The sequence below is a fragment of the Pseudomonas sp. SDO5215_S409 genome (genome assembly GCF_054071325.1).
Genome location: NZ_JBSVWN010000001.1, coordinates 57672 through 115342, shown reverse-complemented (window position 1 = coordinate 115342; position 57671 = coordinate 57672). Strand labels below are relative to the sequence as shown.

Annotated in this window: 34 protein-coding genes (2 of these 34 cut by a window edge); 13 read left to right on the top strand and 21 right to left on the bottom strand. The window is 63.8% G+C overall.

The window, feature by feature from the left end; translation table 11 throughout:
- Both ACW9H9_RS00255 and ACW9H9_RS00250 read right to left on the bottom strand, forming a co-directional pair.
- On the bottom strand, window positions 1-669 hold the 5' portion of the coding sequence (locus ACW9H9_RS00255; protein WP_457341044.1) for an MFS transporter. The gene continues 513 nt to the left of window position 1, outside the view; the window shows 669 of its 1182 coding nt (coding positions 1-669); it begins with the start codon at window positions 667-669; the stop codon falls past the left edge of the window.
- A 66-nt stretch (window positions 670-735) separates the two neighbouring features.
- The gene (locus tag ACW9H9_RS00250; RefSeq protein WP_457341045.1) at window positions 736-1647 is read right to left on the bottom strand and encodes a LysR family transcriptional regulator; all 912 of its coding nucleotides are present in this window, start codon (window positions 1645-1647) and stop codon (window positions 736-738) included.
- Window positions 1648-1782: 135 nt separating this feature from the next.
- Here ACW9H9_RS00250 and ACW9H9_RS00245 point away from each other — a divergent pair, with 135 nt between their 5' ends.
- Together ACW9H9_RS00245 and ACW9H9_RS00240 are read left to right on the top strand one after the other, a co-directional pair.
- The gene (locus tag ACW9H9_RS00245; RefSeq protein ID WP_457341046.1) at window positions 1783-3090 is read left to right on the top strand and encodes an MFS transporter; all 1308 of its coding nucleotides are present in this window, start codon (window positions 1783-1785) and stop codon (window positions 3088-3090) included.
- A gap of 33 nt (window positions 3091-3123) precedes the next feature.
- Window positions 3124-3873, top strand: coding sequence for a creatininase family protein (locus tag ACW9H9_RS00240; protein ID WP_457341047.1), 750 nt, complete (start codon window positions 3124-3126; stop codon window positions 3871-3873).
- 7 nt (window positions 3874-3880) lie between these two features.
- Here the strand turns inward: ACW9H9_RS00240 and ACW9H9_RS00235 are convergent, their stop codons facing one another.
- The 9 genes from ACW9H9_RS00235 to ACW9H9_RS00195 all read right to left on the bottom strand — a co-directional run bounded on the left by ACW9H9_RS00235 (window position 3881) and on the right by ACW9H9_RS00195 (window position 14346).
- Entirely contained in the window at window positions 3881-4861 is a 981-nt protein-coding gene (locus ACW9H9_RS00235) for a nucleoside hydrolase (RefSeq protein WP_457341048.1), read from the bottom strand.
- The gene (locus ACW9H9_RS00230) at window positions 4858-5880 is read right to left on the bottom strand and encodes a LacI family DNA-binding transcriptional regulator (RefSeq protein WP_457341049.1); all 1023 of its coding nucleotides are present in this window, start codon (window positions 5878-5880) and stop codon (window positions 4858-4860) included. The genes ACW9H9_RS00235 and ACW9H9_RS00230 overlap by 4 nt, the downstream gene beginning before the upstream one ends.
- Before the next feature lie 140 nt (window positions 5881-6020).
- Window positions 6021-7352, bottom strand: a complete 1332-nt coding sequence (locus tag ACW9H9_RS00225; protein WP_457341050.1) for an OprD family outer membrane porin — start codon at window positions 7350-7352, stop codon at window positions 6021-6023.
- 115 nt (window positions 7353-7467) lie between these two features.
- Entirely contained in the window at window positions 7468-8856 is a 1389-nt protein-coding gene (locus ACW9H9_RS00220; protein ID WP_457341051.1) for an MFS transporter, read from the bottom strand.
- Between the two features lie 311 nt (window positions 8857-9167).
- Complete coding sequence (locus ACW9H9_RS00215; protein WP_457341052.1) at window positions 9168-10538, bottom strand: MATE family efflux transporter; 1371 nt, start codon at window positions 10536-10538, stop codon at window positions 9168-9170.
- Between the two features lie 106 nt (window positions 10539-10644).
- Window positions 10645-11520, bottom strand: a complete 876-nt coding sequence (locus ACW9H9_RS00210) for a LysR substrate-binding domain-containing protein (protein ID WP_457341053.1) — start codon at window positions 11518-11520, stop codon at window positions 10645-10647.
- Window positions 11521-11535: 15 nt separating this feature from the next.
- Entirely contained in the window at window positions 11536-12045 is a 510-nt protein-coding gene (locus ACW9H9_RS00205) for a lipocalin-like domain-containing protein (protein ID WP_457341054.1), read from the bottom strand.
- A gap of 109 nt (window positions 12046-12154) precedes the next feature.
- Entirely contained in the window at window positions 12155-13720 is a 1566-nt protein-coding gene (locus tag ACW9H9_RS00200) for an aldehyde dehydrogenase (NADP(+)) (RefSeq protein ID WP_457341055.1), read from the bottom strand.
- Entirely contained in the window at window positions 13720-14346 is a 627-nt protein-coding gene (locus tag ACW9H9_RS00195; RefSeq protein WP_457341056.1) for an isochorismatase family cysteine hydrolase, read from the bottom strand. Before ACW9H9_RS00195 ends, ACW9H9_RS00200 begins: the two co-directional genes overlap by 1 nt.
- 88 nt (window positions 14347-14434) lie before the next feature.
- Here ACW9H9_RS00195 and ACW9H9_RS00190 point away from each other — a divergent pair, with 88 nt between their 5' ends.
- From ACW9H9_RS00190 to ACW9H9_RS00165, 6 genes are all read left to right on the top strand, one after another.
- Window positions 14435-14932 carry a winged helix-turn-helix transcriptional regulator gene (locus tag ACW9H9_RS00190; protein ID WP_457341057.1) on the top strand — a complete coding sequence of 166 codons (498 nt, stop codon included), beginning with the start codon at window positions 14435-14437 and terminating at the stop codon, window positions 14930-14932.
- Window positions 14933-15032: 100 nt separating this feature from the next.
- Complete coding sequence (locus tag ACW9H9_RS00185) at window positions 15033-15632, top strand: DsbA family protein (protein WP_457341058.1); 600 nt, start codon at window positions 15033-15035, stop codon at window positions 15630-15632.
- A gap of 1 nt (window position 15633) precedes the next feature.
- Window positions 15634-16338 (top strand): SDR family NAD(P)-dependent oxidoreductase, encoded by a 705-nt coding sequence (locus ACW9H9_RS00180; RefSeq protein WP_457341059.1) that lies wholly within the window; start codon window positions 15634-15636, stop codon window positions 16336-16338.
- Window positions 16339-16395: 57 nt separating this feature from the next.
- Window positions 16396-16959 (top strand): TetR/AcrR family transcriptional regulator, encoded by a 564-nt coding sequence (locus ACW9H9_RS00175; protein ID WP_457341060.1) that lies wholly within the window; start codon window positions 16396-16398, stop codon window positions 16957-16959.
- A gap of 744 nt (window positions 16960-17703) precedes the next feature.
- On the top strand, window positions 17704-35958 hold the full coding sequence (locus ACW9H9_RS00170; RefSeq protein ID WP_457341061.1) for an amino acid adenylation domain-containing protein: 18255 nt from the start codon (window positions 17704-17706) through the stop codon (window positions 35956-35958).
- Complete coding sequence (locus tag ACW9H9_RS00165) at window positions 35951-36187, top strand: MbtH family protein (RefSeq protein WP_457341062.1); 237 nt, start codon at window positions 35951-35953, stop codon at window positions 36185-36187. The genes ACW9H9_RS00170 and ACW9H9_RS00165 overlap by 8 nt, the downstream gene beginning before the upstream one ends.
- A 118-nt stretch (window positions 36188-36305) precedes the next feature.
- Here the strand turns inward: ACW9H9_RS00165 and ACW9H9_RS00160 are convergent, their stop codons facing one another.
- The 5 genes from ACW9H9_RS00160 to ACW9H9_RS00140 form a co-directional block, all read right to left on the bottom strand.
- Complete coding sequence (locus ACW9H9_RS00160; RefSeq protein WP_457341063.1) at window positions 36306-36908, bottom strand: cysteine hydrolase; 603 nt, start codon at window positions 36906-36908, stop codon at window positions 36306-36308.
- A gap of 51 nt (window positions 36909-36959) precedes the next feature.
- Complete coding sequence (locus ACW9H9_RS00155; protein WP_457341064.1) at window positions 36960-37244, bottom strand: DUF1330 domain-containing protein; 285 nt, start codon at window positions 37242-37244, stop codon at window positions 36960-36962.
- A gap of 30 nt (window positions 37245-37274) precedes the next feature.
- Window positions 37275-38267 carry an aldo/keto reductase gene (locus tag ACW9H9_RS00150; protein ID WP_457341065.1) on the bottom strand — a complete coding sequence of 331 codons (993 nt, stop codon included), beginning with the start codon at window positions 38265-38267 and terminating at the stop codon, window positions 37275-37277.
- A gap of 26 nt (window positions 38268-38293) precedes the next feature.
- A complete protein-coding gene (locus ACW9H9_RS00145) occupies window positions 38294-39178 on the bottom strand; it encodes a fumarylacetoacetate hydrolase family protein (RefSeq protein ID WP_457341066.1) in 885 nt (294 codons plus the stop codon).
- A 126-nt stretch (window positions 39179-39304) separates the two neighbouring features.
- The gene (locus ACW9H9_RS00140; protein ID WP_457341067.1) at window positions 39305-40195 is read right to left on the bottom strand and encodes a LysR family transcriptional regulator; all 891 of its coding nucleotides are present in this window, start codon (window positions 40193-40195) and stop codon (window positions 39305-39307) included.
- A gap of 108 nt (window positions 40196-40303) precedes the next feature.
- Here ACW9H9_RS00140 and ACW9H9_RS00135 point away from each other — a divergent pair, with 108 nt between their 5' ends.
- Window positions 40304-40696, top strand: coding sequence for a tautomerase family protein (locus tag ACW9H9_RS00135; RefSeq protein WP_457341068.1), 393 nt, complete (start codon window positions 40304-40306; stop codon window positions 40694-40696).
- Window positions 40697-40749: 53 nt separating this feature from the next.
- On the opposite strand, the gene ACW9H9_RS00130 is transcribed toward ACW9H9_RS00135, so the two are convergent.
- The gene (locus tag ACW9H9_RS00130; protein ID WP_457341069.1) at window positions 40750-41157 is read right to left on the bottom strand and encodes a winged helix-turn-helix transcriptional regulator; all 408 of its coding nucleotides are present in this window, start codon (window positions 41155-41157) and stop codon (window positions 40750-40752) included.
- Window positions 41158-41306: 149 nt separating this feature from the next.
- Between ACW9H9_RS00130 and ACW9H9_RS00125 the strand changes: the two genes are divergently transcribed.
- The 3 genes from ACW9H9_RS00125 (at window position 41307) to ACW9H9_RS00115 (ending at window position 43481) form a co-directional block, all read left to right on the top strand.
- Window positions 41307-41867, top strand: a complete 561-nt coding sequence (locus ACW9H9_RS00125) for an ester cyclase (protein ID WP_457341070.1) — start codon at window positions 41307-41309, stop codon at window positions 41865-41867.
- Between the two features lie 20 nt (window positions 41868-41887).
- Window positions 41888-42358, top strand: coding sequence for a YybH family protein (locus ACW9H9_RS00120; protein WP_457341071.1), 471 nt, complete (start codon window positions 41888-41890; stop codon window positions 42356-42358).
- 253 nt (window positions 42359-42611) lie between these two features.
- Window positions 42612-43481: an isocitrate lyase/PEP mutase family protein gene (locus tag ACW9H9_RS00115; RefSeq protein ID WP_457341072.1), complete on the top strand. Its 870-nt coding sequence runs from the start codon at window positions 42612-42614 to the stop codon at window positions 43479-43481.
- A gap of 17 nt (window positions 43482-43498) precedes the next feature.
- Here ACW9H9_RS00115 and ACW9H9_RS00110 read toward each other — a convergent pair whose 3' ends face one another.
- A complete protein-coding gene (locus tag ACW9H9_RS00110; protein ID WP_457341073.1) occupies window positions 43499-45160 on the bottom strand; it encodes an ABC transporter ATP-binding protein/permease in 1662 nt (553 codons plus the stop codon).
- A 199-nt stretch (window positions 45161-45359) separates the two neighbouring features.
- Here ACW9H9_RS00110 and fhuF point away from each other — a divergent pair, with 199 nt between their 5' ends.
- A complete protein-coding gene (gene fhuF, locus ACW9H9_RS00105) occupies window positions 45360-46043 on the top strand; it encodes a siderophore-iron reductase FhuF (RefSeq protein WP_457341074.1) in 684 nt (227 codons plus the stop codon).
- A gap of 21 nt (window positions 46044-46064) precedes the next feature.
- Here fhuF and ACW9H9_RS00100 read toward each other — a convergent pair whose 3' ends face one another.
- The 3 genes in view from ACW9H9_RS00100 to ACW9H9_RS00090 are tightly spaced (each overlapping or abutting the next) and all read right to left on the bottom strand, a layout consistent with a single transcriptional unit that may run on beyond the window.
- Window positions 46065-47675, bottom strand: coding sequence for a cyclic peptide export ABC transporter (locus tag ACW9H9_RS00100; RefSeq protein ID WP_457341075.1), 1611 nt, complete (start codon window positions 47673-47675; stop codon window positions 46065-46067).
- Window positions 47676-51425 carry a non-ribosomal peptide synthetase gene (locus tag ACW9H9_RS00095; protein WP_457341076.1) on the bottom strand — a complete coding sequence of 1250 codons (3750 nt, stop codon included), beginning with the start codon at window positions 51423-51425 and terminating at the stop codon, window positions 47676-47678.
- Window positions 51422-57671 carry the 3' portion of an amino acid adenylation domain-containing protein gene (locus ACW9H9_RS00090; RefSeq protein ID WP_457341077.1) on the bottom strand. Its footprint extends 3839 nt past the window's final position, so the window shows 6250 of its 10089 coding nt (coding positions 3840-10089); the start codon falls outside the window, past its right edge — the gene reads right to left on this strand; the stop codon is at window positions 51422-51424. Before ACW9H9_RS00090 ends, ACW9H9_RS00095 begins: the two co-directional genes overlap by 4 nt.

The window sequence follows — 57671 nt, the reverse complement described above, 5'->3', positions numbered from 1 at the left end:
CAGGCTCGGCAACAGGGCCAGCAGCACCTTTGGCTGAACCAGCGGTGCAAAGCGCGCCGCATAACTGAGCGTCACCGGCACCGAGCCTGCCTGCCGCGTGGGTGCGCGAAACGCCAGGGCGGTCACCGCCAGCAGCGAGATCACCGCCACCAGCCAGAACGTGGAACGCCAGCCAATCGCATGGCCGATGGCCGCGCCAATCGGCACCCCCAATACCGCAGACGCCGTGAGGCCCAGGGCCACCGCCGACAGGGCCGCGCCCTTGCGATCCACCGGGGCCAGCGAGGCTGCCAGCGCATAGGCCGTGGAGGAATACAACGCAGCGGCGATGGCCGTGGCGATGCGCGCCCCGATGAGCATTTCGTAGGTGGGCGCCACGGCGCACAGGATATTGCCCAGGGCGAACAACGCCAGGCTCGCCAGGCACACACGCCGTGGGTTGAGCGTGGTGGTCAAGGGCACGATGAGCGGGGCAGCCAGCGCGTAGGTGAGGGCGTAGGCGGTGACGGTCAGGCCCGCCGCTTCCACGCTGACCGCCAGGTCCTGAGCCAACACCGACAAGATGCCCGACACCACGAACACATCCGTGCCTATGGCAAACGTGCCCAGTGCCAGCAGCCAGATGCGCGGGTCCAGAGGGGATGACAGCGGGTGGGGTCGCGCGCTCATGGGGGTAGGGTGCTCCTGAATTCAAACGGGCTTTATAGCGCACGCGCCGCGTGGCCATGATGAAATCTAACCTGCGAACATGGGCAGGCGCGCGAGCATCCAGTCCAGCAGCGCTTGGGCCGGTGCTGCCAGCGGGCGAGCGGACTTGACCAGCAGCTTGGCCTCTACCGCGCGCAGTATCGGGTGATCCACCGACACCGAGGCCAGCTCGCCATTGTCGATCTCCCGATACGCCGCAAACTCCCCGGCCAGGGACGCGAACTCCCCGCTCGCCACCAGGCGCTTGAGCGCCGCCAGCGAGTTGCTGACCAGGGCCGGGCGCACCTGGATTTTCTCGGCGTTCTCCAGCAGCGCGATCGCATGGCCGATGCCAAACGTGGGCGGCGTCAATACCAATTGGCAGCCCAGAATGTCCGCGACACTGGCCGGGCCGCCACGCTGCGCGAGTGGGTGGTCGGGCCGCACCAACAGCATCACGGGTTGGGAGGAGGTGGCCCGAAAATCAATGTGCGGGTGCGCCGGTGGGTTGTACGCAAGGCCGATGTGCGCACGGTTTTCGGCGACTTCGCGCAGTACATCGTCCACCGGCAGCGTGTCCAGGGTGATGTCGAGCCTGGGGTATTGCTTGCAGAACGGGGCCAGCACGTTGTCGACCAATGCATCCACATACCCTTCGCTGATCACCACCCGCACATGGCCTTGTTGCAAGCCCTTGATCGCTTGCAACTGGTCTTCGAGTTTCTCCTGGTGGGACCGGTAGCCGCGCCAGAACTCCAGCAAGTGCGCCGCCGCTTCGGTGGGCTGTACCCCTCGGGCCTGGCGCTCGAACAGCGTCGCGCCCAGTTCTTCTTCGAGCAGTTTGATCTGGCGGGTGATCACCGACGGCGAGGTATTGATGCTGTCTGCCGCGCCCCGAATCGAACCGTGCACCAGCACCTCATGGAAATAGCGCAGCCGTTGTTGATTGATTTCGCGCATGCCGGATTTTCCTGTGTTCTGAGTGTTGCTTAAAAAGCAACGATACCTGAACTTAGTTGCTCTTGCTGCCCCTAAACCCGCAGCGCACCATGGCATGGCAAACCCGCAGACCAACAACAAAAACTGGAGACGCGTATGCCCACCCCTCTGGCGTCAGCGGGCAGCGATGCCCTTGCTGCCCTCTACCGCAAGCTCAACGTGCGGCTGTTACCGCTGTTGTTCATCGGCTACGTCTTCGCGTACCTGGACCGCATCAACGTGGGCTTTGCCAAGCTGCAGATGCAAAGCGACCTGGGCCTGTCCGATGCGGCCTACGGCGCGGGCGCCGGAATTTTCTTCATTGGCTACGTGCTGTTTGAACTGCCCAGCACCTTGATGCTGCCGCGTTTTGGCGCGCGCAAAACCTTCAGCCGCATCCTGGTGCTGTGGGGCATCACGTCGGCCTGCATGATGTTTGTGCGGGATGTGCCGACGTTTTATGCCATGCGTTTTCTGCTGGGCATTTTCGAGGCCGGGTTTGCCCCAGGCTTGATTTATTACCTGTCGCGCTGGTACGGCCCCAACCGCATGGCACGGGCGATTGCCATCGTGTTTATCGCCGGGCCCATGGGTGGGATCCTCGGCGGCCCGCTGTCTGCCTGGCTGATGACCACCTTTGCCGGGGTGGGCGGCCTGGCGGGCTGGCAATGGATGTTTTTGGTCGAGGGGCTGCCCTGTGTGCTGGTGGGCGTGCTGATGTACCGCGTGCTGTCGGACACCCCGGGCGACGCGCCCTGGCTGAGCGCCGCCGAAAAACAGTGCCTGGAGGCAGAGCTGGGCAGCGCCAGTGCACACCGCCATTCGTTCCGGGCCGTGTTGCGCGACCCCAAGGTCTACGTGCTGGCGTGTGCCTACTTTTGCATCATCTTTTCGATCTACGCCATGAGCTTCTGGTTGCCGGCGATCATCACGTCACTGGGCCTTGAAGACCCCCGCCAAGTGGGCTGGTACGCCGCCGTTCCCTATGTCGGGGCAGCGCTGGGCATGTACTGGATCGGGCGACGTTCCGACCGAGTAGGCGAGCGGCGCTACCACTGCGCGATTCCCGCAGCGGTGGGCGCCGCGCTGCTGATTGCGTACCCACTCGCCAGTGCCAGCCTGGTGGTGTCACTGGTGTTGCTGACGCTGTCGATCAGCATGATGTTCATGGCGTACACGGTGCTGTGGGCCATGCCGTCCGAACACATCAAGGGCGATGCGGCCGCCGGTGGTATCGCGCTCATCAACAGCATCGGGCTCTGCGGCGGTTTTTGGGGGCCGGCCATGATCGGCTGGGCCAAAACCGCCACCGGCAGCCTGGGTATCGGCGTGGTCATCGTCGGCTGCGTGTTCCTGTGTGCAGCGTTCGTGATCCTGTCGACCCAACCCCAACCCCGTCACCACTCGGCCGCCGAACCGGCGTGAGTTGATCAACCTGAAACCCAAGAGGACACGCCCATGCTTTTACACCTGTCGACCTGGACCGAGATCGGCCAGTATCTGGAACGCAGCCGCACCCTCGTGGTGCCCATTGGCTCAAACGAACAACACGGCCCCACCGGCCTGTTGGGCACCGACTGGATGTGCCCGCAAATAATCGCCGAGCACGCCCAGCAGCAGGCCGACATCCTGGTCACGCCCACGTTCAACATCGGCATGGCCCAACACCATATCGGTTTTCCCGGGACGATCTCGCTGCGCCCCTCGACCTTTATCGCCGCGATTGGCGACTGGGTGCATTCACTGGCGGCCCACGGCTTTGAAAAAATCCTGTTTCTCAACGGCCATGGCGGCAACGTCGCCTCGATTGAAGCGGCGTTTTCCGAGCTGTACGCCCAGGCCAGCTTCGCCCGGCGCCCGGCCGGTTTTGCGCTCAAACTGTGTAACTGGTGGGACCTTGACGGCGTCACTGAGTTGGCCACGGAACAGTTCCCCACGGGGCATGGCATCCACGCCACGCCCTCAGAGATCGCCGTGACCCAATGGGCCTACCCGGACGCGATCAAAACCTGCGACTACTCGCCGCAAGTCGCCCCGTGGGGGCCGATCCGCGAAGCGCTCGACTTCCGCGCCCGCCATGCCGACGGGCGCATGGGGTCTGACCCGGCGCAGGCATCGCCCGCCAAAGGTCATGACCTGGTGAGGCGGGCGGCGCAGAGTCTGGTGCTGGAGGTGCAAGCGTTCAGCAATGAGCCGATGCCCGGTTGAGGACGCTTCAAGCCTGCGCCAGGTGGGTTTCGATAATGTGCAGCAAACGGCGGTTATCCACGCTTTGCAGCACATTGACCCACCCGCTGGTGGGCGGCGCGATGGCCACGTCCAGCCGCAGCGGGTGTTTGTAGCGCCAGCTTTTGCCCCGCGTGCGACCGGCGTGCAACTCCACGTCGGTGTAGTAACCGCTGGCAGTCGCCACCCCCGGGTCCAGCAGCCAGGCGATCACCAGTGCGTCGTGTATCCAGCAGCCGGGCAGGTTGCGGGTGAGCATCGAATAGTCGATCCACGGCCGGAACGTCTCACAGACAAATTGAGCCAGGGGCGTGTCGTATGCCTGGAGGCGGTCCAGGTCGGCGTGGGTCATCAGGGTTTGGGTGGTGACGTCCAGGGGCACCAGGGTGATGTTCGCGCCGCAGTTCAACACGCGGTGCGCGGCTTCCGGGTCGAAGCCGAAGTTGGTGTCTTTAATGAAGTCGTCCAGGGCGAACACGCCGCCCATGATCACGATCTGTTGCACCGCTACGGCCATTGACGGGTAGCGCTCAAGCGCCAGCGCCACGTTGGTCAGCGGGCCGATGGCGACCAGGGTGATTTCGCCGGGGTGGGCGCAGATCAGTTGGCCGATGGCGTCCGCTGCGTGCTGGGGCGGCGCCTCGAAGTGTCGGGGGGCGGGCACGTCTTGCCACAGGTGGGCGAGCTGGCGTTTGTGCACGCTGTAGTCTAGCGCCTCGCGCCAGGGTGCGCCGGGCTCTTGCAAGGCTTGGGTGCTGCCCTGCACCACGGGCAACGCGCGGCCGACGCGGGTCAGCAGGTCTTTGGCGACGTTGTAACCCACGCTGCTGGGGGTGTTGCCGGCCACGGTGGTGACCAGTTCAAGGGACAGGCCGGGAGCGGCCAGTGCCAACGCCAATGCCAGGCCATCGTCGACATTGGCGCCTGCGATCCCGTTGCCAGGGTCGCAATCAATAATTAACCGTTTCATTTCACCTTCTTAGCGTTGCATCCGCAGGACTCACCGATCACCAGATGGTGAGAAAACTCTTGAAGCTTCACCTCGCCGTCCCAGGCCAGCAGCATGGCGAGGGCGGCCTTGGCCATCTCCCGCACGGGCTGGCGCACTGTGGTCAGCGACGGGGTGCAAAACGCCGAGGCTTCGGTGCCGTTGAAGCACACCAGGGCGACGTTTGCGGGCACTTTAATGCCGCGTTCGGTCAGGGCGCGCAGGCAGCCGATGGCTTGCGCTTCGTTGGAGCAGAACAGGGCGCGGGGCGGCGGGCCTTCGCTGAGCAGGCGTTGGGTGGCGTCGTAACCGCCCTGGCGGGTGTAGTCGGCGGGGAAGACCCGGTCGGTGCGCGCGGCGATGTCGGCGTCGGCCAGCGCGTCGCGCCATCCGTTCAGGCGGTCCTGGGCGTTGAGCATTTGTTCCGGGCCGCACAGGATGCCGACGTCGCGATAACCATGGCTGAGCAGGTGCGCGGTGACTTGCCGGGCGGCGGCGCGCTCGTCGACCCGCAGCATGTTCACGCGCAACAGTGGGTCTACGCGGTCGAGCATGACAAACGGCGTGCCGCTGGCCTGGATCAGGTCGATGTGCGGGTGGCGGTCCACGCTGGTGTAGAACAGGCCGTCCACCCGCTGGCTGAGCAGGCTGTTGATCAGGTCCAGCTCGCGCTTGCGGCAATCACCGGAGTCGCCCAGCAGGATGACCAGGCCATTGTCCAGCGCCTCTTGTTGCAGGGCGTGGGCAAAGGAGGCGATGAAGGTGTTGGAGATGTTTGGCACGATCAGCCCGTAGGTACGGGTCTTGCCCGAGGCCAGGGCCTGGGCCACGCCGTTGGGGCGGTAGCCGGTGGTTTTGATGGCGTCCAGTACGCGCTGGCGGGTGGCTTTGGCGACGGGCCGGGGGCCGTTGTTGATGACGTAGCTGACCACTGCGACCGAGGTGCCTGCTTCGCGGGCGACATCATCGCGGGTGGCGCGAGTTGAGCGTTGTGGGGCCAAGGGTAAATTCCGTTTTGGGGGCGAGAGGGCAATGAGTCTACTCGCGTAGACTCATGTACAAAAAAAGCAGGCGGGCGGCATTATTCCTTCGGTTTTATTGCAGTTTGATGACTGGCTCACGAGGTGCCGGTGCCTTGTGCTCAGAAGATGGCGTAGGTGTAGCTGAAGATCAAGCGCGCCTGGTCCACTGCCGTCACGTTGGGAATGGCGCTGCGAAAGCTGCCTTCGCGCAAGGACGCGCCAAACCCTTTGAGCAGGCCGCTCTGCACCACGTAGTCGATACGCGCATCACGTTCCCACTCCGAGTAACGCTGGCCGCCGCTGGAGCGGATGTTGTCACCGTGCAGGTACAGCACCGACGTCGTCAGGCCGGGTACGCCCAGGGCCGCGAAGTCATAGCTGTATTGCGCGAAGTTGGTGTTTTCACCGGCCCGGATAAAGGAGTTGTCCATCACGTCGGTGATCAGGTACACGCTGGCGCCGCCGTTGCCTTCGCTATTGCCCGCGCCGCCCAGCACGTTGCCCTGGTTGAGGTACACCACGCCGCCCGAGTCGGACACCTGCTGGCGGCCCAACATAAAGGCGTTGCCGCCCAGGTAATAGGTGAACGCGGCGCTCCAGGTGGTGTTGTCGACTTTGCCGGGGTGGCTGGCATAGCCGCCGTTGTTGTTGAAGACGTAACCAGGCTCGCCGTTTTTGCCTTGGGCGGTGCTGTTGAAATAACGCAGGTCGGTTTTAAAGCGCGAGGTGTCGGTGAGCGGGGTGGTGTTCAACAGGCCGAGGAAGTTCTGGTTGTAATAGTCGCTCAGGTTGGCGTGGTAGAACTGCAGGTTGGTGTTGCTGCCCAGCTTCCAGTCGGCACCGGCGTAGGTGAATTTGTTGCTCGCCTCGGTGCCGCCCGCCACGGCCAGCCCGGTGGCGTTGGACGAAGCTCGGCCGGTGGAGCGGCTCAGTTGGCCTGCGTTGATCGTCAGGTTGTCGATGTCTTTGGACGTCACCGTCACCCCGTCAAAGGTTTGCGGCAGCAACCGACCGTCGTTGGCCACCAGGATCGGCAAGTTGGGCATCAGCCCGCCGCCTGCGTGAAACTCGGTCTTGGCGATCCGCACCTTGGCGTTGCCCGCCAGGCGGCTCCAGCTGTCGACCGGGCTGCCGTCGGAGTCCACCGGCGCGAATGAGTTGGACGTGGTGGACGTGGGGTGGCGGGTGCCGCCGGACAGGTTGAAGGCCTGCATGCCTTGCAGGTCCAGGCCAAACCCTACGGGGCCTTGGGTAAAGCCCGACAGGTAGTCGAGCTTGAAACCTTGCGTCACCTCGTTCTGGTCGACGCCCGGCGCATTCGGGTTGTCGCTGCGCAGGTAATACGTGCGCGAGCTGATGGCCGCGCTGCTGTCATCGATAAAACCGGCGGCCAGCACCTGCTGGGCCAAGAGGCCGGTGGTGACGGCCAGTGCAAGGGTGGACTTGTTCATTACATCGCTCCTGTCATGTGTGCCGTTTTACGGGCATGGCTTCGCCGGCGGGGATGGGCCGCCGTACGGGTGTGCGCCTTTCTATGAGGCGTTAACGGGGTTGATCAGAGGGGTGCTACAGAGCATCTTCCAGGGCGTTCAAGTCGCGCCCGCGGGTTTCCGGTGCCACGAAGGTGGTGAGCAAGCCGATGCCTGCCATCGCGACAAAGTACGTCGCGATCGGCCACCAGTGCCCGGTCCACGACAACAGCGCCGCCGCAATCAGCGGTGCGGTGCCGCCGGACAGGATCGAGCCCAGTTCCTTGGCCAGCGCCAGTTTGGAGTAGCGGTTTTTCACGCCGAACATTTCCACGCTCCAGGCCGCTTGCACGCCAAAGATCCCCAGCGAAGCCAGGCCCATGCCCACCACCATGGTGGCGGTGACGATGAGGGGGTCGCGGGAGTCCAGCAGCATGAACGCCGGGAAGGCGTAGAGCATCAGCAGCAGACAGAACGTGCGATAGGTCACGCGGCGGCCAAAACGGTCGGACAGCCAGCCGGCCAGCGGGATGATCAAGAAGCCCAGGACCGAAGCGATCAACACCGCCTGGGTGGCCACGGTTTTGTTGACGCTGAGTACTTTCACCACGTAACCGACGATAAACCCCTGGGCGAGGTAGGACGGGCCGTTTTCACCGATGCGCAAACCGACCATGGTGAAAAACGCGCGGCTGCCTTTCCAGAAGCTTTCGGGCGGCTGGGGCAGGGCGGCACGGCTGTTGTCGCGTTGGGCCTGCAATTGCGCCTTTCTAAGTTCGAATACCGGGGTTTCCTGCAGGTTGCGGCGTAGCCACACCGCCAACAAGGCGATCAGCGAACTGCACAAGAACGGCACCCGCCAGCCCCAGTCCTGCAAGGACTGTTGATCCATTTGCACAACGGCCAGCCACACCAGCGAAGCCAGCAAGGTGCCGCTGTTGGAGCCCAGCGCGATCACTGACGACACCAGCCCTCGGCGTTTGGCGGGGGCGAACTCGCCGAGCATCACCGTGCCCGCGGCCAGCTCGGCGCCTGCGCCAAAGCCTTGGCTAAAACGCAGCACCACCAGGCACACCGGTGCCCAGATGCCGATCGAGGCGTAGCTGGGGATCAGGCCGATCAGGGTGGTCGAGGCGCCCATCAGCAGCACGGTGCACCGCATCACCACCTTGCGGCCCTTGCGATCACCCAGCCAGCCAAAGAACAACGCACCGATGGGCCGTGCCACAAACCCGACCGACCAGGTGGCGAAGGTCGAAAGCAGCGCCATGGCAGGCGACACGTTGGGGAAAAACACATCGCCAAAGATCAGCCCGGCCGCCAGGCCATACAGGGCGAAGTCGGCATATTCCATGGCGGTGCCCAGCCAGCAGGCGAGGGTGGCACGGTACAACTCCCGGCGTCCGTTGGGGGTCATCAAGCTTTCATCCGCGGCGCCACGGGCCGCTAAAGCGGCGTGGGCTGCGACGTGTTCAACAGTGGGCATCAACTAACTCCTGATCTGGGATGGCCTGCGCTGCGAAGTGACGGGCTTTACTGTAGCGCCGATACCCGCTCGATCCCTTGTTCTACAGCTATCTACGCGCGTAGATTCCAATCCTTGAAAAACGGCCCGAGGGTGAACTCAAAGGCCGATGCTGACATCGAGGGTGCGGTCTTCGGGGTGCACCTGACACTTTTGCGTCAAACAGACAACGGGCTAAGCCCGCGTCTGGCAGGAGTTTAGGCAGGCTTATGTTGCGTTCGGATGACACGCCACGCGGGCAAAAAAACGCCGACCAAAGGTCGGCGCCGTTTTCAGGGGGAGCGGAACCAGGTCCCGGACCGGACCATGACGGCCAGGACGCCGCCGTACGCCACCAGCCCCAAGGCGAGCGCCACGAACAGGGCCTGCAACGAACCGATCATTTGTAGCGCCAGCCAGCCGCCGCCAATCGCAATGAGGATCCGCAGAAAACCGCATGCCAGCGGCCATAACAATTTGCCGACGCCCTGGGAGGCAAAATACAACGCCAGCCCCAGCCCGAAGAACCCATAGACCGGCCCCACCACCCGCAGGTAGGCGCTGCCGGTTTCCAGCATTAAAGGGTCGGCACTGAACAGCGCCAGCCACTGGGCAGGCCAGAGGGCCGCCACCAACCCCACGCTTTCGGTGATTGCAAAGGCCAGCGCGCCGCCGGTCAGGGCCACCCGCAACGCGCGCTGCTGTTGCCCGGCGCCGATGTTGGTGCCCACCAGCGCCACCAACGGTGCGCCCAGGCCGAACACCACCGGCACCAACAGGTATTCCAGGCGTGCCCCGGTGCCAAACCCGGCCACGGCATTGACCCCGGCATGCCCGGCCACCAATGCCGTGGCGAGGGCGATGGTCACGTTACTGAGTACCGACTGCACGCTGGCCACGGCGCCCACGCGCAGGATATCGCGGCACAGGTCCCAGCGCAGCGTCACCCACTGCAGCCGGGCCAGGTTGCGCCCCGACATCACATACCACCCCAGTACGCCCGCACCGGCGGCATAAAACAGCACCATCGCCGTGGCGCCACCGGCAATGCCCATGGCCGGAATGGGACCCAGGCCAAAGATCAGCAACGGCGACAGCGGGATCAACACCAGCACACCCACACAGGTGACGGCGGCGGGCACCCACATATTGCCGGTGCCACGAATCACGCTGGCCAACCCGTTCATCAACCACATCAATACGCTGGCGCCAAACACGATGTTGGAATAGGTCAGCGCGGCCTCGAGTTCGCCGCCGCTGCCGCCCAGCGCCTGGTAGATGGGGCGCCCATAGATCAGCATCACGGCCGAAAACAGCAGGCCCAACAGGGTATTGAGCAGCACCGCATGCAGCACTAACGCGTTGGCATCCTGTTGCCGTCCGCCGCCGAGCGCCCGTGCAATCGCCGATGCAATGCCGCCGCCCATCGCGCCAGCGCTGATCATCTGCACCAGCATCACCGGGGGAAACGCCAGCGCCATGCCCGCCAGCGCATCGGTGCCCAGGTGCGACACCCAGTAGGTTTCGATCAGCCCGGTGGACGCCTGGGCGAGCATGATCAAAATATTTGGCCAGGCCATGCGCAGCAAAAGCGGGATGATCGGGTCGTTGAGCAGGCGCAGGGTGTGAGGGCTCAGGGGCGCCCGCGGGGGGAGGGTGGTCAAGACATGAACTCCGGTGATCAGTGCGAAACGGGCGCAACGCTAATCCGCGAATGAGCGCACGCCAAGGTCATTGATGCCTCGTTTTAGGACGTTTGGCGAGCCCGGTTTACCGATGCGTCATGCCAAAGTCCTCGGGCAGGGTTTGCAGCAAGGCATCTTTGAGCCGCTCCGCCGCTGGCGTCAGCGGACGCCCCGCCGAACTTAAAAAGACATGCACCGGCGGCAAGGCCGGAAACCCCGCTTCGGCGCCCATCACGTCAAGGCTGTCAGGCAGGTGGACGGCGGTGCGTGCGGTGACACCCATCCCTGCGTTGACCGCGGGCCACAAGCCGGAAACATTGGGCGTTGAGAACGCGATTTCCCAGGCAATACCGGCCTCATCCAGGGCGTTGATCGCCGCCGTGCGGAAAAAACACGGCGCATCCAACACCGCCAGTGGCAACGGCTCGCCGGTGCGCAGCGCCCGGTCGCTTCGGCCGATCCAGGCCATGGGGACCGACGCCAGTACCTGAGCGTCCCCCGGCACTTTTCCGCTGAGCAGCACGGCGAGCTCCAACTGGCCTTTTTCAAGGCGGTCCATCAGGCAGGCATTGCGGTCAACGGTCACTTCCACCCGGACATTGGGAGAGGCGCGTTTGAAACGGTCCAGGGCCTGGGGCAGCCAGGCCTGTGCAAAGTCGCCCGAAACGCCGAAGCGCACCACGCCCTTGACCTTTATCCCGCGAACCACCTCTACGGCTTCGTCATTGAGGTCGACCATGCGCCGGGCGTAAGCCAGCACAATCTCACCCGCCTCGGTGAGCACCAGGCCCCGCCCGTGTTTGCGAAACAGCGGCTGGCCCAGGCGGTCTTCCAGCTTGCGCACTTGTTGGGTGACGGCTGATTGGGATCTTCCGACCTGGTCAGCCGCACGGTTCAACGCCCCAAGGTTCTGCGCCGCAATCAGGGTGCGCAGTACATCCATATCAAGGTCAATGGGCATGGGGTTCACTCATGATTAATGCGTGCGCACGTAGGCGATTTCGCCGTACACGCCCGGACCGCCGATAGACGGGTGCGGAACGATGAACGTGGCGTGCTCGCCGTCCACGGTGTACGGCCACTTAAGGTCCGCCCCTTCCCAGTTGGCGTAGGTGGCGTGTTCGACGTGCATCGTGATGCTGTGGTCCTGCTCGTTGATGGTGTACGTGCCGAAATGGCACTGGGTGCCCACTACGCTGGCCCGGTACTCTTCGGGCGTGCCCTTGCTCTTGTCGTTGGCGGCGAACTTGGGACGCACCTTGCTCATGATTTGCAGGGAATAGTGGCCGGTGGCATCGAAGTTCAAGGTGCCTTGGGGATCATCGCCGTACAGGTGGATCCGGCTGCCGTCCGGGTTGACGTTGTCTGACGCGGTGAGCGTCCAGGTGCCCAGCAACGGTGCCGATGGCGTGGCGGCATGGGCGCCTTGCGCAAGCGCCAGCGACAGGACACACCCGAGCACGGCATAGGCTTTTTTCTGACTCATTACTGCGATCTCCAGAGCAAGGTTTTCAAACGGAGCCTTGAGCCTAGGGGTGTCACCGCCGCCGGACAATTGGATAGTTTGGCCGCCAGGTTTCAGAAAAACTGAAGCGTTACTGGCCGTCCCCCCGACGCGTAAGTGCCAGCGGATTGCTCGCTTGCAAGGCCTCTGGCAGCAACGCATCCGGAAAGCCCTGGTAGCACACCGGGCGCAGGAAACGTTCGATGGCGGTCATGCCGACCGACGTGAAACGGCTGTCTGAGGTGGCCGGGAACGGCCCGCCATGAATTGCGGCAAAAGACACTTCCTGGGGGTGGGCAAACGCATTGACGACGATGCGCCCGGTGCGCCGCTCCAGAATCGGCAACAAGCGGCGCGCGGCGGGCAGGTCGTCGGTTTCCAGGTGCATGGCCGCGCTGAGCTGGCCTTGGAACGAGCGGGCGACAGCGAGCATTTCGTCCTCGTCGCGCACGCTCACCAGCAAGGCGGCGGGGCCGAACGCTTCCTGGGCCAATGCGCTGTCGTCCAAAAAGGCGTGGCCTTGAACTTCCAGCAACAGGGCTTGCCCCTCGACGCTGGCGTGAGCGGCCAGGCCTTGTGCAATCGGCGTTGCGCCCGCGTCCGCCAGGCGGGTCAGGGCGTGCTGATAGGCCGCGTGGATACCTGGAGTGAGCAGGGTGCGCGCCTGCGCCTGGTTGACACGCGCTGTCATGGCCGTGCGCAACGCTTCAAAACCTGCGCCTTCTATGGCGATCAGAATGGCGGGCTTAAGGCAGGCTTGCCCGACGTTGACCAGCATGCGTTCGATAAATCCGTCGCCAATCACCGCGCCATTGGCCGCCAGGGCATGGGGCAGGATGAACGTGGGGTTGACGCTGGTCATTTCGGTAAACACCGGGATGGGGTCGGGCCGCCGTTGAGCACGCCGATAAAGGGCCATGCCGCCGTGCTCAGAGCCGGTAAAGGTGACGGCTTTGATCAGCGGGTGGTCCACCAGCGCTTCACCGATCGCGTTGCCCTCGCCGCGCACCATCGAAAACACCCCCTCGTGCAGGCCGTGATCCTGGACCGCCTTGCGGATCGCCCGGGCCTGCAGCTCTGAAGCGCCCGGGTGTGCATTGTGGGCTTTCAAAATGACCGGGGCGCCCGAGGCCAGTGCCGAAGCAGTGTCGCCACCGGCCACAGAATAGGCGATGGGAAAGTTGCTGGCGCCAAAGATGGCGACCGGGCCGATCGCCATTTTTTGCAGGCGGTGGTCCATCCGGGGGCGGGGTTGGCGCTCGGGTTGCGCGGGGTCTATCGAGAGCTGCAAAAAATGCCCTTTGCGCACCACGTCGGCAAACTGGCGGAACTGGGTGGCCGCACGGGCCGCCTCGCCTTCGAGTTGTGCCTGGGCAATGCCGGTTTCCAGGGCGGCCCGGGCGGCCAGTGGCTGACGGATCGCGTCGAGATTATCGGCGATGCCCTCCAGAAACGCGGCGCGCTTGGCCAGCGAACTGTGGCTGTAGCTGTCGAACGCCGCTTCGGCAAGGCGTGCAGCGGCGTTGACGGTGGCGGCGTTGCCCAGCGCAAAGTCGGGTTCGATCAGTTGATGGGTGGCGGGGTTGAGGGCTTTCATCGTGCCCTCGGTGGCCACCGCGTCCGTGTTGCCAATCAACAGCGTGCCAGTGAGTTGCATTAACGGCGCTCCAGGGTGGTGATCAGGTCTTGGGTGTCAACAATCGAATGGGCGAAGGTCGGCCCGTTGAGGTGGTGCGCGGCGTGCATCAGTTCCGGGTTCAGGGCGGCGGTGGCGTCACGCACCAGGGTCACGTGGTAGCCCAGTTCCACGGCGTAGCGGGCGGTGGCTTCAATGCAGGTGTTGGCCAGCAGACCGACGATGATCACGTGGGTGATGCCTTGCTGCTTGAGGCGAAAGTCCAAATCGGTGTTGGCAAAGCCGCTCGAACCCCAGTGCTCCGACGCGATGATGTCGCCGTCTTTGGGCGCGAAGTCCGGGTGCCACTCGCCGCCCCATTCGCCACGGGCAAAGTGGTGCATGTGCTGGACTTTGCACTGGGTGGGGCTGGGGTGGCTCCAGTTGTCGTAGTCGCCTTTCTCCCAACGGCGGTGGGGTACAATCGCGACCTGAATGCCCAGCGCCCGCACGCTTTTATCCAGGGCGCGCAGGTTGTCGAGCAGGTGAACCTGGTGGGCGATCGGTTCGATAAAGGGGTAGACCTTGCCGCCTTCGGACAAGAAATCGTTGTACGGGTCTACCAGCAAATAAGCGGTGCGGTCGAGGGGGTAAGCGGTGATCGACATGTGGAAATCTCCAGAGCGGTTGAAGGAAGGTTGCCTTGAGGGTGTTTAGATATGATAATCATAGTAACTTTCGAGAGGCAAGGTTTGCATGTCATTGAAAAAAAGTGCGCCTCCAACGCTGTGCCCGATTTCCCGGGCCGAGGCGATCGTGGGAAACAGCTGGACCCTGCTGGTGTTGCGCGAGCTGTTCATGGGCAACCATCGGTTTGATGAGATCCAGGTCCAGACAGGCGGCACACCGCAGATGATCGCTGCGCGTTTGAAGAGTTTAGAAGCGGACGGGCTGATTACCCGGCGCCCCTACAGCGAGCGGCCGTTGCGCCACGAGTACCACCTGACGCCCAAGGGCGAAGCGTTCTACGACGTCATCCTGGCGTTGCGTGGCTGGGGCGAGGCGTGGTGCAAGTCGCCGCAGGAAAGCCTGGCGGTGCAGTACACCCACACACCCTGCGGCCAACCGGCCGGGCTGGGTCCGTTGTGCGCGCATTGCGGGCAGCCGTTGCGCCGGGCAGACCTGGTCAGCAAACACAGTGAGGCCTACGCCCAGGAGCGCAGCGCGCGGCGGGAGGCGGCGAAGGGCGGTTGATGCCGGTGGGCTTTTTGGATTGCACTCGACATCCAGTTTGGATTACAACTGTCATCCAGATTTTGTCCTGTTTCTGTGCAAGCACCCAAAGGGTCCACCCATGAAGCTTGAGTTTGTGTTCGATTACCGCAGCCCCTACGCCTACCTGGCCAACCTACGGCTGGCAACGCTGGAACACCCGGTCGAGTATTTCTTGATCGACACGCTGGCGGTGATGAAGGCCGTCAATAACCAGCCGTCCAGCGCCAGCCCGGCCAAATTGCAATACGCACGGCGGGATATCGCCCGTTGGGCGGCGCACTATCAGGTGCCGCTGAGCATCAATACCGCGTTATTTCAGGCGCTGGGAGCGGGTGAAATCGAGGGCTCCTTACTCGTCCGCGCAGGCCTGGCGGCGCAGCAGGCAGGGGTGTTCGACACCGCCCATAAGGCGCTGTTCGACGCGGTCTGGACCAACAATGCCGAGTTGACCCGTGCCGACGGGCGCCGTGAGTTCTTGCGCGCCGCGCAGTTGGATGTCGATCTGTGGCAACTCGCCGACACGGCAGCGATCCGAGAGCAACTTGCCGCCCACAACGACTCCGCCGCCACGCGCGGCGTGTTTGGCGTGCCGTCGTTTTTTGTCGATGACGAACTGTTTTTCGGCAACGACCGGCTTGAGCAGGTGCGTGCAGCCTTGAAAACCAGCAAAGAGGTGTGACATGAGCGATCGAAAACTGGCAATCGTGACCGGCGTAGGCCCGGGCACCGGGACGGCCATCGTCCGGCGTTTGGTGGAAGACGGCTTCACCGTGGCAATGATTGCCCGCAATGCCGAGCGCCTGGCGCAACTGTCTGCCGCCGTGCCGCACACCGCAGCCTTTGCGGCGGACGTCACTGACGCGTCCCAACTGAACAACGCCCTGGACCTGATTGAGCGTCACCTGGGCCATGCCGACGTGCTGGTACACAACGCCGTGGGCGGGGCGTTTGGCACCTTTCTGGAGGTTGAACCGTCGGTGCTGGAGGCTAACTTCCAGACCAATGTCATGGCCCTGCTGCAACTGGCGCAACGGCTGGCACCGGCCATGGTAGAGAAGGGCGCGGGCGCGATTATCGTCACCGGCAATACCTCGGCGCTGCGCGGTAAAAGCCGGTTTGCCGGGTTTGCGCCGACCAAGGCGGCCCAGCGTATTTTGTGCGAATCGATTGCGCGCGAAGTCGGGCCTAAAGGCGTGCACGTGGCTTATCTGGTGATTGACGCGGTGATCGACGTGGAGTGGACACGCAAGATGCTGCCGGACGCCGCCGACGACTTTTTCATCCAGCCGGCCGACATCGCCGCCGAGGTGTCACATTTGATCCGACAGCCCAAGGGCGCCTGGTCGTTCAACAGCGAAGTCAGGCCTTACGGCGAAGCCTGGTAACCGGGCCACGGGCCGGGTGCTATCATCCGGCCCGAATTCACGTAAAAGGTCAAAGCCATGGGACACTCGCGGGCCAGCAAACAGGCCACCCACGAACGTGTGGTCAACATCGCCGCGCAGCGCTTTTGCGAGCGGGGCCTGGAAGGCGTCAGCATCGCCGACCTGATGAAAGAAGCCGGGCTGACCCACGGCGGTTTCTACAAACATTTCGACTCCAGGGAGCAGTTGGTCGGCGAGGCGCTCACGGCTGCCTTCAACCGCTCCAAGGCGACCCCGCGCAGAACCCTTGAAACATTGCTTACGCAGTACCTGAGCACCGAACACCGGGATACGCCGGGCGCAGGCTGCGCGGTGGGCGCACTGGTCAACGATATCGGGCGCAGCGAGGCGGGTGCCCGTGACCTGTATACCCAGAAACTGCAGGCCAATATTGACGGCATCGCCCATTTGCTGGGCAGTGAAGACCACGCGAAACGCGCCGAAGCGATCGTGCTGTTCAGCGCGATGGTGGGGGCCATCGGGCTGGCCAGGGCAGTCTCGGACGAGGGGTTGTCTCAAGAGATTCTGGATACCGTGCGCGACGCGTTTTTGGCCCCGTCAGACTTTGCGTGCCCGGTTTAATAATTAGGTGCAGTGGGCGTGTGCCGCAATAAAGTTTGCTTTGCGAAAATAACAATTCGCCCCTCGTTATTCGGTTTTATTGAACGCGTCAATATGATCGGTATGACGATAGCTTCAAACCTCCGTGCGGACGTGTTGTATTGATGCAAGCACTGCAATAAATCGCGCTGCCTGCTTTACATATACATTGCAACTAGATCCCGCCCAGGGGTTTGTAGGCATTGAATTATCAGCCTGTCCCGGTAATGGATCAGTATGGGATCCAGATCGACTGTTTCGATGCTGGCAATAATTTGACCTTTTTATGGCCAAAGCCATTATTCTGCCATGCTCCAGCCAGGTTATAACCTGTCAGTACTAGGGGTTGCCTTTGTAAGGGGGCGATAGTATCGTCGCGCACTTATCGAGTTAAAGGCCTATTAAATAAGCGTCCCTGGGCATATTAATAAGAGTGTTTGCTCTAATTATATGAGCGGCGCTACGGTGTTATTCTAGCTTGCTGTCCTGTCACACTTTCGCTTCATGCAAAAAGCAACTGTCTATTCATTAACGCATCTGTTAAGAGAGCCGGTATGGCGAGTGCAGTCGGGGTCGTTTCCCCTCTTGCAACACTGTTTTTTAGCGCGATCCAACTTGTTTTAACTCCACGTCTTTCAGCAGCGCCACCCCTGGCGACACTTATGTCGTGCCTGTAAAAAAATCAGCCGCGTCGACCCCCCTCTGACCTGTCGAGACACCATTGCCATGCCGTTGTCGAGTCCAGTAGCTACCTTCAAAAGTGTGCGTGCCGAGAAAACCCGCGCTCATCGCGCGTTGTCCTGTGTGATTGTCGGCAGTGGCACCATTGCCGCCGCCTGTGCGCAGCATGTGCTGGACACCGGAGGCTCGTTGCGGGTCGTATTGGCCGCCGACGATTTTCTTGCGCAATGGTCGGCGGCGCACGACGTGGCTTGTACCCATTCGTGGGATGAACTGACGCAGGTACTGGCCACAGAGGCGGTGGACTGTTTGTTCTCGATCGACAACCCGTTGATCATTCCCGATGCAATCCTGAGTGGCTTCCCCCAGGGCACCTACAACTACCACGACGCCCTGTTGCCGCGGTACGCCGGTTCTCATGCCACGTCCTGGGCGCTCCTGGCAGGGGAGACGGCCCACGGGATTAGCTGGCACTGCATTGTCAGCGGGGTGGACAAGGGCGATATCGTGGTCCAGATCCCGGTGGAGATGGGGGCCGACGACACCGCGCTGTCCCTTAACCTCAAGTGCTATCAGGCTGCCCGTGAAGGGTTCGTCCACCTGTTTGACGCGCTCGTGCATGACACGGTCGAGTCGCGCCCTCAGGACCTGACGCAGCGCCACTTCTTTGGCCGTTATCGTCGGCCCGACGCCGCGGGTTGCCTGCAATGGCACCAGCCTGCAACGGTATTGTCGGCCCTGGTCAGGGCGTTGGACTTCGGCCCCTACCACCGTAACCCGCTGGCCCGCGCCAAACTGCTGTTGGCCGATGACGTGTTATGGGTCGCCCGCCTGGACGTCACCCACGACCGTTCCTGCCAGCCACCGGGTACGTTGCTCCAGATTGATCCGCAAGGCTGGCGCATAGCGACGGCGGACGTCGACGTCATCGTCCGTGACCTGCAAGGGCTGGGCAACACGTCGGCCGATGCGCAACACCACGCGCAACAGCGCGGCCTGAAAGTGGGGGACCGCTTGCCCAGCCTTGACGGCGACAGCGCCGTGTCGCTGAGAAGCGCCCATGAGTCGATTGCGGCCCACGAGGCCTTTTGGATCGAGCGCCTCGGGCGGCTGGAGCACACCAGCACCCCGTTTGCCGCGCCCCCGTCGGCCTCGCCCGAGGGCGACTGGCAAGTGACGGATTGGTCGCACTCCCCGCAAACGGATGAACTGCTGGGGGCATGGATGATTTACCTCGCGCGCCTGACAGGCGCCACCACGTTGCAAATCGGCTGGCCTGCCAAGCTCCCCGATGCCTGGAGCCACGCCACGCACCTGTTTGCCCCCAACGTGCCGATGGAGCTGCAGGTTGACCTCACGCGCCCGTTTCAACACGTATTCAGGGCCTTGAATGAAGAGCGCGAATGCCTGGCTGGGCGCCTGACATTCCCATGGGATGTGCTGGGCCGTATTCCCGAATTGCGTGAGGCCGCCTTGCTGTTTCAACAGCAACCCTGGGCCTATGCGGTCGACTTCACCGGCAACGCGCCTGCTCACACGTGCAGCGCCCTGATCACCCTCCAGATCGATGCACCGAATGGCCGCCACCGCTGGCATTACGACGCGGCGCGGGTGGCGCAATCGCTGATGGACAATATGGCGGGGCATGTCGACGCGCTACTGGCATCAGCGGCGCACACGCCTTTGCTGCCAGCCGTAGAACTGAACCTGTTGACGGTGCCCGAGCGTACGCGCTTGGTGCACACCTGGAACGAGGCCGATGCGCTTTGCGGTGACGACCGTTGCCTGCACGAGCTTTTCGAGCAACACGCGAGGTCGCGTCCGGATGCCGTGGCGGTGACCCAGGACGGCAAGTGCCTCACGTATGGCGAGCTGGACGCGTTGTCCAACCATCTTGCCCATCAGTTGATTACCCGTGGCATCCAGATCGACGACCGGGTGGCGGTGTGTACCCAGCGCAGCCCGGCGATGCTCGTCGGCCTGCTGGCGATAATGAAAGCCGGTGGGGCCTATCTGCCACTGCCTGCATCACTGCCCCAGGAACGACTGAAGCAAATCATCGACGACGCCTCGCCAGCGCTTGTGCTCGTGGATCAAGCAGGCCTGGCCGCCCTCGGCGAGAGCGAGCACCACCTGGCCCTCGAACCCTGGACGGTGCAAAAAGCGCCGGCCAGCCCGCGTATTACGCGCGTGCAAAACCTGAACCCGTCGTGTTTGGCCTATGTCATTTACACCTCGGGATCGACGGGGCAGCCCAAAGGCGTCATGGTCGAGCACCGCCAGATTGTGCATCAGATCCGCGCACTTCAGGCGCAGTGGCAATGGGGCAGAGATGATCGCGTGTTGCAGTTCTGCAACCTTGCGTTCGACGTTTCCCTGGTCGAGATATTCGGCGCGCTGGCCAGCGGTGCACGCCTGGTCTTGCGCACCGACGACTGGCTGACCAGTGCCGAGGGTTTCTGGCAGCTGTGTGAGCGTGAGGGCATCACCTACCTCGACTTGCCCGTCCAATTCTGGCTGCAATTGGCAAAGGATCCGCGGCCACCCGCCACGCTGCGCGTGATCTGCGTCAGCGGCGAAGCCGTGCCTGCCCATGCCCTGCGCCAGTGGCTGGAGCGTGTCCCCGCCGGGCCGGTTCTGGCCAACTGCTACGGGCCGACGGAAGCCACCGTCACGGCGACACTCCATTGCCCGGTCCTGCGCCAAGAGCCAATTGATGCGATTGGCCGACCGTTACCGCAAGTCCGTATCTACCTGCTGGACGCCTGCGGCCAGCCTGTGCCCCAAGGCGTCACGGGTGAGCTGTACATCGGTGGTAGAGGCGTTGCCCGTGGTTATCTCAACCGCCCGGCGCTGACGCAGGCCAGTTTTGTCGCCGATCCCTTCAGCGAGGAGCCAGGAGCTCGGATGTACCGTACGGGCGACCTGGCTTGTTACCTGCCGGATAGCCGGTTGGTGTTCCTGGGGCGTAACGATGAGCAGGTGAAGATCCGCGGGTTTCGCATCGAGCCTGGCGAAATCGAAGGCCACCTGGCCCGCTACCCTGGCCTGGTCGATGCCACGGTGCAGGTGCACGAGGCGGCCTCGGGAGACCGGCAACTGATTGCCTATATCGTGTGTGCCGAGGGCGAGGCGGGGGCCCACCTGGCCGCGGATTGCCGCGCTTACCTGGCGCAGCGCCTGCCCGACTATATGGTTCCCACTGCCTACGTGACGCTGGCACGCCTGCCGCTGACCGCCAATGGCAAAATCGACCGCAAGGCCTTGCCCGAGCCCGATGGTTACGCATGGGTCCGTCATGCCTATGCCGCGCCGGTTGGTGCGATGGAGCGAATGCTGGCCGGGTTGTGGAGCGATATTCTCGGCATCGCGCAGGTGGGCCGCCAGGATAACTTTTTCCGCTTGGGCGGCCACTCGCTGCACGCCATTACGCTGATAGAACGCCTGCGCCGCCTGGGCCTGGGCATCGACGTACAGGGGTTGTTCACCACGCCGGTCCTGATGGACCTGGCTGCGACATTCGCCACGGCCAACGATGTGGCGGTTGCGGATAACGCGATTACCCCGCAGACGCTGCACTTGACCCCACACCTGTTGCCCCTGGCGGACCTCGACCAGGACGGTATCGACCGTGTGGTCGAGCACGTGCCAGGCGGGGTGGCGAACATCCAGGACATCTACAGCCTTTCGCCGTTGCAGGAAGGCATTTTGTTCCACCATCTGCTGCACACCGATGGCGACCCCTACCTGATTTCCAGCCAGACCGTGTTTGCAGACCGCGACTTGCTGGACCGCTACGTGGCCGCCATGCAGCACGTCGTGGACCGTCACGACATCCTGCGCACCTCCTTTCTCTGGGAGGGCTTGTCCGCCCCGGTGCAAGTGGTGTGGCGCGAGGCCCGCGTGCCCGTGCAGCAAATCGAGCTCGAGCCGCAGGCAGGCTCGGCCTGCGAGCAATTGTCGCGCCTGATCGACCGCCCCGACGCGCGTATGCGCCTGGACCAGGCGCCGCTGATCCAGCTGTACATCGCACAAGACCCCGCTGATGGGCGCTGGGTGCTCCACGAACTGCAACACCACCTGATCGGCGACCACGCTACGGTGGAGATCACCCATGACGAAATCCGCGACATACTGACCGGCAACGCTGAGGGCCTTGCCACGCCGGGTGCGTTCCGCCAGTTGATCGGCCAGGCGCGTGCCGCGAGCCAGGGCGATACAGACCGGCGCTATTTCGAGGCGCAACTGGCGAGCATCGATCAAACCACCGCCCCCTTCGGTTACACCGATCTCAAGGGCACAGGTCACAATGCCAGCGAAGCGCACCTGCCACTGCCCCCGTCGTTGAACCAGCGCCTGCGGGCACAGGCACAGCAACTGGGCGTCAGTGTCGCCAGCCTGTGCCACCTGGCATGGGGGCGGGTCGTTGCCGTGACCAGCGGCCAACAGGGGCCGGTGGTGTTCGGCACCGTGTTGTTCGGTCGCTTGCAGGCGGGCAGCGATGCCGACCGCACCTTGGGGTTGTTCATCAACACCTTGCCGCTGCGCTTGGACCTCGCCGACGTCAACTGCCTGGACGGCGTGTATCACACGCACACGCAACTGGCGCAGCTACTCAATCACGAACATGCCTCGTTGGCGCTGGCTCAGAATTGCAGTGGTATCACGGCGCAGCAACCGCTGTTCACGGCCCTGTTCAACTATCGCCACAACAGCCTTAAAACCGGGGCCGCAGGCGCAGCCTTGCCGGGCATCGAGTGGCAGGGCACGCGCGAAAGGACCAACTATCCAATCCTCATGTCGGTGGAAGACGATGGCCAAGCGCTGAGCTTGACGGCCCAAGCAATTGACCCGCTGGACCCGATGCGGCTGTGCCGCTATTTGCAGGAGGCGTTGAGCGGCTTGGCCGACGCGCTGGAAAACGCTCCGCATCGCCTGATCAACCGCTTACCGGTGTTGCCGCAGCAGGAGCGCCAGGCGCTGCTGGCATTGCCGCTCCCATTACCGGCCGACGAAGAGGGCGCCACGTTGGCCGCCCGCTTCGAACGCCAGGTAGCACGCACGCCCACGCAGACCGCCGTGATGTTTGACGGTCAATCGTGCAGCTATGCGGCACTCAACACGCGGGCCAACCGCCTGGCGCACCGGCTGATCAGCCTGGGTGCGTGCCCTGGCGAGCGCGTGGCAATTGCGCTGCCACGGTCCCTGGAAATGGTGGTTGCGCTGATGGCCGTGCTCAAGTCTGGCGCGGCCTACCTGCCGCTTGACGTTGATTATCCCGCCGAGCGGCTGGCGTACATGCTCGAAGACGGCGCCCCGTGCCAGGTCATCACCCATCCGGATATTGCCCTGCCCAACAGTGCGCCCCGACTGCTGTGGGACGATGCCGCCGATGCCTGCTTTGCCGAACATAACCCCGATGACAGCGACCGTCTGGCCACACTCGACCGGCGTCACCCCGCTTACGTGATGTACACCTCCGGCTCGACCGGGCGGCCCAAAGCGGTAGAAATGTCACAGGCCGCACTCGTTAACCTGATGGCATGGCATCACGCGACGTTTTCAAGCGATCGCGCCACGGTGGTCGCTCAATTCACCGCGCTGAGCTTCGATGTGTCGGCGCAAGAGATTCTGTCTACAGTGCTGCACGGCAAGACCTTGGCCGTCCCACGTCGTGACGTCCAGCGCGACCCGGCGAGCCTCGCGCTCTGGATGGAGCGCAGCGGCGTGCAACAGCTCTATGCGCCCAACCTGGTGATCGAGGCGATACGCGAAGCCGCCGAGGAGCAAGGGTTGGCCTTGCCCGCACTGGTCGATATTGCCCAGGCCGGTGAAGCGCTGCAGGTCAGCCAGGCCCTGCGTGACTGGTATCGCTGCGCGCCCGGGCGCCGCTTGCACAATCACTATGGCCCGACGGAAACCCATGTGGTCACCGCGCATACCCTGGCCGAACACGTTGACCAATGGGACCCACGCGGTTCTGCACCGATCGGCGAGGCTATCTGGAACACGCGGTTGTATGTCCTCGACAGCCTGCTGCAACTCGTGCCGAAGGGGGTTGCCGGCGAGCTCTACGTGGCGGGCGCCCCCCTGGCCAACGGTTACTTCCTGCGCCCGGGCCTGACCTCCCAGCGTTTTGTCGCCGATCCGTTTTTTGCGGGCGAGCGTATGTACCGCACGGGTGACCTGGTACGCCGTGTTGACGATGGCCAGGTCGAGTACCTCGGGCGCATCGATGATCAGGTCAAGTTGCGCGGGTTCCGCATCGAGCCCGGCGAGATCGAGGCGGCCATTGCCCGGCACGGTTATCCACGCAGCAAGGTCGTCGTTCGCGAGGATGTTCCGGGCAATCGCCAATTGGTTGCCTACCTGATCAGCGCGGCGCAAGCCGATATCGAAACCTTGCGGCGTGCCCTGGCTGCCGAACTGCCCGATTACCTGCGCCCAGCCGCTTACGTCTCACTGCAAGCCCTGCCACTGACGGCGAATGGCAAATTGGACCACCGCGCGTTGCCGGTGCCGGACTTCGTCTGCGTGCAAAGCCGCGCGCCGCGCACCCCACAGGAGGCGCTGCTGTGCAGCCTGTTCTGCAAGGTGCTGGGGCTGGAGCGGGTGGGCATTGATGACAACTTCTTCGAGCTGGGCGGGCATTCGTTGCTGGCGACACGCCTGGTGGCGCGCGTGCGCAGTGTGCTCTCGGTAGAACTGAACGTCGATGCGCTGTTTCATGCGCCGACCGTTGCCAGCCTGTGCGAGCGGCTGGCGAGCGCCACCCCGGGCTCCCGACGGGTTGCCCTGGTGGCGCAGCGACGGGAAGGCCGGTTGCCGCTGTCCTTTGCACAGCAACGCCTGTGGTTCCTCTATCGCCTGGAAGGCGCTAGCGCGACGTACAATATGCCCCTGGCCTTGCACCTGACGGGTACGCTCGACCTGGCCGCCATCGGCCATGCGGTCGGTGATCTCGTGGCGCGGCATGAAAGCCTGCGGACGTTGTTTCCCGACCATGACAACACCCCTTACCAGCAAGTGCTGGCGGTGGATGATCCGCGTGCGCAAGTCTCGCTGGTGCACCTGCAAGCAACCGCCCACGACGTGCAGCAACAGCTGCAGGCCTGGAGCTGCCAGACATTCGAGCTCGACAGGGAAATTCCCATTCGGGCCGCGCTGTTCAAACTGGCGGCAGACCAGCACGTGCTGCTGTTGTTGATCCACCATATCGCTTCGGACGGCTGGTCGATCGCTCCGCTGGTACACGACCTCGGCGCGGCCTATGCCTGCCGGCTGGACGCCGATGCACCGGCGTTGGCGCCGTTGCCGGTGCAGTACGCCGACTATACCCTGTGGCAACGCGAGCACCTGGGCGACGCGAGCCACCCCCAGAGCCTGCTTTCGCAACAAATGGCCTACTGGCAACAGGCGCTGGCAGGTCTGCCCGAATGCATTCGCCTGCCCACGGACCGACCGCGTCCGGCCCAATCGAGCTACCGAGGCGATGTGCTGACCTTCAGGCTGCCTGCCGACCGCGTGGCCCGCCTGAGGTCCTTGGCCAATACCTGTGAGGCGAGCCTTTACATGGTCTTGCAGGCAGGCTTGGCGACCTTGCTTGGCAAGCTCGGTGCCGGAGATGACATCGCCATAGGCAGCCCCATTGCCGGGCGTACCGACCAGGCGCTGGAGGACCTGGTAGGGTTCTTCGTCAATACCCTGATCATGCGGGTCGACCTCAGCGCAGGCCCCAGCGCTATCGAGTTGGTGCGGCGGGTGCGCCAGAGCAGCCTGGGGGCCTATGCCCATCAGGACTTGCCTTTCGAGCAACTGGTCGAAGCGCTCAACCCGGTTCGCTCGCAGGCCTATCATCCGTTGGTGCAAGTCACCCTGGCGCTGCACAATACCGCGGTTGCCACGCCGGACTTCAAGGGGCTGCACGCCCGCGAGATCGCTATCGATACCGGCACCGCCAAATTCGATTTAAGCGTGCACCTGACGGAAGACGGCGACACGCTGGACGGTTTTATCGAATACGCCAGCGATGTGTATGACGCTGCCAGCGTCCAACGGATGCTGGACCGTCTGATCCTGGTGCTCGATGCCATGACGGGGCAGCCCGAGGCATCGATCGACCGCATCGATATTCTCTCGCCCCAAGAGCGTGGCGAAGCCCTCTTGAAATGGAACGACACGGCACACGAAGTGCAGGACGGCTGTTTGCACGGGTTGTTCCAGGCACAGGTTTTGCGCAGCCCCGAGGCGCCCGCCGTAGAAGCTGGCGACGATGTTCTTTCGTTCCGCACATTGAACGCCAGGGCTAACCAACTGGCACGGCACCTTGCGGCCCAGGGGATCGGTGCCGAAGACAGTGTGGCGATTGCCTTGCCTCGCGATGCGATGCTGGCCGTGGCGTTGTTGGGGGTGAGCAAGTGTGGCGCCGCCTACTTGCCCCTTGACCCGGATTACCCCAAGGATCGTCTGGCGCTCATGCTTGACGACAGCGCCCCTCGCGCCGTGCTGTGCACGGTGGGCGCCGCCCTGACACTGCCACCTGGATGCCTGCGCATCAATCTCGACGAAGCGGCACTCACTGAGCGCCTTGCCGGGTATGGCATAGCCGACCTGAGCGACAGTGACCGAGTGCGGCAGGTCGGTTCGAGCAACCCGGCGTACATCATCTATACCTCCGGCTCGTCGGGCCGACCCAAAGGGGTGGTGGTGGCTCATGCCGAGGCGGTCAACCACATGCAGTGGATGGCCGCCCAATACCCGCTCGACGCTAGCGACCGGGTATTGGCGCGTACCTCGATCAACTTTGATGCGGCCGCCTGGGAGTTCTGGCTCCCGCTGATAACCGGGGCGCGGATGGTTCTGGCACCGACCGGTATCGTTCGGGACATGGAGCAGTTGGCTAACTTCGTGAGCCGACGGCAGATTAGCGTGGCGCAATTTGTGCCGTCGATGCTCGACGCCATGCTGGCGGTATTGCCTGCGTCGCTCACCGCGCTGCGCCAGGTGTTCCTGGGCGGGGAGCCGTTGCCCATGCGCTTGGCCAAACAGATGCACGAGCGCTATGGCATACACCTGGTGAATTTGTATGGGCCTACCGAAACCACGATCCAGACCAGCAGCCATACCTGGCAGGTGAGCGATGAGGGGCCGCATGTGCCCATCGGCCTGCCCATCTGGAATGCACAGCTGTATGTCCTGGACGAACAGCTTCGCCCCGTACCGCCCGATGTTGCGGGCGAACTCTACGTCGCAGGCCATGGCTTGGCCCGGGGTTACCTTGGGCAGGCCGGGCTCACGGCGAGTGCGTTTGTGGCCAACCCCTTCGGCCCACCGGGCTCGCGGTTGTACCGCACCGGTGACCGGGTAGGGCGCCAGGCAGACGGCACGCTCCAGTTTCTGGGACGCACCGACGAGCAGGTCAAATTGCGCGGTTTTCGCATCGAAACCACCGAAGTCGAAGCCGTCCTGCGTCATCAGGCCGGGGTTGGCCAAGTCGCCGCCATGGTCCGTGAGGACCAGCCGGGGCAACCGCACCTGGTGGCGTATGTGGTTGCGGCCAAGGGCGATGTGGCCCGGGACGCCAACCATGAAATCAGTCAGGTCGAGCAATGGCGTGAGTTCTACGAATCGCTCTACGACGACTCCGACTCTGAAGTGTTCGGCGAAAACTTCGACGGTTGGACCAGCAGCTATACCGGCAAGCCGATCCCCGCGCAGGACATGCACGCCTGGCGCGAGGCGACGGTGACGCGCATCCGGGAGCTGGCACCCAGCCGGGTCCTGGAGATCGGTGTAGGGTCGGGCCTGCTGCTGTCGCAGCTCGCCGGCAACTGCGAAGCCTATTGGGCCACGGACTTTTCCGCTGAAACCATCGCGACCCTGCGCAAGCGCGTTGCGCTTCAGGAGGACCTGGCGGGTATCGTCGAGCTGCGCACGCAGCCTGCCCACGTCCAGGACAGCCTGCCGACAGGTTTTTTCGACGTCGTGGTCATCAACTCGGTCGTGCAGTACTTCCCGAGCATGGACTACCTGGCCGACGTCATCGGCCTGGCCTTGCACACCCTGGTCCCCGGGGGCACGGTGTTTATCGGTGACGTGCGCAACCTGCATTTGCTGCGTTGCTTCTCTTGCGCCACTCAGTGGCACAAGGCCGACCCCGCACACCGCGGAAAAACGCTGGTGCAACAGGTAGAAAAGACGATCCATACCGAGAAGGAACTGCTTCTGGCGCCTGAGTTCTTCACCCACCTGACCACGCGTTTTGCCGAATTGGGCGCGGTCGATATCCAGGTGAAACGCGGTGCGCACGTCAACGAACTGAACAGCTACCGCTACGACGTCAAACTGCACAAGGCGCCCGTGGCGACGGTTTCCCTGGAGCATGCGCCCACACTCACCTGGGGCCAGGACGTCGACGGTATCGGCCGCTTGCACGATCATTTGCTGCACGCAGGGCCCGCGCAATTGCGCCTGACGCGCGTGCCCGACACGCGCCTGCAAGCCGATCTGCAATTGATGGCGCTGGTCGATCTTCATGCCCGTGAGGCGAGCCCGGACGGGGTGCCTGATGTGGATGCGTTCCACCTGCTGGGCGAGTCTTTGGGCTACCGGGTCGCGGTCACCCGGGCCTGCGACGCCGTTGAATACCTGGAGGTGCTGTTCTGGCAAGGGGACGCTACCAGCGTGCCCCATGGGGTCTATCGCGAGCAGCCCGCAGGCACGCCGCCGGTGTATGCCAATACGCCGATGAAGCTCGACCCTTCGGCCATGCGCACGGCCCTTGCCGAGCAGTTGCCGGACTATATGGTGCCTTCGGCTATCGTGGTGCTCGACCATTTGCCGCTGCTGCCCAACGGCAAACTCAACCGACGCGCGCTGCCCGCACCGCGCTATGACAGTGGCGGTGGGCGGCAACCGCGCACGGCACAGGAACGCGTGCTGGTGGGCCTGTTCGCCGAAATACTCGGCCTGGCTGAAGTGTCGATCGATGACAACTTCTTTGAGTTGGGTGGGCATTCGCTGTTGGCAACCCGCCTGGCCAGCCGTATCCGTGGCGCATTGGGCCTGGAACTGCCGATTGGCCTGCTGTTCGATGCGCCGACGGTGGCCCTGCTGATCGACGGGTTGCAGCAGCACGCCTGCGACATCCCGCGCCCTGCATTGCAAGCCGCGCAGCGCCCCGAGCGTGTGCCGTTGTCGTTCGCGCAACAGCGCCTGTGGCTGTTGGACCGCGTGGAAGGTGCCAGCGCCACCTACAACATCCCGCTGTGCCTTGAGATTGTCGGCGCGCTTGACCCAAAGGCCTTGCAAGCTGCGATGGATGATCTTCTGGCCCGTCACGAAAGCCTGCGCACCGTGTTTGTGTCTTATGACGGTGAGCCGTATCAACAGGTGCTGGCCGCGCAGGACAGCGCGGCAAGGCTGGTGATTGAGTGGGGCGATTCAAGCGTTGCGACGTTGCCCGAGGTACTCCGACACGCGGCCAGCAGGCCCTTTGCGCTACACCGTGACATCCCTGTGCGCGCCAATGTGTGGCGCCTGGACCAACAGAGCCATGTGTTGTTGATCCAGTTGCACCATATCGTCGCCGATGGCTGGTCGTTCACGCCGCTGCTACGCGATTTGTCGCTGGCCTACGCGGCACGATTGCAAGGGCAGTCACCGGTGTTTCCGGTGCTGGCGTTGCAATACGCCGACTACGCGCTGTGGCAGCGCGAGCTGTTGAGTGACAACCAGCCGCAGGGGTTGCTGGCTCGCCAGACCCGTTACTGGCGTGATGCGCTGGCCGGGTTAGCACCGTGCATCGCGCTGCCTACCGACCACCCGCGGCCGCTTGAGTCGTCCCATCGCGGTGGTTTTGTGCCGGTTGCAATGCCCCAGGCTTTGCACCGGCGCCTAAAGGCCCTTGCCCGGCGCTGCGATGCCAGCCTTTTCATGGTGCTTCAAGCGGGGCTGGTGTTGCTGCTGAGCAAGCTCGGCGCTGGCGAAGACATCGCCATCGGCAGCCCGATTGCCGGGCGTACCGACAGTGCGGCGGATGAGCTGGTGGGGTTCTTCGTCAACATGCTGGTGTTGCGCACCGACCTTGGCGGTGACCCCAGCGTTGCGCAATTGATCGACCGTGTGCGCCAGACCAGCCTCGGGGCCTATGCCAACCAGGACCTGCCGTTCGAGTTGCTGGTGGAACTGCTCAACCCGCCACGGGCGCGCAACCACGCGCCGCTGGTACAGGTGACGTTGACCCTGCAGAACAGCTCGCAAGCGGTGTTGCACCTGCCGCACCTGCAGGTGAGCGAACGCCCGGTGGATCTGGGCACGACCAAGTTCGATCTGACGGTTGGCTTCGTGGAAACAGCGGACGCGCTGGAGGGTGGCGTGGAATATGCGTGCGACCTGTTCGATCCGCAGACCATGGAACGCTTCTCGCAGATGTACCTGCACCTACTTGAACGCATGGCCGATGACTTGCAGCAACGCGTCGGCGATATCGACTTGCTGACTTTGCAGCAGCGCCAGCAGGTGCTGTCTTCGTCGCGCAATCTGTGCGGGCCCGCGCCCACCCATACCCTGACCGAACTACTCGATCAACAGGCACGGCGTTCACCCGGTGCCTGTGCGCTGGTGTTCGAGATGCAGCGACTCGATTATGCCGCGCTCGCGGCGTCGGCCAACCGTCTGGCCCATTACCTGATCGCGCTTGGGATCGGGCCGGAGGATCGGGTGGCCATTTGCGTTCCTCGCTCCACCGCCTTGGTGACCGGGCTGCTGGCCGTGCTCAAGAGCGGTGCGGCGTATGTGCCCCTGGACCCCGATTACCCGCTGGAGCGGCTGACGTACATGCTCGGTGACGCCAGCCCTCGCGCGGTGATCGCCCTCACGGGCAGTGTCCTCTCGACCGTGGCCAGCGACGTCCCGATGCTGATGCTCGACGAGCCGGTCTTGCAGGCTCGCCTGGCGCAGATGCCGGACCATGACCCCCAAGACGCTGAGCGTACCCGGGCATTACGCTTGAGTCACCCGGCCTACATGATCTACACCTCGGGGTCTACCGGGCGTCCCAAAGGCGCGATTGTCGCCCACGAGGCGATTGTCAACCGTCTGAGCTGGATGCAGGCCACCTATGCGCTGGACGAAAACAGCCGCGTGCTGCAAAAGACACCGGCCAGTTTCGATGTGTCGGTCTGGGAGTTTTTCTGGCCGCTCATGGTGGGCGCAACGCTGGTGCTCGCCCGCCCCGGTGGGCATCGTGATCCCGATTACCTTGCCGGCCTGATCCGCTCCGAGCGGATCGACACCCTGCATTTCGTACCGTCGATGCTCGGCGAGTTCCTGCAGGATGAGCAACTGACCCGGGACTTGCCGCTAAGGCAGGTATTTGTCAGCGGCGAAGCGCTGTCCGGCGATATCGCGCGCCGTTTTGCACTCAGTCAACGCGCTGCCTTGCACAATCTTTATGGCCCCACTGAAGCGGCGGTCGACGTGACGTTCCAGGCGTATGACCCGCTCGCACAGGCCCACGCCGCCAGTATCCCCATCGGGCGACCTATCTGGAACACCGGGATCTATGTCCTCGACGCACGCCTGCGCCCGGTGCCGCCCAACGTGCCGGGCGAGTTGTACATCGCGGGCATGGGCTTGGGACGCGGCTATCACAACCGGCCCGGGCTGACCGCCGAGCGTTTTGTCGCCTCGCCCTTTGGCGGCCCCGCCGAGCGCCTGTACCGCACCGGCGACCTGGCCTGCTGGAGCGGCGAGGGCGCGTTGATATTCCTGGGGCGCGTGGATGCCCAGGTGAAAATTCGTGGGTTGCGCATAGAGCTGGGCGAGATTGAAGCGGTGCTGGCCGCGCAGCCTGGCGTTGCCCAGGCTGTCGTGATCGACCGTGAGGACCAGCCGGGTCATCATCTGTTGGTGGGTTATGTGGTGAGCCTGCCGCAACAGGTGCTGCAGGGCACGATCCTGCGCGAACAGCTCTCGACGACGTTGCCCGAGCATATGGTGCCGGGCGCCATTGTGGTGCTGGAGCGCCTGCCGATCACCCCTAACGGTAAGCTGGATCGCCGTGCCTTGCCGCCACCGGTCTACGTTGCGGCTTCCGCTCGCCTTGCCAGTACGCCCGAGGAGCAGGTGCTGGTCCAAACCCTGGCAGAGGTGCTGGGCACTGCCGACACGCTGTCGATGGACGATAATTTCTTTGGCCGGGGCGGCCACTCCCTGCTCGCGATCAAGTGGGTGACGCGACTGCGTCGGTGCGGTTACGCGCTGGACCTGGGCACGCTGTTCCGTGGGCATACACTCGAGTCCCTGGCTGCAAGCCTGGTGCCCTGTGAGGCGACAGCCGCGCTTGACGCCGCGCCGACCCAGCGCTTTGCCCTGGTAAACCTGACCCGCCAGGACCTCGCGTCCATCGCGGCCCGTACTGCGGGTGGCGATGAAAATATCCAGGACATTTACCCGCTCACACCGCTGCAGGAAGGGTTCCTGTTCCATCACCTGAACGGCGAAGGCGGCGATGCCTACCTGATGTCGCAACTGTGGGCTGTGACCGAAGAAGCGCTGCTGCACGGTTTTCTTGATGCCCTGCAAACCGTGATAGACCGTCATGACATCCTGCGCACCGCGTTCTACTGGGACCTCCCTGGCGACCCCGTGCAAGTGGTGCTCAAACGAGCCAGCCTGCCGGTCGAGTGGCTGACGCTTTCGAGTAGCGAAGGGGATGCCAGCGCGTTCATGCACGAGCAACTGCAGCGCAACGATGTGGCCCTGGACCTCGGCGCAGCCCCGCTGATTCATGTGAGCGTACTGCACGACACGGTCAACCAACGCTGGCTGGTGCTGCTGCGGATTCACCACAGCGTCGACGACAACCGCTCGATGATGATCATGTTTGATGAAATCCGCCTGTTGTTGCAGGGCGACGGTGCGCACTTACCGCCGTCGCTGGCGTTTCGCAAGCGGGTGGAGCAATCACTGGCCAAGCCGGATGACGAGGGTTTCTGGCGTGACTTGCTGGCCGGTTTCGACACACCGGCCTATCCGTTCGGGGTGTCCGCGCTGGGGGCCGAAGAACCCCGGGAAGCCTCGGTGGTACTGGACGAAGCGAACACTGCGCGCCTGAAGGCCACGGTGCGGCGCTTGAACGTCGGGACTGCCGCCTTTCATCACTTGGCGTGGGCCTTGCTGATCGCGGCCGTGTCGGGCTGCGAGGATGTGGTGACCGGCAGCGTTCTGTTGGGGCGCGCCGAACTGGATGAGCGTACACAGGCCGCGCTGGGGCCTTACATCAATACCTTGCCGTTTCGTGTGCAGGTGGGCGATGAGGGCGTGCAAAGCAGCCTGCTGCGCGTGCACCTGTTACTCGCGCAACTGCTTGAGCATCAGGACGCTTCACTGGTGCGTCTCCAGCGTTACAGCGATGTCAGCGCCGGGACGCCGCTATTTTGTACCTTGCTCAACTGCCGCAGCCGCGATGACAGCGAGGCGTTCGGGCAGATCGTGGACGGCATCGAATGGGTGGACGGGCATGAGCGCACGACCTTTGCGCTCACCGCCGCCATTGACGATGAGGGCGCCCGGTTCAGGATTACCGTGCAAGCGGACGCAAGCCTGGATGCCGCGCGAATCGGCGCCATGTACCTCCAGATCGCCCAGCAGCTGTTACAGGCGCTGGAGCAGACTGCCCAGGCACCGTTGCGCAGCATCAGTGCACTGGGCCCTGCCGAGCGTCAGCAAGTGCTGCATACCTGGAACGACACTGCGCACGCATTGCCGGCCATGCTGCTGCCCGCGCTGATCGAACAACGGGCAATGCATTCACCCGGCGCGACAGCCCTGGTGTTTGAACATCAGGTGCTCGATTACGCCGGCCTCAACGAACGTGCCAATCGCCTGGCGCATTACTTGATCCGCCACGGCATCGGCCCCGAGACACGGGTGGCCCTGTGTCTGCCGCGGTCTGTCGAGGTAATTGTCGCAATCCTTGCCGTGCTCAAGGCCGGTGCCGCCTATGTACCGATTGACCCGGCGTACCCAGCGGCGCGGCAGGCCTACATGCTCAGCGACGCTCGGCCGCGCCTGGTTCTGGTGCAGCATGCCGATGAGGCCCAGCAGGCGTGGGCAGGCACCTTGCCAACGCTCGCGCTGCACTCGCCGCATGTCCTCGAGGCGCTGGCGCAGAGCCCCGCACATGATCCAACCGACCGCGATCGCCTCGGCACGCTCCACGCGACGCATCCGGCGTATGTCATTTACACCTCGGGTTCCACCGGGCAGCCCAAAGGCGTGGAAGTGACGCATGCCGGGTTGGTGGGGATGGCCTTGAGTCATGTCGAACGGTTGGGGGTGACGGCTCGCAGTCGGATCCTACAATTCGTGTCGCTGTCCTTTGACGTGTCTATCGGCGAACTGGCCTTCGGCCTGGTGGCCGGGGCCGCGCTGGTGATCGTGCCGGAAGGGCAGCGCGACCCGGACGGCCTGGTCGCGCTGGCCAACCAGCAGGGGATTACTCACCTGAGCGTGCCAGCGGCGATCCTGGCGGCACTCCCATTGGAGTCGTTGCCGTCGTGCGAAACGCTGGTGGTGGGCGGCGAAAGTTGCTCGCCCGAGTTGATTGCTCATTGGGCACGCGGGCGGCGCATGCTCAATGCCTACGGCCCCACCGAAACCACGGTGTGCGCGACCATGAGCTCGCTCGTGGGTGCTGAGTCTGTGGCGTCTATCGGGCAGCCACTGTGGAACACCCGGGTCTATGTGCTGGATAACGCGCTGAACCCCTTGCCGCCTGGTTTGGTCGGTGAGCTGTATATCGCGGGCCCCGGGCTTGCTCGCGGCTATTTCGACCAACCGGGCTCAACGGCACAACGCTTCGTTGCCTGCCCATTCGGCCCGCCGGGAACGCGCATGTACCGTACCGGGGACAGGGCACGCTGGTGCGAAGATGGCAGCCTGGCGTTCGCGGGCCGTGCTGACACGCAAATCAAGATCCGTGGCTTTCGGGTCGAGCCCGGGGAGGTCGAGGCGTTCCTGACCGGGCAGGAGGATGTCGCTCAGGCGGCCGTTGTCGCCACCCAGGCCAACGGTGGCTCTGCGCAACTGCTCGCTTATGTGGTGCCGCATATCGGCGGGCCTGCGCTGCAGGCACTGGCGTTGCGGCGACGGATGGGGGACGTCCTGCCTGCCCATATGGTGCCGGCGCATGTCTTTGTAGTCGACGGCCTGCCGTTGACCGCCAACGGCAAACTGGATCGAAAATCACTGCAAACGCCCCCGACGCTGCCCGCACCGGTGCAGGTCCCGTTGACGGCCAGGGAGTCGATTGTGGCCGAGTTGTTCAGCGAGGTCCTTGACGTGCCTGTGGTCGGCGCCGATGACAGCTTCTTCGACCTGGGCGGGCACTCGCTGCTGGCTGCCCGCCTGGTCATGCGGGTGCGTGAAGTCTTGGGGGTCGAGGTGAATGTGCGCACGTTGTTCGAGGCTTCGTCCGTCGCAGCCTTGGCGCACAGGCTTGCCATCCCTCACGCAGGCGCCATCAGCAATGGCCCGTTGCTGGCCCTGCGGGCCAAGGGCAACCTGCCCGCATTGTTTTGCGTTCACCCAGCCTTCGGTTTTGGTTGGGGGTATGCGCGGTTGCTGCCCCATTTGTCATTGCAGCGACCCGTGCATGCCTTCCAGGCACGCGGTATCGAGGCGGATGAACCTGCCGCCACGTCGTTCCAGGCGATGCTGGAGGAATACCTGGCGTGTATTCGTGCGGTGCAGCCGGTGGGGCCGTATCACCTGCTCGGTTGGTCATTTGGCGCGGTGTTCGCGCATGCGTTGGCTTGCCGACTTCAACAGCAGGGAGAGGTCGTCGAGTTCCTGGGGCTGCTGGACGGCTACCCCCCTCAGGAAATCGCGCGCCTGCAAGCGTTGAGCCCGCCGTTATCGGTTGATCACCACCGCGACGCCGACGCTTTTGCAGGCGGGTTCATCGACCCGGCGACACTTGAGCGTTCGGTCCAGGTGGCCGTGAACAATCAGCGGCTCATGAGCGACCATTGCCCCGGCGTGTTTGACGGCCCCGTGCTATTTGCCCGGGCCATGCTGCACGAGCCGGGCACCCTTGAACCTGAGGTGGAGGCCTGGCGGCCTTACTTGCGGGGAGACTTCACCATGTTTGATGTAGAAAGCAGCCACAGCGACATGTTGAGTAAAGCCTGCGCCGTGACCATTGCCCACCAGATCGAAACCTACCTGGCGCCTGGCGCCGATAGCCCATCCAGTACTCGCCCACTTTTTTTACAGGAAAAACCCCATGAGTAATCCTTTTGAAAGACCCGATGCCAGCTATCTCGTGTTGATCAACCCTGAAGACCAGTACTCGCTCTGGCCGCAGGATATCGAGGTGCCGGCCGGTTGGACCGTATGTTTTGGCCCCCAGGCCAAAGAGGCGTGCATCGCCCATATCGACGCCACCTGGACCGACATGCGCCCGCGCAGCCTGCGAGAAGCGATGGAGGAGGACAGGGTGCGACGCAGCGAGGCGGGTTGATCGACCGTGCCGTCGGCAGCGCCTGTCGCGCAGCACTGACAGACGCTGCTAAACCGGTGGAGGGTGGACGCACGCTTTCCACCCTCCAGTACGCGGCTTTGGCAAACGCCGAGCGCGTTTAAGCCGTTAATGCCCGCAGAAAATCTTCATGGGCCATTGCTTGCGAAAACATCGGCAGCGTGTAGTTCACCGCCGCATGTTGTTGCTGCTCGGTGAACGTTGCGGTGCAGTCGGTAAGGCTCACCACGCTGTAGCCTTTCTCATACCCGGTGCGCACGGTGCCTTCCACGCAGCAGTTGGTTAAAAAACCAGCCACGGCGATGGTCTGGATGCCATGGTTGCGCAGCACAAAGTCCAGGCCGGTGGTGGCAAAGCCGTCCAGGCCGCGTTTGCCCTCTACCACGATATCGCCCGCTTGCGGCGTAACGGCCTGCGTGATTTCGGCGCCCCATGTTCCCGCAACAAAGGCATTGCCTTCTGCCACGCCCTTGAGGATGCCGTAGGGGCTGCCGGGCAGTTCGGGGTAACCCGGTGCAAAGGCGATCGGCAGGTGGATGATCTTCACCCCCAGCGCCCGCGCCTGCCTGATGGCATGGGCGGTGTTGGCCAGCATCTGGCTGTTTTCCATGACGTCTTTGACCGCGTCATGGAACACGCCGCCGGGTGTTGCGAAGTCGTTTTGATACTCGATAAGAATGATGGCTGTTTGTGCAGGCTTCATGATCGTTTTCCTAAGGAGGATGGGTGCAACAAGGGTAGTCCGTGCCGGGCGTTACACACCTTCGACCAGCACGGCGCTGAATTCCGACCCCTTGAGACGGTGTTGCCGGGCGGCCTCGTAGGCGGGGCTGTCATACCACTGACGGGCCTCTTGCAACGTTGGAAACTCAAGCACGACCACACGTTTTGCCTGCGCCCCTTCAAGTTGCTGTGGAGCGCCCGCCGCGAGCACCTTGAGCGGGTGGCCCGCAAACGTGTCGCGTACCAGGCTCTGGTAGGTGTCCACCTGACTTTGGTCGTGCGTGCTGTGGTGGGTAAAAATAATCAATGCAGTCATGACTCTCCCGTGAGCGCGGTCCAGAGGTGATTAATGAGTGGGCACAGGTGCTTCTGGCGAAATGAAACCCCGGTCCTTCAAGACTTGCCAGAACGCCGGTGGCACGTGGGCCTTGATGGCCTGAACGTCTTCGGCGATCCGCGACGGCCGGCTTGCGCCCGGAATGACCGCTGCGTACAGCGGGTTGGCCAGGGGGAATTGCAAGGCAGCAGACTTAATGTCTACGTTGAATTGACGCGCGATCTCATGCAGCGCCTTGACCTTGGCGAGCATCGCCTCGCTGGCAGGCTGGTACTCGAAATGCTGACCGCCCACCAACACGCCCGAACTGTAGGGACCACCGGCGACAAACTCGGCGCCTTTGGCCTGGGCCTTGGCAAACAAGCGTTGCAGCGGCTGGAGATGATCGAGCAGGGTATAGCGGCCCGCCAACAAGAAGCCGTCAGGGCGCACTTCATCAAGGTCCAGGGTCAGTTCACAAGGCTCGACCCGGTTGACGCCCAGGCCCCAGGCCTTGATGACACCTTCTTCCTTGAGGCGGGTGAGGGCTCGGAACGCGCCTTTGCGGGCGATGTTGAAGTGCTCGATCCACTCGTCTGCGTGGGTGTCCTGGGCCACGTCATGCACAAACACGATGTCCAGCCGGTCGGTGCGCAGCCGTTCGAGGCTGGCTTCGATCGAGCGCAACGTCGCATCGGCAGAGTAGTCGCTGAGCATTTTGTTGCGGTTGCCCTGGCTGAACGGTCCGCCATGGCCATCACCGTGCAGCTCATCCGAGACCAGGCGCCCGACCTTGGTGGCCAGTGTGTATTCGTCGCGATGATGCCCGGCCAGCGCCTGGCCCAGGCGCGTCTCGGAGAGGCCAGCGCCGTAGAGCGGGGCCGTGTCGAAAAAGCGGATGCCCTGGTTCCAGGCCGCTTCGACGGTTGCCGCCGCTTCTGCTTCGTCAATGGTGCGGAACATATTGCCCAGGGGCGCAGCGCCAAAGCCCAGTTGGCCGATGATCTTGTCTTTTAAACTCATTGTCTTATCTCACGTATTGGAAGGGTTTACGGGTGTGCAACAGGGTTTTCGAGCTCACCGAGGCCATCGATGGCGATACGTACCACGTCACCGGCCTGCAGGAAGCGCGGCGGGGTGAAGCCAATGCCGACGCCCACCGGCGTACCGGTGCTGATTACATCGCCTGCTTTGAGTTCGATACCGGCCGACAGGCATTCGATGAGCGCCGGGATGTCAAAAATAAGGTCGCGGGTGTTGGCGTTTTGCCTGAGCTCGCCATTGACCCAGCATTTGATAGCGGCGTCCTGTGGGTTGAATTCATCCGCCGTCACCACCCAGGGGCCCATGGGGCAGAAGCCGTCCAGGGATTTTCCGAGGAACCATTGCCGGTGGTTTTTCTGCAAGTCACGGGCGGTCACGTCATTGATGATGGTGTAGCCCCAGACATGCGCCATGGCCTGTTCTCTGGAAATACCCCGGCCGCCCTTGCCGATCACCACGCCCAGCTCGGCCTCATAGTCCAGCTGATGGGTGACTTGGGCATGCAAGGGGATGGGGGCCTGGTGGCCGATCACAGACTGCGGCGTCTTGGTAAACACCACCGGGAACTCCGGGGCGATTTCACCTTCCTTGGCACTGTGATCAAAGCCGGATGCGCTGAACTCGGCCGCGTGCTCCTGGTAGTTCTTGCCCACGCAAAAAATATTGCGTGACGGCGAAAGGGGCGCGAGCACCGTGGCGTCATCCAGGGCAAGCCCTTCGCCCTGCGCGACGAGCAGCGCCTTGACCTCGTCCCATTGGGCGATGAGCTGGTCGATGCTGCCGTTAAACCGGGCGGGCAACTGTGCAAGGGGCCAATACTGGCGAGTGTCCGCATCGATCAGGGCGGACACGGTTTGGCCAGCAGCATTCAAAACGTGGGTGAACTTCATCACATAACCTCGGCAGTCGTAGGCAAGTACCGTTGGAACGAGGTGAAAAATACATGACGAATAACATTTAAATCAATAGATGTAGCTAAACATTTATTTTAAGGGCGTAGAAATCCGGCTAGAAAACTACTGCAACCCGTCTGTAACCGCCTGAATTAGCAGCTCATTGGCTTGGCGCAAATTGCCGGGTTGTGACGCGTGGGCCACCCAGATACCCATGTTGAGTTCAAAGTCGTTGAGGTGGACCACTGACAACTCATTGGCATTGGGCATGACCTGGAGCAGCCTCTGCGGGATAAGCCCCAAGCCCATCCCGGCGGCCACCATGCGCATTTGCATGGCCGAGCCCTGGGTGTCTACCGCTAGTTTCAAACGCTGCCCGCGCGCGCCCATCGCCGCTTCGAGCGCGGCCCGATACCCGCAGCCTTGCGGGTTCAAGACCCATTCCAGCGACGACAGGCTGTGCACATCGGCAGCGGCGCTGACCAGGGGTTTTTGTTTGCTCTGCACCACCAGAATGTCGAGCGTGGTGATCAAGTGGCAGCGCAGAGGCGGCGGCGGGGAGTTGGGCGCCAACACCATCAGCGCGGCCGCGTCGAGCTCTGCGCGTAGCATCATCTGCTCAAGCGTGGTGCTCCAGTCGGTCACCACCTGCATTTCGACGTGGGGGAACTGTTCACGCATCCCTTTGACGACATCGAACATCACCGCGTCCGCGACGATTTGCGTCAACCCCACCCGAAATCGCCCGCTCGGCATGGCCCGCTCTTGGGGGATGCTCAACAGGTGCTGCGCCTCCCGCAGCACCTCAACGGCCTTTTCATACACCCGATAACCCATCGCGTTGGGCGAGGGCGGGCGAGTGGTGCGATCGAACAACTCAGCGCCCAGGGTTTCCTCCAGGTGTTGAATGCGCCGGGACACCGCCGACTGAGTCAGGTGCAGCGTCTGCGCCGCCTTGGTCAACGAGGCACAGTCGATCACTGTGACTAACGCCTTCAAATCCTGAAATAGCATGCTCAACTCTCATGATCTTTAGGAAAACTATGCGCTTGATGAATCGCAGCGTCGAGCCTACTTTTATAGCACCTCCCACTGAACGGGTTTGTTCCCAAGGATTTTCCCATGCCATTAGTCAGAATCGACCTTGCTGCCGACACTTCCGCCCAAACCGCTGCCGCAATCGGCGACGTGGTTTACGAGGCCATGGTCAGCACCGCAAATGTGCCGGAACACGACAAGTTCCAGATCATCAACCGCCACCGCCAAGACGAGCTGGTGTACCCGGCTGCGGGCTACCTGGGGGTGACCTACACGCCAAAAATCGTATTCATCCAGGTGACTTGGAATGGCGGGCGCTCGGTCGAGGTGAAAAAGGCGTTCTATAAAGCCATTGCCGAGGGAATTCACGCCAAGACCGGGCTGCGCAAGGAAGACGTCTGGATCAGCTTGATCGACGTAAAACGTGAAGACTGGTCGTTTGGCAACGGTGAGATGCAATACGCGCCGACCGAATGACCTACTGCATAACCCGGAAGGTACAGCCCCTGCGCCTCCCGGGTTACGCCGCGCTACACCGCCGTCATCTGCTCCAATGTCGCCACACGCTCATCGTAGTCCTGCTGGGCCTGGGCGATTCGCGGCATGTTCGACTCGGCCCAATGGGCCAGACGCTCCACGGTATCGCCCAGGGTCGCGCCCAATTCAGTCAGCGAGTATTCAACCGTGGGCGGCACGGTCGGGAAGACCTGGCGCTCGACCAGCCCGTCGCGCTCCAGGCGTTTCAGGGTCTGCGACAACACCTTCTGCGAAATTCCCACGATGTCGCGACGCAGTTGATTGAAGCGGATGCGCTCACCGGCGCTGAGCCGGTCGATCAGCAACAGCACCCATTTGTCTGCCAGCCGGTCGAGCATGACCCGCGCCGGGCAGTTGGCGGCAAATACGTCGTAGGCCGGGTTTTCGCGGTACTTCGCCATGGTGGTTACTCCTGGGTAATCTGGTGAGCCGATGGTGCCTTCTTGAGCCCTTAGTGTCCAATGGATACCATCTTTTCACGGATCGCGGTCCGGATAAGCCGTCCTGGCTTGTCGACCCCGCCGGATACCCCTCGATAAAGGAACTCCCCATGAACACCGTACCGAAACAGTCGGGGCAGCGTGCTGCCTGCAAATTGGCCATCCTGGCCTTCAGCGCTGTGTTGTTGCCCGCCATGGCCAGCGCCGCAGAACTGGTGACGCCCGTCAAACTGGTGGTCGACCAGAGCCTGCCAAAAGCCCAGGCCGAGGCGCAGATTTTGGCCGCCCGGCGTTTCGACACGTTCTGGAACACCGGTGACGAAGCCCTGGCCCGCGCCGCACTGGCGCCCACGTTCATTGACAACACCCTGCCACCGGGCCGCCCGCAGGGCATCGACGGCGTGCTTAAAGCCTCCAAAGCGTTTCGCAGCGCCGTGCCGGACCTGCGGTGCGAGGTCCTGCAAATGATCGTTGCCGGGGACCGAGTGATGTCTTCCTTGCGCTTCACCGGCCATTTCACCGGCAGCCTGGGCGAGAAAAAAGGCCAGGGGCAAGCCGTGGACTTTATCGCCATGGACATCTACCGCATTGCAGACGGCCGTGTCGCCGAGGACTGGCACTTGGAAGACAACCTGACGTTCCTGCAACAAGCCGGCCTGGTGGCCCGATAAGCACGGTAAAGGAGAACCCCATGAAAACAACTCATCGTTACCTCCGGTGCTGGGCACTGACCGTCGCCGCCCTGTGGGGCACGGCAGCCTTCGCCGGTGAGGCAGGCGTGACCGTGCACAGCGGCCCCAGCGACGCCTTGCAAGCCTGGCGCACCGCGCTGCAAGCTGGCGACGCCCAGGCGATTTCACGCATGCACGGGCCTGCCACGGTGGTGTACGGCATCGACACTGCGGCCACGCGGGGCGCTCAAGCCATCATGGCAGGCTACGACACGCTGTTTGCGCGCTACACCGCCCAGGTGGACATCCGCGATGCCGGCTGGGTGCGCCAGGGGCCGTTGCTCAGCTCGTGGGGCCAGTTCGTCCTTACCCTCACACCCCGCGACGGTGGGAGCCCGGTGCAGATCGACGGGCGCTTCTCGGACCTGGCAGTGTGGGCTGACGATCACTGGCAATACGTGATGGACCACGCCTCGGTGCCCAGCCACTGAAACACCTCAGCGAAAATAACAGGCGCAGCGCCAAAGCGTTGCGCCTGTGGTGCACATCTACCACCCGCGAACGTTATAATCGCCGCCGACGCCAAAAAGAGCAGGGCGTTTCAGTCCGCCAAAAACGGCTCGACTGCCCTGCAACGGCCGATTCGCAACCTTCATCAATCTATTTTTTTTGCATGATAGGCTAGCCATATTCTTGAATTGTCACTGGTCGTTCCCGTGCCTACGGCGACAGTGAGGAGCGCACATGTCCAAAGTGTCACACCACGATCTACGCCGCGCGTTTCGCGATTTGCTGGCATCCAACAGCTGTTTTCACACCGCTTCGGTCTTCGACCCCATGTCGGCGCGTATCGCCGCTGACCTTGGGTTTGAAGTGGGCATCCTGGGCGGCTCCGTGGCCTCGCTGCAGGTGCTGGCCGCGCCTGACTTTGCATTGATCACCTTGAGTGAGTTCGTCGAGCAGGCCACCCGCATCGGCCGCGTCACGCAGTTGCCGTTCATTGCCGACGCCGACCACGGCTACGGCAACGCCCTCAATGTGATGCGCACCGTCCAGGAACTGGAGCGTGCGGGTGTGTCGGCACTGACGATCGAAGACACGTTGCTGCCTGCGCAATTCGGGCGTAAATCCACTGACCTGATCAGCACCGAAGAGGGCGTGGGCAAGGTCAAGGCGGCGCTGGAAGCTCGGGTCGATTCGCAGTTGGCGATCATCGCCCGCACCAACGCGGCGGTGCTGCCGGTGCAAGACGTGGTCTATCGCACCCAGGCCTATCAGGACGCCGGGGCGGACGGTATTTGCATGGTGGGCATCCAGGACTTCGATCACCTGGAGCAGATCGCCAAGGGCCTGACCGTGCCGCTGATGCTGGTGACGTACGCCAACCCGAACCTGAACGACAACGAACGCCTGGCCAGCCTGGGTGTGCGAGTGGTCGTGGCGGGCCATGGGGCGTACTTTGCGTCGATCAAGGCCACCTACGACAGCCTGCGCGAACAACGCAACCTCACGCGCAGCACCTCGAACCTGAGTGCCAGCGAACTGACCCAGACCTACACCTTTCCCGAAACCTATATGGAATGGGCCGAGAAGTTCATGGAGGTCAAGGAGTAAGGTCAGATAAAGCCGCGCTAGGACAGCTCCAGCACCTGTTGATGGAGCGCCCTCAGCGAGGCGTTGTGGCCCACGCTGATCACAATGGTGTGGGGCAGGTGCTGCTTGAGCAGGGTGTAGCACCGTGATTCGTTCTGCGCGTCCAGCGCCGAACTGCTCTCGTCAAGAAACAATACCGCCGGGCGTGCCAGCAGCGCACGCACAAAGGCGCAACGCTGTTGCTCACCCACGCTCAGCCACTGCGACCAGTCGTGCTCCTCATCCAAGTGTTCGTTCAAGTGCTCAAGACCCACCTGCGCCATGGCGAGCTTCACCGCCTCATCGTCGTGTGGCCGGGGCACATTGGGAAACCAGAGGGCTTCGCGCAGACTGCCCAGCGGCAGGTAGGTTTTCTGTGCCAGCGTCAATGAGCGTGCCAGGTCGTAGCGGGCCGAGCCCCGCGCATGTTGCCAGACCCCCGTCAGCGCACGGATCAGCGTGGACTTGCCATACCCCGACGGCGCGCTGATCAACAGGCTGTCCCCGGGTTTGAGGGCCAGGTTGAAGCCGTTGATCAACCCCCGGCCATCCGGCAGCCAGATGTCCAGCTGGCTGACGTGCAAACCGTCGTCCTGTTGCGTCAGCACCACGTCAGACGAGGTCCGCACCTGATCCAGGCGCTGCTGGAACCCGCTCAGCCGGTCGATCACCGACTTCCACTCGGCCAGTTCCGGGAACACTTCCACCAGGTACGCAATGGCCGCATGCACCTCGCCAAACGCGGAGCTGATCTGGGTGAGGCGTCCCAGGGTAAAGGCTCCGGCGAAAAACTGCGGCGCCATGATGAACATCGGAATCACCGTGGCGCTGCGCAGGTAAAACGTGGAGTAGCCCATGATCAGCTTCTGCTTTTTCACCAGCACCCAGAAGTTCTGCAGCGCAGCTTCCAGGCGCTGGTTGAACCGCAGGTTTTCCACCGCTTCGCCACGGTACTGGGCCACCGAGTCGGCATTCTCTCGCAGGCGCATCAGCGAGAAACGAAAGTCAGCCTCGCGCCGCTGTTGCCTGAAGTTCAAGTGCGGCAACGCGCGCCCCAGCCAAAACGCCACGCCGGTGCCCAGCACTGCGTAAAGGATCGCCACCCACACCAACAACCCGGGGACCACCAGGGGCTCGTCGCCAAGCGGCAAGCGGATCAGGCCCGAGGCGTGCCACAGGATGTTCAAAAAGGAAAACAGCGACACCACCGCCGTCAGCAGGCCCAGGCTCAACTTGAGGGATTTGATGATGAACAGGTTGATGTCTTCGGCGATCCGCTGGTCGGGGTTGTCCACCTCGGTTTCGTTCAGCTTGAGCTTTTGGTAACGCTGGCTGCCCAGCCACTGATCGAGGGTGTTGCGCGTGGCCCAGCGGCGCCAGAGCAGCGTGAGTTTTTGCTGGAAGTGAAAGGCGCCCACGGTAAAGGTCGCCAGGCCGGCTTGCAGCAGGATGAACTGCGCACTGCCGATCAGGAACCCCGGGTAGTTCTTGTCCTGCAAGGCATTATAAAAGTGCAGGTTCCAGAAGTTGTTGAGGATATTGACCCCCACCAGGCACAGGTTCATCAGCACGGCAGCCACCAGCAACCGCAAGGCGGGGTACTTCTGTTCGGAGGTCCAGAAAGGCCGTGCCAGGCGCCAGAAATTGCGAAGTGTATGCATGAGGGTTGATGAGGTCCGCTCGCTGATGACGTTGAGTTTGCAGGGGAGGGAGGATAGGATCCGCCAATGCTAATCGCTTGCATTAATAAGCGAAAGCCACGAGGGCCCCGTTATCGAATTTCCAGAATGGCTGACGCAGGCCTGGCCGCCCCTACAACGGGTCATCCAGCCTGAGCCCAAGGGCCAGCCTTGCATCCGGTTGAGCCAGGTGGCCGACCCCGCCTTGTTGCACCCGCTGCTCGACACCTTCGCCCTGCAATACCCGGGTGTGAACAGGCCGGCGGTGGTGTCGCAATGGTCGATGAACTACATGAGCATCGTGGTGCCCGCCACCCTGGCGTGTGTGCTGACGCGGCATCGCGCCATCGATTTCTGGGGCGACACCGATGTGTTGCTGCTCGATGGCGGCCAGCCCATGGCGCTGAATTTCGCCAGCCCCTTGGCGCACATCCAGGCCACCGAGCGCGCCGCGTACTGGTCGCGCTGGGTGCATGAGCACCTGGCGCCCTTGTTCGCCACCTTGGCGACGGCAGGCGGCCTGGCGCCAAAAGTGCTGTGGGGCAACTTTGTCGCGATCTGGGACGGTGCCTTTGAGCGGCTCGACCCCGGCCTGTCCCGCGACGGGTTTGCCGAGGCCCATCAGTGGCTCGCCCCGGTTACCGTCAACCACGGGCGTTTGACGTTGCGTGGCTTGCAGCGCCAGGTCCCGTCCCCTGCGCCAGACATCTGCCCAACGCTGGCGCTGCGCAGGCATTGCTGCCTGCATTACCAGTTGCACCCGTTGGTGCCGGGCGAGCCGTTGGTGCTGTGCGAGTCCTGCCCCAAACTGCATCGCCTGCCGGTGGCCGAGCAGGTGAGCTACCTGCATTCGCTGTACGACTAAGGGCGCGCTGCGTCAGAGGTTCTACGCGCTAACCTCACTCAATCGCCCGTGTTCGATGCGTATCAAGCGATCGGCCAGGGCGAAATACCCGTCATCGTGGGAAATCACAATCACCAGTTTGCCGCGTGCCCGCAGGTCCGCGAGGATGCGCGTGTAGAAAAAGTGCTTGAACACCGGGTCCTGATCGGCCGCCCACTCGTCAAACAGGTAGCAGGGGCGGTCATCCAGGTACGCACTGAGCAGCGCCAGGCGCTTGCGTTGCCCGGTCGACAGCGCAAGCGTGGTCAACCGGCCGTGCTCGATTTGCACCTTATGGTCCAGTTGCAGGTGCACCAGGTAATCCTGGGCCTGTTGCACCAACTGCGGGTCGTCGCCGTCGAACAGGTTCTCGAACAGGCAGAAGTCAGTAAAAATCGCCGAAAAATGCTGCCGGTAATGGTGGTTGTCCGTGCTGGAAGACACCTGTTCGTCCAGCATCACCTCGCCGCTTTCCGGGCGATACAGCCCTGTCAGCAACAGCGCCAGGGTGGTCTTGCCGCTGCCATTGCCGCCGGTGATGAACACCACCTCACCGGCGTTGAGCGTGACGTCGATGGGCCCGAGCGTGAAATGCCCGTCTTCGCGTTCGCGGTAATAGGTGTGCGTGACCTGCCGGCAGGCCAGGCTGCGCACCTGCGTCGGGGCGAACGTTTCAAGCGTCTCGCTGGCGCCCTGCATTTCGCCTTCCAGCGCGTGGATCTTGTTCAGCGCGACGCTGGCACGGCCCAGGGTGGGCAGGGCGTGCATCAGCTCCGACAGCGGCGTGATCATGTACAGGATCGCCAGGATATAGCCGGTGACCAGGCTCGCGCTCAGCTCGATAAAGTGCGGCGCGGCAAACAGCACCACGCCGATCAGCAGGTAGAACACCGCATTGCCCCAGTTGAGCACCACCGCATAAATGCTCATGCCCCGCACGAAATCCCGGCGGTATTGCTGGCTGACCGGCAGCAGCAGGCGCGTAAAAAAGTGCTGGCGACGCGGGTGGTTGAGTTGCAGTTCCTTGCTGCCATCGGTGAGCAGGCGGTAGTGATCGAACAGTTGATCCTTAAGCTCCCGCGCCCGCGAGATCGACGTGAGCGCCCGGCGTTGCGGCCAGTTGAAACTCAGGCTGCCCAGCAGAATCAAGGCCACCGTTACCCCCAGCAACGGCAGGCTCAGCCACCCCAAATAGCCCAGGCACGCCACGATGATCCCGCCGTTGACCAGCATGATCGGCACCAACTCCACGGCCTGGCTGATGGTTTGCGTGTCGTCGGTGAGCATCGCCAGCAGGCGGTGTTTGCCCAGGCGCTGCAATTGCGCATAGGGCGTGTCCACCAGTTTGGCGCTCAGGTGCAGGCGCATATCGTTGACGGCCGCCTGGCCCAGGCGCAACAGGCTGATGTCGGACACCACCCGCGACACTGCCACCAGCAAAACCAGGCCCGCAAAATACAGGCCGTCCACCGGGCGTAACTGGTCAAACACCGACAGGCTGTGGTTGATCATGGCGATCAAGCCTGCCGCCGCAAGGCCACAGGCCAGGCCCGTGACCGTCGCCACCAACAGGGCGCGCCACGAGCGCTTGGCCATGAGTATCAGCAAATCCATTCAAACCGCTCCATCTGTCGTCACGGCCGCAAGGCGGGCGACCAATTGTTGATGCACCGTGGGGTGCGCAAGGATATTCAAGTGCTGCGCCTCCACGGTGCTGCTCGCCCAGGGCCCTCGGCTCAGACGCTGCCATTGCGGGTCGACGAACCCCGCTTCCTGCAAGGTGTCACTGGCCCACCACACCTGCACCGCGCAGCTTAGCTGCGGCAGCTGGAAGGAGGCCAGCAACTGTTGCGTCAGTTGCTGATAACCCAGGCGGGTGTGCAGATGCTCCCAACTGTCGCCGTTCAGTTGCAGGCCTTGCTGGCGGGCCCACTGTGCCAGTTCCGGCAGGCGCTGCGCGGGGGGCAGGGCGTCGAGCCGTGCCGTCAATTCGGCCAACACCGGCGCGGGCAACTGGTGCAGCACGGCCTGGCTGGCCGTTGTCAACGCGGGCACCGCCGAGGCCAGCAACGCTTCGACGCTGTCTTGCGCCGCCGTGTGCTGGTACTGCGAATCGACAATCCCCAAAAAGGCCACCTGCTCGCCGCAGCGCTCCAACTGCGCCGCGGCGGTGACGGCCAGCAGCCCGCCCAGGGAAAAGCCTAGCAAGTGATACGGCCCATGGGGCTGCTGACGGCGCAGGTGCTCGACATACACTGCCGCAAGGCGCTCCATGTCGGCGTCGCCCGGGGCGGCGCTGTCGGTGCCCAGGTATGTGGCCTGCAAGCCCCATAGCTGCCAGTGCGGCAGATGAGGCAACAGCGCCCGATAATCCTGCACATGGCCGGTGGACGGGTGGAAACAGAACAGGTTGGCGCCCGTGGCGTGCGCGTCGGCAGGCGACAAGCGCACCAGTGGCGATAGCTCGAACTGCGCCTGCACCAGCGTCGCAAAGGCTGAGACCGTCGGTGCGTTGAACACCGCATTGACCGTCACCGGTGCCGACAACACCGTCTGCAAGCGGCTGGCCAGGCTGACAGCGGCCAGCGAATGCCCGCCCAATGCAAAAAAATCGTCGTCGATGCCCACCCGTTCCAGGCCCAGCACCTGTGCCCACACCTCGGCCAAGAGCGCCTCCAGTGGGGTGCGCGGCAACGCGCCGCCGACGTTGTCCAGGACTTTGTCGGCCCACTGCTGCAGGGTCTTGCGGTCAAGTTTGCCGTTGCCCATCAACGGCAAGGCTTCGACGATGCGCAGGCTCGGCAGCATGTAGTCGGGCAGGCGGTCCTGCGTCTGGCCGTGCAACTGCGCCACGGTCACCGAGTGCCCGGGCAGCAAGGTCAGGAACGCGAACAGTTGCAAGCCCAGTTCGCCCTTGGCGATGCCTTCCACTGCGGCTTGGGCCACGCCCGGCAAACCGGCGAGTTGTGCCTGGATCTCGTCAAGCTCCACGCGAAACCCGCGCACCTTGACCTGGCGGTCGGCGCGGCCGCTGATCTCGACGCTCGCGTCGTGGTGATAACGCGCCGTGTCCCCGGTGCGGTACAGGCGTTCACCGTCACGCTCGATAAAGCGCCCGGCGTTCTGCTGTGCGTCCAAATAACCGCGGGCCAGCTGCGGGCCAGCGATATACAGCTCACCAGACTGCCCGGGCGCCACCTGTTGCTGCTGCGCGTCGAGCACATACAGGCGCATCCCGTCCAGCCGGTCATCCAGCGGCAGGCGCGCGTAGTCGCAGGCCGGGTCGACCTTGTGCATCACCACGCCCACCGTGGTTTCGGTGGGGCCGTAGTGGTTGAACACGCTCAGCGCGGGGGCGAGTCGCTGCACCTGTTGCAACAGGCGCCGTGAACACGTCTCGCCGCCCAGGATCAGCTGTTTATGCGGCAATACCTCGGCGCTCTGCGCGTGCAGCAGCCAGGCATCAAGCAGGGACGGCACGACCTTCAAATGGTCGATGGGGTAGAGCGCCTGCCAGGCGGCCCAGGCGCGGGCGTCCATCGCGGTGGTCTTGTCCAGCAGGTGCAGTTCACCGCCGCTGAGCAACGCCGGGAACAGCAGGGTGTAACCCAGGTCGGCGGCCAACGAGGTCACCACCGCGCTGCGCTCGCCCGGCTTCAGGTGCAGGCGCGAGGACACGCTGGCCACGTAACTGGACAGTTGCGCATGCTCGACGATAACGCCCTTGGGCACGCCAGTGCTGCCGGAGGTGAACAGCACGTAGGCCGCGTCTTCCGGCGCAATCGCGGGCGCCACATCGCTCATCGGTGCTTGTTGCCACACGGCGCTGTCACGCAGGTCCAGGCTGCCCATGCCCGCTTGCGCCGGGGCCGGGCCCGCCGCGCCACTGAGCACAAAGCGCGGCTGCGCCTGTTGCAGGATCGTCAGGGTTCGTTGCGCGGGCTGGTGCACGTCCAACGGCACAAACGCCGCGCCGCTCTTGAGCACGGCAAACATCGCCAGCACCATCTGCGCCGAGCGGTCCAGGTACAACGCCACGCGGTCTTCGCGGCCAATGCCTTGGGCGCGCAGGTAATGCGCCAACTGGTTGCTGCGCGTGTGCAGTTCGCTGTAGCTCAGGTGCTCGCCTGCGTCGCGCAGCGCCAGGTGGTCGGCAAAGCGCGTAGCTGTTTCAGCGAACGCCTGCGGCACACTGACAAACGCGGTGGCCTGCGTGGCACCCTGGCGAGCGGCCAAGGCGGCCGCAAACCCCGGCGCGTGCACCGACAGTTCGGCCAAGGGTTTGCCGGGGTGGTTGAGCGCGTCCAGCAGCAGCGATTGCAACTGCTCCAGCAAGGTCTGCGCGGCCGCCACGCTGTAGCGGTCAGCGCGGTGGTGCAGGCGTAGTTGGCCTTGTGCATTGGCCACCAGCAGCAGTTCCATGCCCAGCGGCACCGCGTCCAGCGCCACGACCTTGAGCGACGTCTCGACGGGCGCCACCCATTGGAAGCCAAACGCGACGGGGTCTGTGGCTGGCGAGTATTCCTGCCATTCGACGGCGTGCTCGCGCAGCGTGCGCAGGGCGGCCAGGGCGTGGCCAAAGGGTTGCTCCGCCGCCGGTTGCCAGGGCAGGGGCAGGGCCTTGGCGAACAGCCCCCAGCAGTCGGCCAGTTCTTCATAGTCGTCGCGGCAGTCGTGCACCCAGTTGAGGGTGAGTGCCGGTTGGTCACCGGCGCTCAAGCGTTGCAACAGCACGCCCCAGGCCGCCATCAGCAGGTGTTCGACGGGTTCGGCCTGTGCCTGCAAGGCCGCCTTCAACGCGGGGTTGACGGTGGCCTCGGTGGTCAACAGCGTGGCGGGCACATCGCTGCGGGCTCGCCGGTACAGCACTGCTTGGCTTGCCTGTGTGCCCAGTGCCTGCTCGCGCCAGAACGTGCGCCCGTGTTCGGCATCCTCATCGGTTTGCAAATCGTGCAGCCACGCACTGTATTGGGTGTAGGTCATGGCCTCGTCGTCGGGCACCGGCGTTTGCGCCGAACCCAGCGCCCGGGCCAGGCGTGACAAGGTGCCGTGGTCAGCCGTCAGGGCGGGCAGGTGCAGTGTGACGCGCTGCACATCGTCGGCCTGCGCCTGCACGTCGACCAGCACCACGCAAGCGGCGGCCAGCCCTTGCAACGGCACCTGCAACCCCGGCGCAGGCCGGGTTTGCAAACGCAGTGCGTCGTGACACGCGGCCAAGGCCGTCAGCCGCGCCTGCAACTGCGCCAATGCAGGCGCGCCGCGCACGTCCAGCACCAGGCGGGCCGCCGGTGCGCCCGCCAACCACTGGCTGCGTTGTTGAGGCGAAAGGGCAAAGGCTTCTTCGCGTTCCTCGTACATGCTCATGCCTGCTCCTCGGCGCGGTTCAATGCTTCACGGTTCATCATCTGGCCCATGGCGACGCAAATCTTGCGCTCGCCTTCAAACGGGTCACGGGCGTGGGCCACCAGCATATTGTCGAGCATCACCATGTCGCCTTTTTGCCAGGTAAACCGCACGGCACAGGCCTCGTAGGCGGCGCCGATCACGTCCATCACCGCATCTTCGATCACACTGCCGTCGCCGTAATAGACGTTGCGCGGCAAGTTGCCCGGGCCGAACAGGTTGATCAGGTTGCTGCGCACTTCGGGCTCCAGGCAGGCGCTGTGGTGCAGTTGCACCTGGTTGAAGAACGACGCTTGACCGGTGTCCGGGTGCGCGACAATCGCCGGGCAATGCTGGGCAATGCGCAGGTTGTCGGGCCCCAGCCATTCCCAGCGCATGCCCGATTGCCGGCACTGGCGTTCGACTTCTTCACGCATTTCGGTCTTGAAAAAGTCCTGCCAGCGCACGTCCAGCTTGTCGGTGAAATGGCGCACATACAGCAAACCCTGCGCCTTGAAGCGCTCGACAATCGCTGGCGGCAACTGCGCCAGCACCTGGCGGCAATCGACAATCGGCGTGCACCCGCCGCGCGGCGCCGGGATCTCGCAGAAGAACCATTGCTTGCGTGGCCACTGCGCCAGGTGCGAGCTCTCGTTGTGGAACAGGATCATGTGCTGTTCCGGGTACGGTGTGGAGTGGTAGATGTTCTTGCCCGAGGTGTTTTTCGGCAGGTCGCCATAGGTGCCGTACAGGTCCGGCTCGATGGCCTGGGCGAACTGCTCGAAAGCGGCGGCGTCCGGCAGGTGGAAGCCGCGGAAGAGCAAGCCGCCATGGCTGCGCAACTGCGCGTTGATCCAGTCGCGCGCCTGCACGGCCCAGTGCACCGGGTCCAGGTCGGCCAGCAGCGGCTCGATCACCAGCGGCAAGGGTTGCCCGTCGTTCAAGGTGCGCACGCGCACCTGTTCGTGGGCCAGCTGGCTCACGCCGGTGGCGCGGGTCTGCTTGAGCTTGCTCATCTTCGACAGCTTGCGGGCGCTGCGCGCTTGCGCGTCGTCGGCGGCAACCGGCACCGGTGCGGGCTCGCCCGCCGGGCGCCAGGCCCAGTCTTCAATGCTCAGGCGTTCCAGCAATTGCTGGAAACCTTGCTCCAGGTGGGCAACGGTCTGCGCCTGCAACACGCTGGTGCGGTACACCCAGCGCACGTTCAGGCCCTGTTCACTCTCCTCGACAAACACCGCCAGGTCGAACTTGCTGGTTTCCTGGCGCAGCTCCAGGTGCTCCACCTCAAGGTCGCTCAGGCTGGCAGTGCCCTCGGGAGTGTTCTGCATCACAAACAACACCTGCACCAGCGGGTTGACCCCCGGTGTACGCGGCGGTTGCAGGGCTTCCACCAGTTTGTCGAACGGCACCTGCTGGTGCTGGAACGCGGCCAGGCAGTCGTCGCGCAGCCGTTGCAGGCGGCTGTCGAAGCTGTCGCTGTCGTGCAGACGGGCGCGAATTGGCAGCACGTTCACAAAGAACCCGATCAGGTTTTCCAGCGCTGGGTGCTCACGGTTGGCAAGGTCAGTGCCGACGATAAAGTCGTTGGCCCCCATCGCCCGTTGCAGCAGGCTGTTGAACGCGTTGAGCAGTACCATGAACAGCGTCGCCCGGTGCGCTTGGGCATAAGCCTTGAGCACGCGGGTCTGGGCGGGCGTGACGTGTTGCGTCAGGGCTGCGCCCTGGTAATCCGGCTGGGCAGGGCGCGGCGCGTCCAGTGGCAACGGGATCAACGTCGGTGCGCCCTCAAGCTGGCGGCGCCAATAGTCGATCGCCCGGGCCAACAGGCGTTGTTGCGGTTCGCTGCGTTGCCAGTGGGCGTAATCAGCGTATTGGATCGGCAATGGCGAATAGGCCGGCTGCGTGCCGCTCGCATACGCCTGATACCCGGTGATCAACTCTTGCATCAGCACGCCCATGGACCAGGCATCGGTCGCGATGTGATGCAACACCAGTTGCAGCACATGCTCATCAGCGCCCAGGCGCAGCAGGTGGGCGCGCAGCATTGGCGACTGTTGCAGGTCGAACGGCTGCGCGGCGTTTGCGTCGATGTGGTTTTGCAAGGCCTGCGCTTCGATGGCCGTAGGCGTGAGGTCGAGCACCGGGGCGTCACTGATGACCTGGCACGGTTGCTCGCCCTTGAGCACAAACGCGGTGCGCAGCGATTCGTGGCGCTCCAGCACGCGCTGCAAGGCATTTTGCAACGCGCTGATATCCAACGCACCGCGCAGGCGCACCACGCTGGACATGTTGTAGGCCGCGCTCGGGCCCTCGAAACGGTCGAGGAACCACAGCCGTTGCTGGCTGTAAGACAGCGCCAGCGCCTGGTTGCGCGGCACCGGCACGATGTCGTGGCTGTCGTGTTCCTGCGCCTGCTGGTCAACCTTCTGGGCCAATTGCTCCAGGGTGCCGCCTTCAAACAAGGTGCGCAGCGGCAGGTTGACGTTCAGCCGTCGACGGATGCGCGACAGCATCTGGGTGGCCAACAGTGAGTGGCCGCCGATGGCAAAAAAGTCATCGTGCACACCCACCTGGCCCACGCCGAGGATCTCTTGCCACAGCTCGGCCAATACGGTTTCCGTTGGGGTACGCGGCGCCACCGCCACGCCTAGGGCGTGCTCGGCCTGCGGCACGTCCAGCGCGGCGAGGGCCCGGCGGTCGACTTTGCCGTTGGGGTTGAGCGGCAATTGCGCCAGGCCCAGCCAGCGCGCCGGCACCATGTAAGCCGCCAACTGCCCGGCCAGGTGCGCGCTCAGCACCTGCTGCGCGGTGTGCCCGCCCAGCTCGGCTGCGCTGTCGAGTACGTACCAGGCCACCAATTGCAACGCCCCCCGGGCATCGGGCAGCGCCAGTACCGCCGCGCTGTCCACCGCCGGGTGTTGCATCAGGCGGTTTTCGATTTCGCCCAGTTCGATGCGGTGGCCACGGATCTTCACTTGCTGGTCGCGCCGCCCCAGGTATTCGATTACCCCGTCGGCGCGCAGGCGGCCGATATCGCCGCTGCGGTACAGGCGCGCGCCCGGTTGCAACGGGTGCTCCACAAACGCTGCGCGGGTGCGCTCGGGATCGCGCAGGTAGCCTCGGCCTACACCGACGCCGCCGATGCACAGCTCACCCGGCACGCCAATGGGCACGCTGCGCAGCTCGGCGTCCATCACGAATACCTGGTTATTGGCCGTGGGCCTGCCGATGGGCATGTGCAGGCAGTCATCGCCTGGCGCCTCGGTCATGGGGTAAAAGGCCACGTCGTCCGAACATTCGGCCGGGCCGTAGGCGTTCATCAATGCAACCGCCGGGAAGCGTGCGAACCAGTCCTGGGCCAGGGCGGGCGGCAGCGCTTCGCCGGTCGGCAATAACCAGCGCAGGCTGGCCAGGTCGTGGTGCGCACGGCTCTCCTGCAGCATGCCACGCATCAATGCCGGGACGGTTTCGAGCAAGGTCAGTTGCTGCGCCTGCACGGCGTCGAGCAGGGCCTGCGGGTCGTGGGCCTGGGCGTCCGGCAGGATATGCACGGTGGCGCCCACCAGCGGCGCCGCGAGGAACTGCCACACGCAAATGTCGAAGGCGGGCGAGGCGGTCTGCGCGATGTGATCGTGTTCGCCAAGGCCCAGCGCGGGAACCTTGCCGAAGATGTTGTTGAGCATGCCGCGCTGTTCCACCATCACACCTTTGGGAGTGCCGGTGGAGCCGGAGGTGAAAATCACGTAGGCCAGTTGGTCGGGGGTGTGCACGTACTCGACCGCTGGCCGGGCCTCGCCTTGCCACAGGGTTTGTGCGATCAGGCAGGTGGGCTGCTGGGCCAATTGGGGCAGTACCGCGTCCAGCGCGGCGGTGGCCTGTTCACACACCAACAGTAACGGCGCCTGCCCCAGGTCCAGCAGTTCTGCCAGGCGCGTGGCGGGCTGCTGGATGTCCAGTGCCTGGAAGGCGGCGCCGGCCTTGAGCGTGCCGATCATCGAGGTCAGCAAGTCCAGACCGCGCTCGGCAAACAGCGCCACCAGGGTTTCAGGGCCTGCGCCCGCCGCTTGCAGGGCATGGGCCACCGCGTTGGCGCGGCGGTCCAGCTCGGCGTAGGTCAGCGTATCGTTCTGGTCAACCGCGGCGATCTGCTGCGGCCGTTGGCGCACCTGTTCGGCGAACAGCGCGGCGTAGCCTTGCTCCAGCGGGAACGTCACTGCGCTGCGGTTCCAGTCTTCCTGCAATTGCCGACGCTCAGCCTCGGGCAACATGGCCAACCCACCCAGTGTGGACTCCGGCGCATCCAGCATGCTGCTGAGCAACTGCACCAGGTGCCCGAGCATGCGGTGCACGGTGTCGGTGGCAAACCGCTGACTGTCGTAGGACAGGCGAATGCCCAGGCGGTCGCCGGGGTACAACACCACCGTCATCGGGAAGTTGGTGTGCACGCGGTCTTCATAAATGTCGATGCTGAAGGCATCCAGTTGCACGCTGCTGATGTCCAGCGGGGCGTTTTCAAACACCACCAGGCTGTCAAACAGTTGCTGGCCACGCGGCACCTTGCTTGCTCGCTGGATGTCCACCAGTGATGCGCTTTCGTGCTCGCGCAAGCGTGCATTGTGCGACAGCAGCGCCTGCAACCAGTCGCACACGCGGGCGCCAGGGTCCACGTCGATGCGCAGCGGCAGGCTGTTGATGAACAGCCCGACCATTTCCTCCACACCGGCAAGGTCGGTGGGGCGGCCTGCCACGGTCACGCCAAACAGCACGTCGCGCTGGCCGCTGTAGCGTGACAACAACAAGGCCCAGGCCCCCTGAATCCAGGTGTTGGGGGTCAGCTGATAGTGCTGGCACAGCTGCTGCAAACGCTGGGTCTGGCTGATGCTCAGGGTCTGGTCGAAATCGCCGACCTGTTCCGGCGCCTGTTCCGGGCGCGCCAGGGGGCTGTCCACTTGCAGTGGCGTCGGCTCGCTGAACCCGGCCAGTTCAGCCTGCCAGAAGGTTTGTGCGGCGGCCATGTCCTGGCGTTCCAGCCAGCTCATGTAGCCACGGAACGAGCGCATGCGCGCACGCGCCACCGGCTCCTGGCGCACGGTGGCCTGGTAGATCGCCAGCAGGTCTTCCATCAGCAGGCCGAAGCACCAGGCATCGGTGAGGATGTGGTGAAAGCTGCGCACCACGGCAAAACGCCGCTCACCGAGCTGGAACACCCGCAGGTGGGTCAGGGGGGCGCTGCTCATGTCAAAGCCCTGCACACGCTGGGCTTCCAGCGCCTGGTCCATGGCCTCGCGCTGTTGTGCGTCGTCCAGGTGGCGCAGGTCTTGCCAGTCGAACGCCGGGGGCGTGTGGCGGTACACGCATTGCAGCGGCGCGTGGTCCTCTTGCCACCAGAACGCGGTGCGCATCATCGGGTGCCGGTCCAGGAACACCTGCCACGCCGCTTCCATGGCCGGGCGTTGCAACACGCCGTCCCAGCTGTAGCGCTGCTGCATCAGGTAGATGCCACTGTGAGGTTGCAGCAACGTGTGCAGCAGCATGCCTTGCTGCATGGACGACAGCGGGTAGGCGTCTTCCAGGTTGGCCCAGTCCAGCGGCTCGGCGGCCAGGGTCGCCGCTTGTGCGTGGCACAGCGGGAACGCTTCGCTGGCCGGGCGCAACCCAGGCTCGACCAGCAGCCCGGCCAGTGTGGCGAGGTGTTCGACCAGGCGTGGTGCCCAGTCACTGGCCAGCGGGCCTTCGCAGCGCACCTGCACGCGTCCGTCCTGCCAGTGGGCGTCCAGGCTCAAGGCATGGCGCGAAGCGGCGGACGTGCTGGCCGCCATCACCTGGCCCAGCAGGCCACGGGCTTCCCGGTGGCCGTCGCGGTCGCCCTGCCAGCGAATGGCGACGGGCGCGGCGGGCAATTCAAGCAGCGGTTCAAGCAGGTAGGTGTTGTCGGACACGTAGCGCAGCGCGCCATAGTCGGCGCCATGCTGCGGGTAGGCACGCAGTTGCGCGGCCACGGCCTGCAAGCGTTGCAGCGGGCTGTCGCCCTCGCGTTGCAGGAACACCGGCACCGCCAGGTCCAGCGCACCGAGGATGCGTTGCGGTTCCAGGTCGGCCTGCACAATCGGCGCGCTAACCGCCAGCCGCTCGGCGGCCGGGCGTGCCGCGTGCAGGTCGAGCGCCATCAGGCCGTCGTCGCCGAGCTCCATCACGGCGGCGGCCAACAGGCTGTTCCAGTCCAGCTGC

Excerpts from the sequence above, each read along its gene's own strand:
- ACW9H9_RS00250 (WP_457341045.1), bottom strand. The coding sequence starts at position 1,647 with ATGCGCGAAATCAATCAACAACGGCTGCGCTATTTCCATGAGGTGCTG.
- ACW9H9_RS00245 (WP_457341046.1), top strand. The coding sequence starts at position 1,783 with ATGCCCACCCCTCTGGCGTCAGCGGGCAGCGATGCCCTTGCTGCCCTC.
- ACW9H9_RS00240 (WP_457341047.1), top strand. The coding sequence starts at position 3,124 with ATGCTTTTACACCTGTCGACCTGGACCGAGATCGGCCAGTATCTGGAA.
- ACW9H9_RS00235 (WP_457341048.1), bottom strand. The coding sequence starts at position 4,861 with ATGAAACGGTTAATTATTGATTGCGACCCTGGCAACGGGATCGCAGGC.
- ACW9H9_RS00225 (WP_457341050.1), bottom strand. The coding sequence starts at position 7,352 with ATGAACAAGTCCACCCTTGCACTGGCCGTCACCACCGGCCTCTTGGCC.
- ACW9H9_RS00220 (WP_457341051.1), bottom strand. The coding sequence starts at position 8,856 with ATGCCCACTGTTGAACACGTCGCAGCCCACGCCGCTTTAGCGGCCCGT.
- ACW9H9_RS00210 (WP_457341053.1), bottom strand. The coding sequence starts at position 11,520 with ATGCCCATTGACCTTGATATGGATGTACTGCGCACCCTGATTGCGGCG.
- ACW9H9_RS00205 (WP_457341054.1), bottom strand. The coding sequence starts at position 12,045 with ATGAGTCAGAAAAAAGCCTATGCCGTGCTCGGGTGTGTCCTGTCGCTG.
- ACW9H9_RS00200 (WP_457341055.1), bottom strand. The coding sequence starts at position 13,720 with ATGCAACTCACTGGCACGCTGTTGATTGGCAACACGGACGCGGTGGCC.
- ACW9H9_RS00195 (WP_457341056.1), bottom strand. The coding sequence starts at position 14,346 with ATGTCGATCACCGCTTACCCCCTCGACCGCACCGCTTATTTGCTGGTA.
- ACW9H9_RS00190 (WP_457341057.1), top strand. The coding sequence starts at position 14,435 with ATGTCATTGAAAAAAAGTGCGCCTCCAACGCTGTGCCCGATTTCCCGG.
- ACW9H9_RS00185 (WP_457341058.1), top strand. The coding sequence starts at position 15,033 with ATGAAGCTTGAGTTTGTGTTCGATTACCGCAGCCCCTACGCCTACCTG.
- ACW9H9_RS00180 (WP_457341059.1), top strand. The coding sequence starts at position 15,634 with ATGAGCGATCGAAAACTGGCAATCGTGACCGGCGTAGGCCCGGGCACC.
- ACW9H9_RS00175 (WP_457341060.1), top strand. The coding sequence starts at position 16,396 with ATGGGACACTCGCGGGCCAGCAAACAGGCCACCCACGAACGTGTGGTC.
- ACW9H9_RS00170 (WP_457341061.1), top strand. The coding sequence starts at position 17,704 with ATGCCGTTGTCGAGTCCAGTAGCTACCTTCAAAAGTGTGCGTGCCGAG.
- ACW9H9_RS00165 (WP_457341062.1), top strand. The coding sequence starts at position 35,951 with ATGAGTAATCCTTTTGAAAGACCCGATGCCAGCTATCTCGTGTTGATC.
- ACW9H9_RS00160 (WP_457341063.1), bottom strand. The coding sequence starts at position 36,908 with ATGAAGCCTGCACAAACAGCCATCATTCTTATCGAGTATCAAAACGAC.
- ACW9H9_RS00155 (WP_457341064.1), bottom strand. The coding sequence starts at position 37,244 with ATGACTGCATTGATTATTTTTACCCACCACAGCACGCACGACCAAAGT.
- ACW9H9_RS00150 (WP_457341065.1), bottom strand. The coding sequence starts at position 38,267 with ATGAGTTTAAAAGACAAGATCATCGGCCAACTGGGCTTTGGCGCTGCG.
- ACW9H9_RS00145 (WP_457341066.1), bottom strand. The coding sequence starts at position 39,178 with ATGAAGTTCACCCACGTTTTGAATGCTGCTGGCCAAACCGTGTCCGCC.
- ACW9H9_RS00140 (WP_457341067.1), bottom strand. The coding sequence starts at position 40,195 with ATGCTATTTCAGGATTTGAAGGCGTTAGTCACAGTGATCGACTGTGCC.
- ACW9H9_RS00135 (WP_457341068.1), top strand. The coding sequence starts at position 40,304 with ATGCCATTAGTCAGAATCGACCTTGCTGCCGACACTTCCGCCCAAACC.
- ACW9H9_RS00130 (WP_457341069.1), bottom strand. The coding sequence starts at position 41,157 with ATGGCGAAGTACCGCGAAAACCCGGCCTACGACGTATTTGCCGCCAAC.
- ACW9H9_RS00125 (WP_457341070.1), top strand. The coding sequence starts at position 41,307 with ATGAACACCGTACCGAAACAGTCGGGGCAGCGTGCTGCCTGCAAATTG.
- ACW9H9_RS00120 (WP_457341071.1), top strand. The coding sequence starts at position 41,888 with ATGAAAACAACTCATCGTTACCTCCGGTGCTGGGCACTGACCGTCGCC.
- ACW9H9_RS00115 (WP_457341072.1), top strand. The coding sequence starts at position 42,612 with ATGTCCAAAGTGTCACACCACGATCTACGCCGCGCGTTTCGCGATTTG.
- ACW9H9_RS00110 (WP_457341073.1), bottom strand. The coding sequence starts at position 45,160 with ATGCATACACTTCGCAATTTCTGGCGCCTGGCACGGCCTTTCTGGACC.
- ACW9H9_RS00100 (WP_457341075.1), bottom strand. The coding sequence starts at position 47,675 with ATGGATTTGCTGATACTCATGGCCAAGCGCTCGTGGCGCGCCCTGTTG.
- ACW9H9_RS00095 (WP_457341076.1), bottom strand. The coding sequence starts at position 51,425 with ATGAGCATGTACGAGGAACGCGAAGAAGCCTTTGCCCTTTCGCCTCAA.